Genomic DNA, 55,950 nt, shown 5'->3' on the forward strand with positions numbered 1-55,950 from the left:
GTGTGGTCGGCATTCATGCGCTGCGCAACGCCATGATCCCTGTTGTCACCACCATCGGTCTTCAGATCGGCGTGCTGATGGCTGGCGCGATCCTGACCGAAACCATCTTTTCCTGGCCGGGCATCGGCAAGTGGATGATCGATTCCATCTCTCGCCGCGACTATCCGGTCGTGCAGAGCGGCCTGCTGTTGATCGCGGGTCTGGTGATGATCGTCAACCTGCTTGTCGATCTGACCTATGGCCTCATCAATCCGAGGATCCGTCACAAATGACCGATGTGATCACCACTCCGGGCGTGCGCCTCTCAGACGCCGCCATCCGCCGCCGGATGATCGCCGATTTCTGGTTTTATTTCCGCCAGAACCGTGGCGCCGTCATCGGGCTTGCCGTGTTCATCCTTCTCGTGCTGGTCGCGGTTTTTGCGCCGCTGATCGCGCCGCATGATCCGACCCAGCAATATCGCGATGCGCTGCTCGTGCCGCCGGTCTGGCAGGAAGGCGGCCGTGCCGGCTTCTTCTTCGGCACGGACGCCGTCGGGCGTGACATGTTGTCCCGCCTGATATACGGCGCGCAATATTCGCTGTTCATCGGTATCGTTGTCGTTTCCATCGCGCTCGTCGGCGGCATCGTCATCGGTCTCATTGCCGGCTTCTTCGGCGGCTGGGTCGATACCGTCATCATGCGTGTTATGGACGTCATCTTGGCGTTTCCGTCGTTGCTGTTGGCGCTGGTGCTGGTCGCGATCCTCGGTCCGGGCCTCACCAATGCCATGATCGCCATCGCCATCGTCTATCAGCCGCATTTTGCCCGTCTGACGCGCGCTGCCGTCATGAGCGAGCTCAGGCGTGAATATGTCACGGCCGCGCGCGTGGCCGGTGCGGGCAATCTCCGGCTGATGTTCAAGACCATCCTGCCGAACTGCCTTGCGCCGCTGATCGTTCAGGCGACGCTTTCGTTCTCCTCTGCGGTTCTCGATGCGGCCGCACTCGGCTTCCTCGGCATGGGCGCGCAGCCGCCTGCCTCCGAATGGGGCACGATGCTGGCGGAAGCGCGTGAATTCATCCTGCGCGCCTGGTGGGTCGTGACCCTTCCGGGCCTGACGATCCTGATCTCGGTGCTCGCCATCAACCTCATGGGTGACGGCCTGCGCGATGCGCTCGATCCCAAACTGAAGCGGAGCTGAGCGATGAGCCTGCTGAAAATCAAGAACCTCACCGTCAAATTCGCCACCGCCACCGGCGCCTTCACGGCCGTCAACGGCATCGATGTTTCCGTCGACAAACACGAGGTACTGGCCATCGTCGGCGAGTCCGGTTCCGGCAAGTCGGTATCGATGCTCGCCGTCATGGGGCTTCTGCCCGATACGGCGACGATCACCGCCGACGAGATGACGTTCGACGGCAAAAACCTTTTGGCCATGTCGCCGCAGGAGCGCCGCAGGGTGATCGGTCGCGAGATCACCATGATCTTCCAGGAGCCGGTCGCCTCGCTCAACCCGTCCTTCACGGTCGGTTTCCAGATCGAGGAGGTTCTGCGCCTCAATCTCGGCATGAGCGGCGCTGCCGCGCGTGCCCGCGCCCTGGAGCTGTTCCGGGCTGTCGGCATTCCCGAGCCGGAAACCAAGCTCAAGGCCTATCCGCACCAGATGTCGGGCGGCCAGTGCCAGCGCGTGATGATCGCGATTGCGATCGCCTCCAAGCCGCGCCTTCTGATCGCGGACGAGCCGACAACCGCACTCGACGTGACCATTCAGAAGCAGATCCTCGACTTGTTGATGAAGTTGCAGGAAGAATACGGCATGGCGCTGATCCTCATCACCCATGACATGGGTGTGGTGGCGGAAACCGCCGACCGCGTCGTCGTGCAATATAAGGGCCGCAAGATGGAAGAGGCGGATGTCTTGAGCCTGTTCGAGGCCCCGCAGCATCCCTATACCAAGGCACTGCTTTCGGCCCTGCCGGAAAATGCCACCGGCGACCGTTTGCCCACGGTTTCCGATTTCTTCGGCAAGGAGGGCGTTCAATGAGCATCGTTGTCGAAGGCAGGGGAATTACCCGCGACTATCATGTTCCCGGCGGCCTGTTCGGCGGCGCCAAGACGGTGCAGGCTCTGAAGGGCATCGACTTTACCGTCGAGCGCGGCAAGACGCTCGCCATCGTCGGTGAATCCGGCTCCGGTAAATCGACGCTGGCCCGCATCATCGCGCTGATCGATCCGGCATCCGGCGGCGAACTGAAGATCGAAGGCAAACCTGTCGATATCGCCAGACGCCGTCCGGACACGCAGATGCGCTCCAAGGTGCAAATGGTGTTCCAGAACCCCTATGGCAGCCTCAATCCGCGCCAGAAGGTGGGCGACGTGCTGATGGAACCGCTGGTCATCAACACCAAGATACCGGCTTCCGAGCGCCGCGAGCGGGCCGAAGCCATGCTGGTGAAGGTCGGTCTCGGTCCTGAGCATTTCAACCGTTATCCGCACATGTTCTCCGGCGGCCAGCGCCAGCGCATCGCCATTGCGCGCGCACTGATGCTGAACCCGGCGCTGCTGGTGCTGGACGAACCGGTTTCGGCGCTCGATCTTTCCGTGCAGGCGCAGGTTCTGAACCTGCTGCGCGATCTGCAGGAAGAGTTTGAACTGACCTATGTTTTCGTCAGCCACGATCTTTCGGTGGTGCGTTACATCGCCGACGATGTGATGGTCATTTCGAAGGGTGTGGCGGTGGAGCAGGGCACGCGCGAGGAACTCTTCGCCGATCCGAAGCATCCCTATACCCGCCAGCTTTTCGCCGCGACACCGATCACGGATGTCGATGCCATCCGCGCCCGCGTGGAACGCCGCAAGGCGGCACGGCTGGGGGCGACCGCCTGAAGCTGGCGACCGAGGTTAGGAACAGGCCGGATTTCCGGCCTGTTCTTTTTTCAGGACTTCAGAAAACGCGCGATTGCCGCAAGCGCGCCGTGTTCCCGAATGTCTCGATAGGCGGCTTTCAGGGCTGGGACGAAGGTTTCGTTCCTTGGCAGGTCGCTGCCAAATGTGCGTTCGAAAGTCAGAAAACGGTCAACGACCGCATCCGGCGCCATTGCCAGTTGATCCGGCGCATCCCACTCCTTGAAAGCGGGATCGAGAATGGTGATCGGCTGCCCCTTTTCATTCTTGTCCGCGCAGGACCTGATCCAGAGCGCGACGGCGAAAATAACCGTCCGGCTTTCAGCCTTCTCCTCCAGCAGCTCGCGCAAGGGGCCAAGAATGCGCAGCGGCACTTTCTGCGATGCATCGGAGGCGATCTGCATGGTCTTGTGCTGCAATGAGGGATTGGCGAAACGATCCCGCAGGCCGGCTGCGAATTCCGCCCCGTCGACGGCGGGATCGAGCGTCCGTTCGATCTCGCGCCAATAGGCGTCGATGAAATCGCGCACGGGCTTTTCACCCCATGCATCCGCCACCGTCGCAAGGCCGGCAATCTGGCCGATGGCGGCGATGGCGCTGTGGGAGCCATTCAGCATTCTGAGCTTCATATGCTCGTATGGCTCAACATTGCCGACGAATTCCACGCCCGATTTCTCGAGCGCCGGCCTTCCATGCGGAAAACGGTCCTCAATGACAAAACGGAAATAGGGTTCGGCCACCACCGGCCAGGCATCGCTGAGGCCGAGTGCGGTCGAAATCGCCTCGCGGTCCGCATCCGTGGTGGCGGGAACGATCCGGTCCACCATCGAGCAGGGGCAGGCAATATTGGTTTCGATGAAGGATGCCAGTTCCGGATCGGCCAGTTCCGCAAATTCCAGCAGCAGCTTTTGCAGCACATGGCCGTTTGCGGGCAGGTTGTCGCAGGAAAGGAGCGTCAGGGGCTGAGAACCTTGCCTGCGCCTGCGCCGAGTGGCGGCAAGGATGAAGCCGAAGATGGAGCGCGGCCGCTCCGGGTTTTCGAGATCATGGACGATATCGGGATGATCGCGCAGCAGGCTGCGGGCGGCAAGATTGGTCAGGTAACCCTTCTCCGTCACGGTCAGTGTGACGATGAGGACGCGCGGATCGGCCATCCGCTCCACCAGCCGTTCGGGCTCTTCCGGCGCGACGATGGTTTCGAGAATCGAACCGATCATGCGCAGGCGCTCGCTTTCACCGTCTCGCAGGCAAAAGGTGTAGAGATTATCCTGCGGCTCGATGGCGTCGCGCGTATCCGGGCTGCGCAGCGATGCCGCAACGATGCCCCATCGGGTTTCGCCGCGATTAAGGCAATCGTCGATGAAAACCGCCTGATGAGCCCGATGAAAGGCCCCGACGCCGAGGTGGACGATGCCGGGCGTGACGCTTTGGCGGTCATAGGCGGGTGTCGTGACGGATTGCGGCAGGCGGGGCAGGGTTGCAGCGGAAAGCCGGTCTGTCATCGATGCGAAATCCCCATGCCGAACGGGACGATTGTGGCTCGCGCCGCTCTCATTGCGGCGTCCGGCTTGTGGCGCATCATGTCAGTTCCTCCCCTATATGCGGAATGATCAGGCGCCGGCCTCTTTGAGCAGCCGGACCTGGCGCAGCGTATTCTGGCGGCTGCGCTCGAGATGCCGCCACAGGGCATCGACGATCTGGGCCTTACTGCCGGCGGCGATGGCATCGGCGATATTCTGGTGCTCTTCGACCGAGCGGGCGTAGTCGCCGAGGATCGAGACGAAAACCGTGTGGGTCTGGTCGAGAATGCGCTCATGCGAGCCGGAAATGACCGGAATGCGCGCCGCCGACACAAGGGTCGTATGGAAGCTGCGGTCGTAAAAAAGCGCTTTCGATAATTCGTCGAGCGTTGAGCCTTTGGCGAATTTACGATGTTTCGCAAGGCTTTCCAGCAGTTCCGCGTGCAGCGCTCCATCCAGTTGCCCGGCGTCGAAGGCCACTTCCACGGCGCCTTTTTCGAGCAGCATTCTGGCGGCGTAAAGTTCCTCCACATCCTCCACGGTGAAATCGCGCACCACCATGCCGCGCCGGGAGGAATTGACCACCAGCCCATCGGCCTCGAGTTTCAGGCAGGCTTCCTTCACCGGCGTGGGGCTGATGCCGAGATCGGCAGCAAGCTCATTGGGCAGCAGGCGTTCGCCGCCGCGCAATCTGCCGCTGACGATGCGTGCGCGCAGTTCCCGGTGCGCCTGTTCGGCGAGCGTGACTTTGACCAGCGAGTTCATGGCGGCATCATTGCCCAGCTTCGAGGGACTGGCAATGGCTGAATATTAAAAATAAAAAATTTTTTATTTTACAAAGACCATTTTTGCTTTAGCTCTATCCGTCAGCGGAAGCCGGCTGCTGGAGGAGGGCGGTCTGGCAATTTCCCGAAAGCCCATCTTCGCGGCCCATGGTCGCGGGGACGCGGCGTCTATTCCTCCCCGCAAGCAATCAGCAATCGAGGAATGACCGATCATGAAAATTACCGCCGTCGAACCTTTCATCCTGCACCTGCCGCTGACTTCGGAGTCCATTTCCGATTCCACCCACAGCATCACCCATTGGGGCGTCGTCGGTGCAAAGATCACCACCAGCGATGGCCTTGAGGGCTATGGTTTCACCGGCACCCACGCGCATCTGCCGTCGGACAGGCTGATCACATCCTGCATCAGCGATTGTTACGCGCCCTTGCTGGTGGGGGAGGATGTGTCGGACCATTCGAGGCTGTGGACGAAACTGGCCCGTTATCCGGCGCTGCAATGGGTCGGCAGGGCGGGCATCACCCATCTGGCGCTGGCCGCAGTTGACGTTGCGCTCTGGGACCTGAAGGCGAAAAAGGCGGGCGTGCCGCTCTGGCACTATCTCGGCGGCGCGCGCACTGCGGCGGTGGAAGCCTATAATACCGATATTGGCTGGCTTTCCTTCACGCTGGAGGATTTGCTGACGGGTAGCGCGAGAGCGGTGGAGGAGGATGGGTTTACCCGGCTGAAGATCAAGGTCGGGCATGACGATCCGAATATCGATATTGCCCGCCTCGCCGCCGTCCGTAAGCGTGTCGGTTCGTCCATCCGCATCGCCATTGACGGCAACGGCAAGTGGGATTTGCCCACATGCCAGCGTTTCTGCGCGGCGGCGAAAGATCTGGACATTTACTGGTTCGAGGAGCCGCTCTGGTATGACGATGTGACGAGCCATGCACGGCTGGCGCGCAATACGTCCATTCCGATTGCGCTCGGGGAGCAGCTTTACACGGTGGATGCGTTCCGCTCATTCATCGATGCCGGTGCGGTTGCCTATGTCCAGCCGGATGTGACCCGGCTTGGCGGCATCACCGAATATATTCAGGTTGCCGATCTCGCGCTCGCCCATCGCCTGCCCGTGGTGCCGCATGCCGGCGAGATGAGCCAGGTGCATGTGCATCTGAGCTACTGGCACCCGGCTTCGACCATTCTCGAATATATTCCCTGGATCAAGGATCACTTCGAAGAGCCGATCCATGTGCGGGACGGTGTCTACAAACGTCCGGAGCGCCCCGGCGCCAGCACGACGCCGCTGGCGGAAAGTTTCGCCCGTTATGGCAAGGCGGTGAAATGAGCAGCGGTATAAAACCCGGATTTTAAGGGAGGGAAGCCCGCCCTCCGTCATGCCGGACTAGATCCGGCATCCAGCCACGGCGCGTTTGCGCCGTGAAAAGAGTCTTTCGCGATCAAAGACTTGATCGCGCTGGACCCCGGATCTAGTCCGGGGTGACGGAGTGTGGATGATGCAATTTTTCCAAATTTAGCGCCAGCCGAGAGCCGGCGCCACCTGCTTGAGGATCGTCTCGATCACATGGGCGTTGTAATCGACGCCCAGCTGGTTCGGCACGGTCAGGAGCAGCGTGTCGGCCTCGGCGATGGCCTCGTCGGCTTTCAGCTGTTCGATCAGTTTTTTCGGCTCGGCGGCATAGCTGCGCCCGAAGATCGCGCGTGTCTTGTCGTCTATATAACCGATCTTGTCATCGCCTTCGTTGCCGTAACCGAAATAGGACCGGTCGCGGTCGTTGACGAGGGCGAAGATGCTGCGGCTGACCGATACACGCGGCTCGCGGGTGTGGCCCGCTTCCTTCCAGGCTTCCCGGAAGGTGCGGATCTGCTGCGCCTGCTGGACATGGAAAGGCTCGCCCGTTTCATCCGTCTTCAGGGTGGAGCTTTGCAGGTTCATGCCAAGCTTTGCCGCCCAGACCGCCGTTGCATTGGAACTCGAACCCCACCAGATGCGCTCGCGCAGCCCTTCGGAATGCGGCTCCAGCCGCAAAAGGCCGGGCGGGTTCGGGAACATCGGGCGCGGATTCGGTTCGGCGAAACCTTCACCTTTCAGAAGCTCGAGGAAGACTTCGGTGTGCTGACGCGCCATGTCTTCTTCACTCTGGCCCTCGGCCGGACGGTAACCGAAATAACGCCAGCCATCGATCACCTGTTCCGGCGAGCCGCGGCTGATACCGAGCTGCAGGCGTCCGCCGGCGATGAGGTCGGCCGAACCGGCGTCCTCCGCCATGTAGAACGGGTTTTCATAACGCATGTCGATGACGCCGGTGCCGATCTCGATGTTTTTCGTGCGCGCGCCGACGGCAGCCAGCAGCGGAAAGGGCGAGGCAAGCTGGCGGGCGAAATGGTGCACGCGGAAATAAGCGCCGTCGGCGCCGAGTTCTTCCGCGGCCACGGCGAGGTCTATCGATTGCAGCAGCGTATCGGCGGCCGAACGGGTCTGCGACTGAGGCGAGGGCGTCCAGTGGCCGAAGGACAGGAATCCGATCTTTTTCATGATGACCTTCCAGATGTCGGAGGATGCCGGTCTTCACAAACCGGCTTCGTTGTTGTCAGTCATATAGGCTGGCACGCGTATCCTCCAACCGGCCGGGCGTAGACACGGTGTCGCCGAAATGTGAACGATGGCTGTTCAGACCATCATCCGGCGGTCGAGGATGAAGAGTTTTTCATGCGCGCGCGCCGTGGTGAGAATGAAGTCCATCAGCGAGCGCACACGCGGCACATTGGCAAGGTCCTGATGGCTCGTCAGCCAGTAGCCGCGCCGCAGTTCCACTTCGCCGGCAAGCACCATCTGCAAATCCGGGAAGCGCGCGGCGATGAAATTCGGCAGGATGCACAGGCCCCGGCCGCTCAGCGTGGCCGTCAGCTGCGCGAAAATACTCGAGGACTGAAAGCCCGGACGCAGGCCGGGCAGCACGTCGCGCATATAATCAAGGCCGGGTGAGAAGATCAGGTCCTGTACGTAACCGATGAAGAAGTGATCGAGCAGGTCCTCGCGCTTGGTGATTCTCGGCCGTCCGGCGAGATAGGAACGCGAGGCATAGATATGCAGCGTATAATCGATGATCTGTTCGTTGATATAGGGACCGGCCTTCGGCGGATCGAGCGTGACGGCCACATCCGCCTCCTTTCTGGAAAGCGCCATGATCTGCTGGATCGTCACCATTTCCACCATGATGTGGGGATGCGTGATGGCGAAGTCTTTCAGCCTTTCCACGAAGAAAAAATTGGAAAAACCTTCAGGCGCGCTAAGGCGCACCACGCCGCGCAGCAGGCTGCCGCTTTCGGAAATATCCGATTGCAGCCTTTCGGCTTCCGCCTCGATACGCTCGACCGTATCCACCAGCCGCCGCCCGACGGTCGTCAGTTCATAACCGCGCGGGTTTCGCTCGAACAGCTTGGTTTTAAGCGAGAATTCCAGCCGGTCGATATGGCGGGAGACAGTGGCGTGGCTGGTGCGCAGGCTTCGGGCCGCCGATGAGAGCTGTCCGGTGCGGGCCACGGCCAGAAAATATTGCAGGTCGTCCCAGGTGAAAGGGGTGGCCATATTTGTCTCCCATCAAGAGTTCTGTTCAAAAATGAACAGTTCCTGTTCGCAATTTGATGATGCCCCGGTCTTGTGTCAACGGCCGAATTCGAGAAGTCTAGGCTCAGGATGCATCGCTTTGAGGAGGGCGGTGTGACCATTCGGGTGCAATGGCATGCAGGTCCCCTACGCGGTTCGTTCACCGTTGCACAGACAATCTGAGGCTCGCAATCATCTCTGGGAGGAGAAGTCATGCGCAAGAGTATCGTTTTATCCACGGCCATGGCGCTGGCCGCTGGCACCGCCGCTTATGCCGCCGAGATTTCGGACGGCAAGGTCAAGATCGGCATCTTGAACGACCAGTCGGGCGTCTACGCCAATTTCGGCGGCAAATACTCTTATGAAGCCGCGAAGATGGCGGTCGAGGATTTCGGCGGCAAGGTGCTCGATGCGCCGGTGGAAGTGGTGACCGCCGACCACCAGAACAAGGCGGACGTCGCCTCCAATATCGCCCGCCAATGGTACGATACCGAACAGGTCGATTCGATCATGGAACTGACCTCGTCGTCGGTCGGCCTTGCCGTGCAGGCGCTGTCCAAGGACAAGAAGAAGATCACCATCAATACGGGTGCGGCAACCACCGAGCTGACCGGCAAGCAGTGCAGCCCCTATGGTTTCCATTGGGCCTATGACACCTATTCGCTGGCGGTCGGCACCGGCGGCGCGCTCGTCAAGCAGGGCGGCGACAGCTGGTTCTTCCTGACCGCCGACTATGCCTTCGGTTATTCGCTGGAAGAAAATACGTCGAATTTCGTCAAGTCCAATGGCGGTAAGGTTCTGGGTTCGGTGCGCCATCCGCTTGCCACGACGGACTATTCCTCCTTCCTGCTGCAGGCGCAGTCCTCGGGCGCGAAGGTCATCGGTCTTGCCAATGCCGGTCTCGATACCTCCAACGCCATCAAGCAGGCGGCCGAATTCGGCATCGTCGCCGGCGGCCAGCGGCTTGCAGCGCTTCTCTTCACGCTTGCTGAAGTCCACGGCCTCGGTCTTGGAGCCGCGCAGGGCCTGACGCTGACGGAAGGTTTTTATTGGGACCGCGACGATGAATCGCGCAAGTTCGGCGAACGCTTCAAGGAACGCACCGGCGCCATGCCGAACATGGTGCATGCTGGCACCTATTCCGCCGTGCTGCATTACCTTAAAGCCATCGAAAAGGCCGGCACAGACGATGCAGATGCCGTTGCCAAGGCCATGAAGGAAATGCCGGTCAACGACGTCTTCTCGAAAGACGGCCATGTGGCCGCCAACGGCCGCATGATCCACGACATGTATCTCATGGAAGTGAAGAAGCCGGACGAAAGCAAGCAGCCGTGGGATTATTACAAGGTACTTGCCACCATCCCCGGCAAGGAAGCCTTCATGGACCCCGCAAAAAGCGGTTGCCCGCTGGTAACGCAGTAAAGAAGAATAAAAAGGGGAAAGCTTGATGACGATCGCTCCCGCCCTTGCCGGGCAGGCCGAACCTCGCGTCGTTCTTTCGGCGCGCGGTCTCTCCAAGACCTTCGGCGCATTCGCGGCCGTGAAAAACGTCGATCTCGACGTCCACCATGCCCGCGTGCATGCGCTTATCGGTCCGAACGGTGCCGGCAAAACAACGGTCTTCAACCTGTTGACCAAGTTTCTCCAGCCGACAGGCGGGGCGATCACCTTCATGGGAACGGACATAACAAGGACGCCGCCGGACAAGGTGGCGCGTCTCGGCCTCGTCAGGTCTTTCCAGATATCGGCGGTGTTTCCGCATCTGACGGTTCTGGAAAACGTGCGGGTGGCGTTGCAGCGGCCGAACAGCCTCGCCACGCAGTTCTGGCTGCCGCTCTCCTCGCTCGACAGGCTGAACGCCCGCGCCGAGGAGCTGATCGCCATGGTCGGCCTGACCAGGGAAAAACATGCGCTTGCGGCCGATCTTTCCTACGGCCGCAAGCGGGTTCTCGAAATCGCCACCACGCTGGCGCTCGATCCGAAGGTTCTGCTGCTGGATGAACCGATGGCCGGCATGGGCGGCGAGGATGTCGCCCACGTCGCCGAACTCATCCGCGAGGTGGCAAAGACACGCGCGGTGCTGATGGTCGAACATAATCTGAAAGTCGTGGCCGATATCTGCCACCACGTCACGGTCTTGCAACGCGGTGAAATTCTGGCGGAGGGCGATTATGCCGCCGTTGCCGCCGATCCGCGCGTGCGCACGGCCTATATGGGCACGGAGGAGGCTTGATATGGCGGCAATGCTCGAAGTCTCCAATCTGAAATCCTGGTATGGCGAAAGCCAGGCGCTGCACGGTGTCGATCTGACGGTCGGCGAGGGCGAAACCATCACCATTCTCGGCCGCAACGGTGTGGGCAAGACCACGACGCTGCGCACTATCATGGGCATCATCCGAAACCGCAAGGGCGTCATCAAGCTGGGCGGCAAGGATCTGATGCCGGTGCCGCTGCATCGCACGGCGAAATACGGCCTTGGTTTCGTGCCGGAAGAGCGCGGCATCTTCGCGACGCTGAGCGTCGAGGAGAACCTGAAGCTGCCGCCCGTCGTCGCATCCGGCGGCATGACGCTCGATGAAATATACGAGCTGTTTCCCAATCTTTACGAACGCCGCACCAGCCCCGGCACCAAGCTTTCCGGCGGCGAGCAGCAGATGCTGGCCATGGCGCGCATCCTGCGCACCGGGGTGAAGGTGCTGCTGCTTGACGAACCGACCGAAGGGCTTGCCCCGGTCATCGTGCAGCGCATCGGCGAGGTGCTGCAAAAGCTGAAGAGCCGCGGCATGACCGTTGTTCTGGTCGAACAGAATTTCCGTTTTGCCAGCCGTATCGCCGACCGTTTCTACCTGATGGATCACGGCCAGATGGTCAGCAATTTTCCGGTCAGCGAGCTTTCCGGCCGCATGGGCGAGCTCAACAAGGTGCTGGGGGTTTAACGATGACGATGATCTTCGGCGTTCCAATTCAGGCACTGCTCGGGCAATTGCTGGTGGGCCTTATCAACGGGTCGTTTTATGCGCTGCTGTCGCTCGGCCTTGCCGTCATTTTCGGCCTGCTGCGCGTCATCAATTTTGCCCATGGCGCGCAATATATGCTCGGCGCTTTCGTCGCCTTCCTCGGCCTGCAATATTTCGGCATCAATTTTTGGGTGGCGCTCATCGTCACACCTTTCGTCGTGGCGCTTTTCGGTGCGATCGTCGAACGCTTCCTGCTGTCGCGGCTTTACGATCTCGATCCGCTTTATGGGCTACTCTTCACTTTCGGTCTCGCGCTGGTGGTGGAAGGCACGTTCCGCTGGCTTTATGGCGCTGCTGGCCAGCCCTATTCGGTTCCGCCGCAGCTTGCCGGCGGCACCAATCTCGGCTTCATGTTCCTGCCGAATTACCGCGCTTTTGTCGTCGTCATTTCGCTCATCGTCTGCATCGCCACCTGGGCGTTGATCGAAAAGACCCGGCTTGGCTCCTATCTGCGCGCTGCGACGGAAAACCCGACGCTGGTGCAGGCTTTCGGCATCAACGTGCCTGTTCTCCTGACGCTGACCTACGCGCTGGGTGCCGGCCTTGCCGGTTTCACCGGGGTTCTCGCCGCGCCGATCTATCAGGTCTCGCCGCTGATGGGCACGAACCTCATCATCGTCGTCTTTGCCGTGGTCGTGGTCGGCGGCATGGGTTCGATCATGGGGGCCATCGTCACCGGCTATATGCTCGGCATTGCCGAAGGGCTGACGAAGGTGTTCTACCCGGAGGCCTCCAACATCGTCATCTTCGTCATCATGGCCTTTGTGCTGCTCATCCGCCCCGCCGGACTTTTCGGAAAGGACGCCTGATATGTCCAAAGCCACCCATAGCCCCACCGCCGGAGCAATGCCGCAGACCGAGGTTTCGACGACTGCCGGCACCATCAAGACCGTGCTTATTCTTGCAGGGCTTGCCGTGCTCATCGCCGCACCGATGTTCGTTTATCCGATCTTTCTGATGAAGCTGCTGTGCTTTGCGCTGTTTGCCTGCGCCTTCAACCTCCTGATCGGTTACACGGGCCTTCTGTCCTTCGGCCATGCGGCGTTTTTCGGCGGTGCAGCCTATTTCACCGCCTATTCGGTGAAGGAATGGGGCGTGACGCCGGAAATCGGCCTTGTCATCGGCATGGCGGGGGCGGCGCTGCTCGGCCTTGTCATCGGCTTCTTCGCCATCCGTCGTCAGGGCATCTATTTCGCCATGATTACGCTCGCGCTGTCGCAGATGTTTTATTTCTTCTGCCTTCAGGCGCCGTTTACCCATGGCGAGGACGGGTTGCAGGGCGTGCCGCGCGGCCATCTCTTCGGTCTTCTCGACCTCAATGCGCCACTCAATATCTATTATACGGTGCTTGTCGCCTTTGTGCTCGCACTTCTGGTCATCTGGCGTTTCGTCAACTCGCCCTTCGGCATGATCCTGAAATCGATCCGCGAAAACGAGCAGCGCGCCATTTCGCTGGGCTATAGCGTCCAGCGCTACAAGCTCGGTGCTTTCGTCATGTCGGCGACGCTGGCCGGCCTTGCGGGTGGCCTCAAAGCGCTGGTCTTCCAGTTTGCGACGCTCACCGACGTCACCTGGCAGATGTCGGGCGAAGTGATCCTGATGACGCTGCTCGGCGGTATCGGCACCATGATTGGCCCGATCTTCGGTGCGGGTCTCGTCGTCACCCTGCAGAACTATCTCGCGACGTCCGATTTCCCGGTCACCATCATCACCGGCCTCGTGTTCATGGCCTGCGTTCTGGTGTTCCGGCGCGGTCTGATCGGCGAATTTTACGCGTCGCGGCTCGGGAGAAAACTCGGCTTTCAGCACCGCAGCTAGACGTTTTTAAGAACACAGGAAAGGCCTCTTCCGCGTCCGGGACGACGCGGCAAGGGCGGCGCGTGGAGAAGAGCATGGGCGAATATGACTATATCGTCATCGGAGCGGGGAGTGCCGGATGCGTTCTCGCCAACCGCCTTTCGAAAGATCCGAACAACCGCGTGCTGCTGCTGGAAGCGGGCGGCAACGACAATTACCACTGGATCCATATTCCAGTCGGTTATCTCTACTGCATCAACAATCCGCGCACCGACTGGTGTTTCAAGACGGCGGAAGAGCCGGGGCTGAACGGCCGCTCGCTGATCTATCCGCGTGGCAAGGTGCTTGGCGGCTGCTCCTCCATCAACGGCATGATCTATATGCGCGGCCAGGCGCGGGACTACGACGTCTGGCGTCAACTCGGCTGCGAGGGCTGGGGGTGGAACGACATCCTGCCCTATTTCCTGAAATCGGAAGACTTTTATCGGGGAAAAAGCGATCTGCACTCCGCCGGCGGCGAGTGGCGCGTGGAAAAGGCGCGCGTGCGCTGGGATGTGCTGGATGCTTTCCAGAAGGCGGCGGGCGAAGCGGGCATTCCCGCAACCGACGATTTCAACCGGGGCGACAATGAGGGGGCCGGTTATTTCGATGTGAACCAACGCTCCGGCTGGCGCTGGAATACGGCCAAGGCATTTCTGAAACCGGCGCTTGGCCGCAAGAACCTGACGGTTCTGACCAAGGCCCATGTCAAGCGTCTCCTCATCGAAGAAGGCCATGTTACGGGGGTGGAGTTCCACCATGACGGCGTCCTGAAAAAGATGCGGGCGCGGCGTGAGACGGTGCTGTCCGCCGGTGCCATCGGCTCGCCGCATATTCTGGAGCTTTCCGGCGTCGGCCGTGGCGATGTGTTGCAGGCGGCCGGTATCGACACGGTGGCGGAGGTTCAGGGCGTGGGTGAAAACCTGCAGGACCATCTGCAACTGCGCATGGTCTACAAGGTCTCCGGTGTCCTGACGCTGAATGAAAGGGCCTCCACCCTGTTCGGCAAGGCGCGGATCGGTCTCGAATATGCGCTGACGCGCTCCGGGCCAATGTCGATGGCGCCGAGCCAGCTCGGTGTTTTCACCCGTTCTTCACCCGAGAAGGAAACCGCCGATCTGGAGTATCATGTCCAGCCGGTTTCGCTCGACAAGTTCGGCGATCCGGTTCACACTTTTCCGGCCATTACCGCAAGTGTCTGCAATCTGCGGCCGGAAAGCCGGGGCTCAGTGCATGTGAAAGGACCGGATTTCGCCATGCAGCCGGAAATCCGCCCGAACTATCTTTCCACCGAAGGCGATCGCCAGGTGGCCATCGACGCCATGCGGCTGACGCGCCGCATCGTCGCCCAACCGGCCTTCGCGCGCTTCAAGCCGCAGGAATACAAGCCGGGTCCCTCGTTCGAAAACGACAATGATCTTGCCAAGGCGGCGGGCGATATCGGCACCACCATCTTCCACCCCGTCGGCACGCTGCGCATGGGGTCGGATATGGAAAGCGTGGTCGATGCGCGTCTGAAATTCCGCAGGCTCGCCGGGCTGCGCGTCGCCGACGCATCGGTGATGCCGCGCATCACATCCGGAAATACCAATTCCCCGACGATCATGATTGCCGAAAAGGCCGCCGACATGATCCTTGCGGACAATCGCTGAAAGGAGCGCTCCGATGAAGACCGTCGCTTTTATCGGGCTGGGACATATGGGCCTGCCCATGGCCGCCAATCTCGTCAAGGCCGGATATGCCGTCAGGGGTCACGATCTTTCCGAGGCCTGCCGCGCGGCGGCGAGAGAGGCCGGTGTTCCCGTTGCTGCGGGTTCTGCCGAGGCTATCGAAGCCGCTGACGTCATCATCACCATGCTGCCGAAGGGCGAACATGTCGTTTCGGTCTATGGCGATCTGGTTCGGAAAATCCCTGCCGGAACGCTTCTCATCGACTGCTCGACGGTGGATATGGAAAGCGCACTTAAGGCGCATGATCTGGCCGCTTCCGCCGGTTGCCCCTCGGTCGATGCGCCCGTATCGGGCGGAACGGGCGGGGCTGCCGCCGGCACCCTGACCTTCATGTGCGGCGGCGAGGCTGCGGCCTTCTCTGCGGCAAAGCCGGTGCTGGAGGCGATGGGCAAAAAGATCGTGCATTGCGGCAAGGGCGGTAACGGCCAGGCGGCCAAAATCTGCAACAACATGATCCTCGGCATTTCCATGATCGCCGTTTCGGAAGCTTTTGTTCTGGGCGAAAAACTCGGCCTCTCACATCAGGCGCTGTTCGACGTCGCCTCCACCTCTTCCGGGCAATGCTGGTCGCTCACCACCTATTGCCCGGTGCCGGGACCGGTGCCGACATCGCCCGCCAACAAGGATTACCAGCCCGGATTTGCGGCGGCCCTGATGCTGAAGGATCTGAAGCTTTCGCAGGAGGCCGCCAATGGCGCCGGGGCTTCCACCCCGCTCGGTGCGGCGGCGGCGACGCTTTATGAGAACTTCGTCGATGAGGGGAGCGGCGGACGTGATTTCTCCGCCATCGTCGAAATGCTGCGCGGGAGCGAAGCATGACGGACGCCGCGCCATCCGATATTTTGTGGGTGCCGCCGAGGGAAAGGCTGGCGCGCTCGGCGCTTTTTTCCTTCGCAGAGAAAACTGCAAAGCTGCACGGGCAGGCCGCCGATGACTATGCCGGCCTGCTGCGCTGGTCCATCAACGCGCCGGATGAATTCTACAATGAACTGTGGGACGAACTCGGCATTATCGGCACGCGCGGCGATACGGCATTCAAGCCCGGCAAGACCATACGGCAGGCCGAGTTTTATCCGGGCGCAAGGCTCAATTATGCCGAAAACCTGCTGCGCGATGCCGACGCGCGGCTGGCCATCATCGCCCATCGCGACGATGGCACACGGCGCGAGATTACCCGCAGAGAGCTTTACGACGAGGTGTCCCGCATGGTGCAGGCGCTTGCTGATGCGGGTGTGAGCGAAGGCGACCGCGTCGGGGCCATCGTCACCCATGATATTGAGGCGATCGTGAGTTATCTGGCCGCGAGCGCCATCGGCGCGATCTGGTCGTCCTGCTCGCCGGATTTCGGGCCGGCGGGAGCCTCCGACCGCCTGTCGCAGATCGGTCCGAAAATCCTCATCGCCGTGCCGGAATATGGTTATGCCGGCAAGCGCATCGATGTCGGCCCGACCATCCGCGCCGTGGCGGAAAGTGCGGCTCCTGAGAAGATCGTGCTGATCGGCGACGCCGTGCCCGAAAACCTTGCCGATCTCGGCTGCGTGACGCTTACGGATTTCGTCGCGCCTTATGCGGCGGGTGAGATTGCCTTCAACCGTCTGCCCGTCAAGGCGCCGCTGGCGATCCTTTATTCGTCCGGCACCACCGGCAAGCCGAAATGCATCACCCATTCCGGCGGCGGTTTGCTTCTTCAGCACATGAAGGAGCTGAAGCTGCAATGCGATATTCAGGAAGGGGAGCGCTTCTTCTATTTCACCACCTGCGGCTGGATGATGTGGAACTGGCAGGTCTCCGGTCTGGCGGTCGGCGCTACTCTGGTAACCTATGACGGCAATCCCGGTTATCCCAACCCTGCGCGGCTGATCGACCTCATCGACGCCGAACGGATCGCCACTTTCGGCACGTCGGCGAAGTTTATCGACGCCTGCCTGAAGGCCGGGCTGAAGCCGCGTGAAAGCCACGATCTTTCATCGCTGCGGACCATTCTTTCCACCGGCTCGCCGCTCATCCCGCAATCCTTCGATTATATCTATCGCGACTGGAAGGCTGAGGTGCACCTCGCCTCAATCTCCGGCGGCACGGATATCTGCGCCTGTTTCCTTGGCGGCAACCCTTTGCAGCCGGTGCATCGCGGTGAATTGCAGGGTGCGATGCTGGGCATGGATATCGACACGCTGGACGATGAGGGCCGTTCCGTTCGCGGCGTCGCCGGCGAACTCGTCTGCCGCAATGCGCATCTGTCCATGCCGGTGAAGTTCTGGGGCGATGAGGATGGTTCGCGCTATCAGGCCGCCTATTTCGACCGGTTTCCGGGCATCTGGGCGCATGGCGATTTCGCCGAAAAGCGCCCCTCCGGTGGATATGTCATCCATGGACGCTCGGACACGACGCTCAATCCTGGCGGGGTGCGCATCGGGACGGCGGAAATCTACCGGCAGGTGGAAACCGTGCCCGAAGTCGAAGAGGCCATTGCCGTGGGGCAGGATATTGACGGCGACCAGCGGGTCATCCTCTTCCTGCGCATGAAGGGCGGCGCAGCGCTGACGGAAGAGCTGGAAAAGACTATCCGCAGCCGCATCCGTTCAGGCGCCACGCCGCGGCATGTGCCGGCAAGGATCATTGCCGTCAGCGCCATTCCCCGCACCCGTTCCGGCAAGATTTCCGAAATCGCGGTGCGCGACACCATTCATGGCCGGCCGGTGAAGAATGCCGATGCGCTCGCCAATCCCGAAGCGCTCGAACTTTTCCGCAACCTGCCGCAGCTGAAGGACTAGGCCGATGGAGGATCAACCGAAAACCGTGCTCGTCACGGGTTCCACCAGCGGCATCGGGCTTGCCATCGCCAAGCGATTCGCCGAGGCGGGGTATCTGGTCGGGGTGCATGGCATAGAGACGGCGGAGGAGGCGACGCAGGCGCTGGAGGCGGTCGCGAAGGTGGCGCGGCACAGGCCGGTCTATTTTGCCGCCAACCTCGCCAATTATGATGAAAGCGCGCATCTGCCGGAGACCGTCATCGCCGAACTCGGTCATATCGACGTCCTCGTCAACAATGCCGGCATCCAGAAGGTCGCGCCGATCGACGAGTTCGATTTCGCCGATTTCTCCCGCATCGTCGCCATCTCGCTCGACAGCGCGTTTCACACCATCCATGCGGCCCTGCCGGGCATGAAGGAAAGGGGCTGGGGCCGCATCGTCAACATCGCTTCCGCCCATGGCCTGCGCGCCTCGCCCTTCAAGGGGCCTTATGTTGCGACCAAACATGCGGTGGTGGGCCTGACGAAGAGCGTGGCGCTGGAAGTGGCCGAACTTGGCATTACCTGCAACGCCATCTGCCCCGGTTATGTCTGGACGCCGCTCGTCGCCGCCCAGGTCGCCGATCAGGCGCGCGTGCATGGCATGAGCGAGGAGGATGTGGTGAAGAAGGTGATGCTTGCGCCGCAGCCGACCAGACGGTTCGTGCAACCGGAAGAAGTGGCGGAAATGGCGCTTTATCTCGCGGGCGATATGGCCCGCTCCATCACCGGCACCACCATCTCGATCGATGGCGGCTGGACCGCGAAATAATCTTCGCATATCCGACGCTGCGCTGGCGCTTCGATACGCAGGCCGCTGGAATGCGGTTGAAACTAATCCTTTTCCGCGTCTGGAACAAAACCCTGACCCCAATGATTAGATCAACAGGGTTACAGGGAGTGAAAGACATGGCCAGAGAAAATACCAGCTATCTCGACGGTCGGGATGCGAAAAGCGAAACGGCAACGCGCGCGCGGCAGGGATCGCGCGGACGTCCCGTCCTCGTCATTCTGATCGTCAGCGTGCTTCTTGCATTGGTGGTTTGGGCCGTTGTCGAATATTCGGTTTTCGAACCCGACGAGAACCTGCCGCAGAACCCGCAGACCGAGACTGCGCCCGTGCCGCAGCAGCCGTCGGGATCCGGAAGCTTCGACAACAATCCGGCGAATGGCCGCCCCCAGCCGCCGTCATCGACAGAGACAAATCCCGCGCCGCAGGATTCGACCGGCGCGCCGCAAAACCCATGACCACCATGGCGTGAAGTTTTTTCGCGCCGATGATGATTTTCATGGAACCAGATCGCGCCCGATTTCATTTCACGCAAAGTGACAGGAATCGGGGGTTTCATTCATGGCAGTCACCGTCACTGCAGTTGTTCTCACGCTGATCGGTCTTGCGCTGTTCGGTTTCGGCTCTCAGCTCGTCATGCTGGGCGGGAGCTTCTATTACGTGCTTTCCGGACTGGCCTTTCTGTTGACGGCCGTTCTGCTGTTCAAGCGCAATAGCGCAGCCCTTCACGTCTATGCCGTCTTCATTGTCGCGACGCTCGCCTGGGCCATATGGGAAGTCGGCTTCGACTGGTGGCAGCTTGGTCCGCGCGGCGGTGTAATCATTCTCATAGGCCTCTGGCTTCTGGTTCCCTGGGTAAGAAAGCCGCTCGGTTTTTCGAGCCCGACCGGGCTTAGCTACGGGCCGAATGCCTGGCCGCTCGCGCTGTCCGTCCTCGCCTCCATCGTCGTGGCCGGATATTCCATGGCGCAGGATCCGCATGATACGGCAGGTTCCCTGCCTCAGGAAACGGCCTCTGCCACGCCCGCCTATGGCGGCAATGTGCCTGACGGTGACTGGCATCAATATGGCCGCACGCCCTATGGCCAGCGTTATTCGCCGCTCACCCAGGTCAATGTCGACAATGTCTCGCAGCTCAAGGAAGCCTGGCGTTACCAGACGGGCGATGTGAAGCTGCCTGATGATGTGGGGGAAACCACCTATCAGGTGACGCCGCTGAAGATCGGGAACACGCTTTATATCTGCACGCCGCATAATTGGGCGATCGCCATCGATGCCGCCACCGGCAAGGAAAAGTGGAAATACGACCCCAATGTCGGTCTCAATCCGGATCGCCAGCACCAGACATGCCGCGGCGTTTCCTATTATGCCGAGCCGAATGCCACGCAGGGCACGGCCTGCGCCGAGCGCGTCTACCTGCCGACCTCGGATGCGCGGCTGATCGCGCTTGACGCCGCCACCGGTCAGGTCTGCACGTCCTTTGCCGATCAGGGTGTGCTGCATCTCGAGCAGGGCATGAAATACAATCCCGCCGGTTATTATTATTCGACCTCGCCGCCCGTCATCGTGGCGGGCAAGATCATCATCGGCGGCGCGGTGAACGACAACTATTCCACGCAGGAACAGTCCGGCGTCATCCGCGCTTTCGATGTGAACAGCGGCGCGCTCGTCTGGAACTGGGATTCCGGCAACCCGGCGAAAACCGAACCGATTGCGGCGGGTGAAACCTACACCACCAATTCGCCCAACAGCTGGTCGGTCTTCAGTTACGATGAAGGCCTTGGCCTCGTTTATATCCCGCTCGGCAATCAGGTGCCGGATCAGCTCGGCATGGGCCGCAGCGAGAATGTGGAGAAATATTCCTCCTCCATCGTTGCGCTGGATGTAAACACCGGCAAGGATCGCTGGGTGCGCCAGACGGTTCATCACGATCTCTGGGACATGGACGTGCCGGCCCAGCCGGTGCTGCTTGACATCACCAAGGACGGCCAGACCGTGCCGGCTCTCGTCGGCCCCACCAAGCAGGGCGATATCTACGTTCTCGACCGGCGCACCGGCGAGCCGCTTCTGCCTATCACCGAAGAGCCCGCGCCGGGCGGCGCCATACCGGAGGACTTCACCTCTCCGACGCAGCCGACGACGGCTCTGTCCTTCAAGCCGGAGCCATTGCAGGAAAAGGACATGTGGGGCGTCTCCATGTTCGATCAGCTCGCCTGCCGCATCCGCTTCCATCAGCTGAACTACAAGGGTCGCTACACGCCGCCTTCGCTGACCGGCTCGATCATCTATCCCGGTAATTTCGGCACCTTCAACTGGGGCAGCGTGGCGGTCGATCCCGAGCGTCAGGTAATGTTCGGCATGCCGACCTATCTCGCCTTCACCTCGCAGCTCGTGCCGCGCGCCGACATTCCGCCGAAGGGTCAGGACGAAAAGGGTAGCGAACAGGGCCTCAACCGCAATGACGGCGCACCTTATGGCGTGTTCATGGGTCCGTTCCTCGGTCCGTTGCAGATTCCCTGCCAGGCCCCGCCATGGGGTTATGTCGCGGGTGCTGATCTGCGCACTGGCGATATCGCTTACAAGCACAAAAACGGCACGGTCCATGACATGACGCCGCTGCCGCTGCCCTTCAAGGTGGGTGTGCCGGGCATTGGCGGGCCGATGATCACCAAGGGCGGCGTCGCTTTCCTCGGTGCTGCCGTTGACAACTATCTTCGCGCCTATGATCTGACCACCGGCAGGCAGCTTTGGGAAGCGCGCCTGCCGGCCGGCGGTCAGGCCACGCCGATGACCTATGCGCTGGATGGCGGCAAGCAATATGTGGTGATGGTTGCGGGTGGCCACGGCTCCGTCGGAACCAAACCGGGCGACTATGTGATCGCCTATACCCTGCCGTAATCTCTGCAGGTTTCAAGATACAAAAAAACCGGAATGGGCGACCATTCCGGTTTTTGTTGCCAAGGAGGATATCAAGCCGCTTTTTTCTCGGCGGCGGCGTTGACCGAAGTTTTGGCGAGCGCGGTCAGCGCATCATCGGTTTTCGCTTCTTCCTTGAGCGTGGCATCCAGCAACGAAACTGCTTTCGTGTGTCCCAGCTTTTCCGCCCATGCCTTCAGCGTGCCGTAACGGGCGATCTCATAGTGCTCGACCGCCTGCGCCGAGGAAACCAGGCCGGCGTCGAGGGCGGGCGTGCCCTTGAAGTCCTCCATGATTTCCTCGCCCTCGGCGATGATGCCCTGAATGGCTTCGCAGGTCTTGCCCTGCGCCCGCTTACCGATGATCTCGAACACCTCCTGCAGGCGCTCGACGTGCCCCTGGGTTTCTTCCTTATGTTTTTCAAAAGCCTGTTTCAGCTTCGGATCGGTCGCCGCCCGCGCCATTTTCGGCAGGGCTTTCAGGATCTGCCTTTCGGCGTAGTAGATATCCTTCAGCGTATCGTAAAACAGGTCGTCGAGTTTCTTCTCGGCCATTGTTCCTTCTCCCATGTGTGAAAATGCATGCCGTGCGCCCATGCGCACGGGAGACAAACCCTTTGCGGCGCCCATGGTTCCGGCTCGGTTGCGCGCAACGTTTATATTGCCGCGCGGAACCAACACGCCTTTGCGAACTTAGTGTGAAGAAATTTCGGGAGGAGACGCGACAGTGCCCCAGAGCCTTGCAGAAGAATTTTCCATGAATATTTCCATCCCCTTCGAGGTGCTGCTGGTGCGTGTGTTCGGCGCAGTCATCCTGTGCGGCCTGATCGGTCTGGAACGTGAGTTTCACAAGAACACCGCCGGCCTGCGCACCAACATGCTGATCGGCCTTGCCGCCGTCACCTTCTGCGTTATCACCATTCACATGATGGAGACGATGGCGGAAGGCCATGAGGCCGCGCGGCTCGATCCTATCCGGCTGGTGGAGGCCGTAACGGCGGGCATCGCCTTTCTCGCGGCGGGTGTGGTCGTTTATACGAGAGGCGATGTCAAAGGCCTGACGACTGGCGCCAGCATGTGGCTTTCGGCGGCAATCGGCCTCTCGGCCGGCCTTGGCATGTGGCCGCTTGCACTTCTCGCTTCGGGAATGGGCATTGTCGTCCTGTGGACGCTGCGCCGCTTACAGGTGGCGGCGGGTATCAAGGAGGAATGAACGACGTTAGCCGAAGCGGAAAAGATCGGCGTCGGGATCCTTGCCGCCATTGATGGCGGCTGCCACGATTTCAGCGGCGATCTGGCTGAAGGTGATGCCGTTGCCGCCGAAACCCATTACGGCATAAACGTTGTTCATGCCGGGCACCGCGCCAATCAGCGGCAGGCCGGTGGTGGTCGTGCCGAAGGCCGCCGCCCAGCGATATTCCGGCTTTCCCATATCGATGCCGAGAAGCTTTTCGATCTTGCGGCGGATCGTCTCCGCCTTGGCGGCGAGCTTGCGCTCCGACTGGTATGCGGTGGGGTTTTCCTCGTCCTCGCCTCCGGCGATCATCCGCCCCTCCCGGTCGGTGCGCAGGTAGAGATAGGGATCGGAGGCCTCCCAGACGATATGGTTCTCCAGCCAGTCGGGTAGGTCGAGCCCCTTTCGGCTCGCCAGCGCCCAGGTGGAAATGATCTGGTGTTTCGGGCTCTCCAGCACTTTCAGGAATTCATAGCCGGTGCAGAAAACGACATTGCGCGCTGAAAGGATTTTGCCGCCGGCGGTGGCAAGGACAACCTCGTCGCCGAGGTTCCTGAGATCGGTGATCTCAAGCTGGGAGACGATTTCGGCGCCGGCGCCCGCCGTGTGGCGCAGCAGGCCGGCCGTCAGCTGTGCGGGATTGGCGGAGGCCGAAATATCGCTGAGGATGGCCCCGGTCCGGTGCAAGCCGTATTGCTCTCTCAGTTCCGCGGCGGTGAGGAGGCGGGCCTCGATGCCCGCTTCTTTGCGGGCTTCTGCTTCAGCCTTCAATGCGCGCGATCCCATTTCGTCTCCAGCCAGATAAAGGGCTTGTTTGCGCCTCATGCTGCAGGAGATGTCGAGCGAAGAAACGATTTCCTCCAGCCGCAGGACGGCGCGGGCGGAACGCTGCCATGCCCTGTCAGCCGCGTCCCTGCCGATCATCTTTCGAAGCTGCGTCAGCGGCGTGTCGATTTCGTGCTGGATCATCGCGGTGCTGGCGACGCTGCTTCCCATGACCGGCTCGCGTCGGTCGACAATCAGCATGGATTGACCTGTCCGTTGCAGGGCGTGGGACACCAGCGCGCCACTGATACCGGCGCCGACGACGATCGTGTCGTAATGGTCCGCCTCCGGCGTGTGGCTGCTGCGGACGCCAATGCGCGGTGTATCCGCCCACACAGGCTTTGAATCCCTGAGGTCGCGTTCTTTCGTCAGCTCCGATGTCGGCATGAAATCATCCTGAAAGTGTCACGGCTCGGTATAGCCGGCGACATTGATGGTGAGCGTTGCGCTGCGGGGATCGTTGCGGAAGAAAAGCGTGCCGGTATCGCGAGACTCCGAGGCGACGTAATCGAACGTCACATCGGCGCTCTCCAGCGTTGCGCCGTTTTGCTGCAGGTCGCCGCGCACCTGCACCTGCGCCGCCGTCGTCATGGACAGGTTGCGGATGTCGAACCGCACCCGGTATTGCCCGGCCTGCGCCTGCACACCGGTAACGGCGATTTCGAAGCGGGCATCCTCCGGCCTGTAGCGATAGATGTCATAGCCGATCCACCCCAGCATGGCGGCGACAAGGAGCGTGCAGATGGCGCCCGTCAGCCATTCCACCCAATGGGGCTCGAGGCTTTCCGTGTGTTTGCGGCCCTTGGATATCGTCATCTTGTCCTCACAGGATCAGTCGGGCAGAGGCCGCGCCGATCGAGGCGGGAACGCCGAGAATGACGGCGGCATTCATGATCTGCGACAGCGATGTGTGGTCGAGGCGCTCGAAGGTCCAGAGCGTATAGATGCTGATGGCGATGGCGATGACGTAGCCGGGCAGGGTGAAGCGGATGAAGGATTGCCACCACTTCTGCCCTTCGTGCAGCTGGTGCGAGCCCTTGAAGTGAAGCGCGTAGACAAAACCATGCATGATGGCGACCGACAGCAGGCAGAGCGCCAGAATGTGATAGGGCGTCACCTTATAGGCGATCAGGATCATTTCTTCCGTCGGCGCAACATTGAGGCTGAGGAAAAGCGCGCCGACCACCATCATGAACAGTTCGTGCAGATAACCCGTCTCGCCGGAATATTCGCCCTCCTCTTCATCCTCCGCGTCGGAATGCTGACCGAGCTGGCTGCGCCCAAGCAGTGCGCCGATGCTGGCTGGAACGGATTGCAGCGCAATCTTGGCGACGATGTTGGAGGCGGTGATCTGGTCGTTCAGAATGCCGAACAGCAGCAGCACGGCGGCGCTGACAGCAATGCCCAGCCCATAGGCCGTTATCGCATCGCGCAGCGCCTGGCTCCAGGAGTGAATATTCTCGAAACCGATGCGGCGGGCGAGAAGAAGCAGCAGCGGCAGGTTGAGGATGCAGAGCAGGAGAAGCCGCCAGGAATTGACGTAAAGGCCGAGAAACCACATTTCCATGGTCATCAGCATGGGCAGGGCAAACAGCAATGCACCCGCCGTGCCGCGCGCGAGGCCGATCAGAAATTGCCCGACCTCGTCATCGTCCGCGTCTCTTCGATTGATCGCTGTCACCATGCCGCCCCCTGTCCACAGCGATAACGCAATGGCGTTTTTCCGGTTCCGTGGGTTTATTTCGCGGGATCGATGAGAGCGATGCCGAATTCCGGGCGATAGCTGCGCCGCAATTCCGCAGGTGTTTCGCGGATAACGACTTCCAGCGTGGGCCGCACCACCCCTTTTAGAAAATGGCCGCCCCTGGTGGAGCCATCGGCAAAGCCCAGAACCACATGCAGGTGCGGATTGGGCGTATCGTTCTCGTCAAGGGTGATATCGCCAAGCAGGCTTAGGACCTCGCTCTGGTCGGTGACCGGTATTTCCTTATAGTCCTGCGTCGAAAGATCGAAAAAGGCGAGTGTTGCCGTGGCGAAGGCGCCGATCGCGGTAACCGAGGCGGCGTTGATATTCTCGGCCCTGGCAAAGCGCCTGATGGCCTCGAAGGCTTCTTCCTCGGGATCGATGACGAGGATGAAGGTACGCTCCGCGCCGCTTGCCAGCAATCTGCTTTTCATGTGTTCCTCCCAAATAGAAGTGCCGCCGGAAAACCGGCGGCACGGGAATAGGGGTGTGTGTCTTAAGCGGCGCGGCGTTCGTGGCGGCCTTCCTCGACCTCTTCCACGATCTTGGCGACGAAGGCGTCAAGATCGTCAGGGCTGCGGGAGGTAATGATTCCCTTGTCGGTCACCACCTTTTCATCCTTCCAGTTTGCGCCGGCGTTCTTGAGGTCGGTCTTGATCGACCAATAGGAGGTGGCGTCGCGGCCACGCAGGGCGTCGGCTTCTACAAGCAGCCAGGGTGCGTGGCAGATGGCAGCCACCACCTTGCCGGATTTGATGAAATCATGCACCACCCGCATCGCATCCTCGTCATGGCGCAGAACGTCCGGATTGATCTGGCCGCCGGGTAGAACCAGCGCGTCAAAATCGTCTGTTTTTACGGCCTTGGCGGATAGATCGACGGCGATGCTGTCACCCCAGTCTTTCTTGTCCCAGCTCTTGATCTCGCCCTCCTTGATTGAGGCGACCTTTACGTCTGCACCTTTGGCCTTCAGCTGGTCATAGGGCACGCGCAATTCGGAACGCTCATAGCCGTCCGTTGCGAGAATGAGGATTTTTGCAGCGTTGATGGCAGTCATGTCTGTCTCCTTTCGGGTTCAGTCTTCCTTGTCGGAATTGATGGAGGGCAGGAAAAATTCCACGTCCTTGAGCCGCTCCGCGTCGAGATTTTCGATATGCGTTTGCCAGAACCGTTCGGCTTCCGCCGGTTCGTGCTGCCATTGGCGCACGAAGGTCTTGTTGTCGTCGATCATCACCTGACGCGTGCCGCCGAGACGCAAATATTCTTCCGCAAGTTTGCGTGTTTCGGTCTTTTCCATGTCGCGGCTCCTTGTGCGTGGAAAACGGGAACGGAGGGGTGCCGGATGGGTAAGAAGCTCGGCTGCCATTTCGTTGGCCACCGGGAGAAAACGGAAAAATCCCGATGTTCTTCAGCGCCATCGCGTCCGTTTGACACGGCGGCCCCTCCTGCTGGAACAACGTGAGCTTTCCGGTAAGGTTCCGCAGTTTTTTCGGCGGCCTTGTTGCCGGTGCCGAATGTATCGCGCGCAATTTTTTACCGGAACAAACGGGCATGTCCCGCTGTTTTATCCCCGATGCAGGGGAGGCAGCATGGCAGCCAGACAGAGCGACGGCGAACACCACGGTAACAACGACAACAAGGGTTTCTGGTCGATCGATTTCGGCAACTCACCGGTTATCGGCACGGCCATTCACGACGGTCATCGCATTAGACCGGACGTATCCGGGCTCATCGCCCTTTCCCCGGAACAGCGGCTGCGGGAGGAAGACCCTTTCACCGGTGAAATGATCGCCGGATTGACGAACCGTCTCGTCGTTCACCATTCGCGTTTCGAAATCGATCTCAACCGTGCGGCCGATCAGGCGATCTATCTGAAGCCGGAACAATCCTGGGGGCTTGAGGTCTGGAAAGAGGAGCCGGCGCAGGAGGCTATCCGGCAATCGCTCGATTTTCATGCCGACTATTATGCGATGCTGGAGACCGTGCTCTCCGCAATCGAAAGGCGGCACGGCGCCTTCGTCGTGCTGGATGTACACAGCTATAACCATCGTCGGCAGGGCGCCGTTGCGCCGCCGACGGCGCAGGCGGAGGCGCCCGATATCAATATCGGCACCTTTTCCATGGATCGCAGCCGCTGGGGCGATATCGTGAGCGCGGTCGGGCACCATTTCGCGTCAGCGACCATCGGCGGACGCCGCCTCGATGTTCGCGAGAACGTTGCGTTCCAGGGCAAGGGGGAGCAGACCCGTTTCATCCACGAAAGGTTCGCCGAAAATGGCTGCGCCATCGCAATCGAGTTCAAGAAATTCTTCATGGACGAGTGGACGGGAAAGCCGGATGCGCGTGTGGTGGCGGATATTCGTCAAGCGATAACAGCACTCCAGCCGGTGCTCGAAGAGTGCCTGAGGTCGCGGCGATGAATCTCTCTCCCGCCCGCAGCGCACCGTCTCCCATCGCCGATCTGGTCGATGATGTCGTGTCCTGCCTGGAGGCCGGCAAAGCCATCCGCCGCGATGTCGGCAAAGACGGTCGTCTGCATATCGACCGGCCGCTGCCGTTCCTCTGCCTGCATTTGACCGGCGGCACGAAAAATCTCGCCGCCCGCGATATCGCCGCCGCCCACGCCTCCTATCTGATCGCGTCGACCATTCAGGAGGCAGCACCGCTGATCGAGGCCGTTGGCACGGTCATGCGGCAGCGCTTTGGCGCTTTCATGGTCCTTGATATCGGTGAGCTGGAGCATGACATCCTGCTGGCCGACGATTCGCCTTTCCTGCCGCATTATGAGGTTTCCGTCTCGGCGACGGCTGAGCCAGAAACGCAGAATGCCCGCCGGGTCTTCATCAAGGCGGTTTGCGATGCCGAAGTGCGTTTTCGCACGCCGCGCATCACCCGGCCGGAACCGGATGCCGATCCGGTTCTGCGGTTCAAAAAAGCGGGCCTTGATTTTCCCTGTATCAGCGTGCGTTTTGCGCCGATCTACCGCCAGCCGGAATCCGGTGCGGATTATCCGGGCCTGCGGGTGACGATGATCGCCGATCTTTTCGATGCCGGTCTGCAGGCTTTTTCATCCTTCGCTTCGGGCAAGGACGCGCTCAAGGTTACCAGCCATCGGGCGCTGGGGCGCAAGGCTTTCGTCGATGCCGTCAGGCGTGCCGACCGGTCCATTGACGATATTGTTTCATCCTTCGATTTTCTGCTTTCCGTCACGCCCATCAACGCTCGCCGGGCCTTCGAGGAGTTTCGCGATGGCGGCTTTCAGTTTGCGCCGCGCCTGCTCTACCGGCCGCTCGGCGTCGATGTCGAGGAGCAGAAACGCAAGCTTTATTCCGTCGTGTTCGATCATCTGGAAGACCCGGTGCTTTATAATCTCTATCGGGAGAAACAGCAGGAGATCGATCTGCAGCTGACGATGCTCGCCAATCTGCACCATCCCACCTTCACCGATTTTTCGCGCGCCCTTTATGGCGCTGTCGAACCGGCCCTTCTTCAGCTGGCGCTGCGGGTGCTTGCGGATTGTCCGCGCAGGGATGAGAGCGGCGAAATCGCCATGGTCGATTGTTATGCGGTCGCCAAGAAGTCGCGGGAGATGGTCGAGACCTATCTTGCGGAAGCCCCGGAATTCAAGGCGCGCGTTGAAATCCGCGACGACCTGCCGCCGGGTCTGATGGTGACGGGTGAGAAGCTTTTGATTTCCCGCCACACTGTCATGGAACAGCGCCGTGTCGAGGCACTGCTGTCGCATGAGATCGGCGTGCATCTTCTGACCTATTTCAACGGCTCGTTTCAGGGGCTGCGTCTCTTCCGCACCGGCCTTTCCGGTTATGAGGGCGTGCAGGAAGGGCTGGCGGTGCTGGCGGAACATCTGGCCGGCGGCATGACGCGTGAGCGCCTGCGGCTGATCGCCGGCCGCGTTATCGGCTGCGCCGCCATGCTGGATGGGGCGAGCTTCGTGGAGACCTTCCGCACCATGACCCGCGATCACGGTTTCGATGAGGCCGGGGCCTTCAACATGGTGCTGCGCATCTATCGCGGCGGCGGTCTTTCCAAGGATGCGATCTATCTGCGCGGGCTGGTGGAGGTGCTGGACCATCTGCGCAGGGGCGGGGCGCTCGATCCGTTCTGGATGGGCAAGATCGCCGCCGCCCATTTTCCGGTGATGCAGGAGCTTGCCCTGCGCGGCCTGTTGCGGCCGCCGGGCGTCAGGCCCGCATTTCTGCTGCCCGCCAAGGCCAATGAACGGCTGGAAAAAATACGGGCGGGATTATCCATTGCCGAACTGGCGACATTATAGGAGGGGCTTCATGCGTATCGCATTTTTCGTCAATTCCATCGAAACAGAGGGACCGAACTACGCGACCGGGCTGCTTGCCATGGCGGCGCTCAATCGCGGCCACGAGGTGGTCTATCTGACGCCCGGCGATTTCACATTACGCTCGGACGACAGCCTGACCATTCACGCCACCGTGCTGCCGAAGGGCAAAATCAAGAAAGGCGAGACGTTCCATTCCACGCTTCAGGACAAGGCGCTGGAGCGGCGAACCATGGATGTAGAGGAAATCGATGCGCTGATGCTGCGCAACGATCCCTCGCTCGACCAGACGACGCGGCCATGGGCGGTGCATGCCGGCATCCTGTTCGGGCGGCTGGCCGAACAGCGGGGCGTCGTCGTGCTGAACGATCCCGAAGGTCTGGCGCTCGCGCAGAACAAGCTCTATTTTCAGAGTTTTCCCGAAATCGTCCGCCCGACCACGATCATTTCGCGCAATGTCGAGGAAATCCGCGCCTTTGCCGACGCGCACCCCAAGGGCGTCATCGTCAAGCCGCTGCAGGGCTCGGGCGGCAAGAACGTCTTCAAGATCGGCTCCAGCAAAGAGACCAATCTCAACCAGATTTTCGAGGCGGTGAGCCTTGAGGGATATCTGATCGCGCAAGCTTATCTGCCGGCCGCCAAGGATGGCGACATCCGCTTCTTCATGATGAATGGCCGTCCGCTGATGCGTGAAGGCAAATATGCCGCCCTTCGCCGTGTGCCCGCCAAGGGCGACCTGCGCTCCAATATCCATGCCCATGGCACGGCGGAAGCCGTGAAGGTGACGGATGAGATCGTGGCGCTTGCCGAAATGGTGCGGCCGAAGCTGGTGGAGGACGGCATGTTCCTCGTCGGGCTCGATATCGTTGGCGACAAGATACTGGAAGTGAACGTGTTTTCCCCGGGTGGCCTTTCCAATATCCGCGATCTCACGGAGATGGATTTCAGCGACACGATCATCGAGGCCGTGGAAACCAAGATCACCATGCAGAGCGCTTCCGGCGGCACCATCTCCAACCGCCTGCTGGCGACGCTGTGAGGTTATTCCCGTAATTCGGCCGGGTGCATCTCGCGATACCAGGCGACGAGGGCCTTGATGCCCTCTTCGACCGGGGTTTGCGGCACGTAACCGGTCAATGCCCTCAGAAGATCGGGAGAGGCGAAGGTGCGGGGAACATCGCCCTGCTGCATCGGCAGCATATTGCGGATCGCGGGTTTCCCGACCGCCTTTTCGACCGTTTCGACGAAATGCATCAGCTCCACCGGCTGGCCGCCGCCGATATTGACCACGCGGAAGGGTGCGTGGTGCGACAGCGTGTCGGTGACGCCTTCCTGCGTAACACGGTTTTCCTCGGACGGGATGACCGTGCTCAGCCGGACGATGCCCTCCACCAGATCGTCGATATAGGTGAAATCGCGGCTCATATTGCCTTGCCCGTAAATATCGATCGGCCGGCCGTTGGAGACCGCGTCGACAAATTTGATTGGCGCCATGTCCGGCCGCCCCCACGGGCCGTAGACCGTGAAGAAACGGAAGGCGGTGGTAGGCAGCTTGTGCAGATGGGCATAGCTGTGCGCCATCAGCTCCATCGATTTTTTGGTGGCGGCGTAAAGCGTCATAGGCTCGTCGGCCTTGTCGCTTTCCGCGAAGGGGATTTTCTCGTTGGCGCCGTAGATGGAGGAGGTCGATGCCAGCATCAGGTGCTTGACCTCAAGGCTTCTGGCGAGCTCCAGCATGTTGAACGAGCCGATGAGGTTGGAATCGATATAGGCGCGCGGATTTTCAAGGCTGTAACGAACGCCTGCCTGTGCCGCGAGGTGGATGATGATCTCAGGCTCGGCGGCCTCTGCCGCGCGCTTCAGCGCATCCGTATCTTCCAGCATGCCGATTTCGGCACGGAAGCCGTTGGAGCGGGAAAGAATGGCGTGGCGTTTTTCCTTGAGGCTGACATCGTAATATTTCGTCATGCCGTCGAAACCGGTCACGAAGTGGCCGGCGTCCAACAGCCGCTTGGCAACATAAAAGCCGATGAAGCCAGCCGTGCCGGTAACCAGATAACGCATGATGATTATATCCCGAATTCGTTGGTACGTTTGCGGTCTGACCGAAGCGCAGAAAACCTTTTTGATGAAATGGCGAAAACGAAACCTCTATGCGCCCTTGTCGGAACCGCCTTCATGCGGGCGACCGACGGCGGCATAGATGAAACCATGCGCGGCGACCTCATCGGTGCGGTAGATATTGCGCAGATCCACCAGCACCGGATGTTTCATGATCGCCTTCAGGCGCGGAAGGTCGAGCGCGCGGAACTGGTTCCATTCCGTCACGATCACCACGGCGTCGGCATCTTCCGCCGCCTCGTAGGGGCCGGCCGCGTATTCGATGTCTTCCATCAGATGGCGGGCATTCGCCATGCCTTCCGGATCGTAACCGACCACTTTCGCACCGCCATCCTGCAGGGTCTGGATGATGGCGATTGCCGGGCTGTCGCGCATGTCGTCGGTATTCGGCTTGAAGGTAAGGCCAAGCACGGCGATCTTCTTGCCGCGCACATCGCCGCCCACCGCATTGATGACCTTGCGGCCCATGGCGCGTTTGCGGTTGTCGTTGATGGCGATGGTGGTCTCGATCAGCCGCACCGGCGCATCATAATCCTGCGCGGTCTTGGCAAGCGCCAGCGTGTCCTTCGGGAAACAGGAACCGCCATAACCGGGGCCGGCATGCAGGAATTTCGGGCCGATACGGCCATCGAGACCGATGCCGCGCGAGACATCCTGCACATTGGCGCCGACCTTTTCGCAGAGATCAGCCATCTCGTTGATGAAGGTGATCTTCATCGCCAGAAAGGCGTTGGCGGCATATTTGATGAGTTCGGAAGCGCGCCTTGTGGTGAAGAGCAGCGGCGACTGGTTGAGGTAAAGCGGGCGGTAAACTTCGGTCATGACGGGGCGGGCGCGCTCGTCCGAAAGGCCAACGACGATGCGGTCCGGCCGCTTGAAATCCTCGATGGCCGCACCTTCGCGCAGGAATTCCGGATTGGAAACCACGGCAAAATCTGCCGAGGGGTTTTCCTCGTGGATGATACGCTCTACCTCGTCGCCGGTACCGACGGGAACGGTGGATTTGGTGACGATGACCGTGAAACCGTCAAGCGCATGGGCGATCTCTTTCGCCGCCGCATAGACATAACCAAGATCGGCATGGCCATCGCCGCGCCGCGAGGGCGTGCCGACCGCGATGAAAACGACATCGGCATTGGCAACGGCTGCGGAAAGATCGGTGGTGAAGCTCAACCGCCCGGCCTTGGCATTGTTGGCGACGATGGTCTCCAGACCCGGTTCGAAGATCGGAATATGGCCGTTTTTCAGGGCCTCGATCTTCTCCGGCATCTTGTCGACGCAGACCACGTCATGGCCGAAATCCGCAAAACACGCGCCGGACACGAGGCCGACATAACCCGAACCGATCATCACAATCCGCATTCTTTTTCCTTTCGGTTAGCGAGGCCATGGTAACGCAGCAATATCAGCCGGGGAAATCGGCGGATGAAAATCGCATGATAATATTTAGCCGCCTTCATGCCCGCCGCCAAGCGCCACGATGAACACCGGCTAACCTCTTTCCATGACGGGGATGTGATGGCCATGGCGGGACAAATTTGCCGCACCTTGCAGCCATTTTCATCGGTTGGGTTCAATCGATCAATTTTGCCGTTTTTCCGGCTTGCACTCATAGGTAGCCGGGTCTAGCCATAGGGTGAGGATCAAATCTGCCAGACTGTCTGTCCCTTCAAGGGGCGTCCGGGTCGCCTTCTACGCGGCCGGGGGATGCTTTGCATTGCGGTCGGTGTTTGGGGACGTTCAAATGCAAAAGGGTTTTCTGCTCGGTCTGTTCGCTTATGCGACCTTTTCCATGGGCGATGCCACCATCAAGTCGCTTGGATCGCAGATCAGCGTTTTCGAAATCGGCTTCTTCAGCATTCTGTTTTCCGGCATCTTCATTTTCTTCAGCAAGCCGCGCGAGGAAAGGTGGCGTGAATTCTGGCGCATGAGCCGGCCCTTCGCCGTGCACGGACGCGCCATCTCCGGCCTTTTCGCCGGTATTTTCGGCATCTATGCCTTCACCACCATTCCGCTGGCGGAAGCCTATGCGCTGATCTTCCTGTCGCCGCTCTTCGTCACCGTGCTTTCCGCCGTCGTGCTGAAGGAGAATATCGGTCCATGGCGCTGGGCGGCGGTTCTGGCGGGTATCGTCGGTGTCATCCTCGTCGTGCGGCCGGGCTTCAAGACACTCGAACTCGGACATTTCGCCGCCATCGGCGTTGCGTTCCTGGCGGCGATGACCATCGTTTTGCTGCGCTCGCTTGCGGGCAAGGAAAAGCGCACTTCGATCATGGGCGTGCTGCTGATTTACGGCCTCACCTTCAACGGCGTTGCCTCCATCCCCGAATTCGTCATGCCCAACCTGCACCAGCTCCTGGCCTTCGCCTTCATCGGCCTTTGCACGGCAACGGGGCAGATCACCCTTCTGGTTGCAACCCGCATCGCGCCGGCGAGCCAGATCGCGCCATCGCATTATTCGCAAATCCTCTGGGCGGTGGCGATCGGCATGGCTTTCTTCCACGAATATCCGGATGCGGTCGCCGTGCTGGGTCTGGCCGTCATCGCCGCATCGGGACTGCTGACGATGATCCGCGAAAAGGTGAGGCTTGGCACCGTGCGCTGGAACCCGTTTTTCCGCAATCGGCTTTGAACTCACCCTTGATCGGAAACAGTGCGTCAACCGAAGCGCGGCTTGTGAAGCGGCGGCAACCCGGCCCATAAGGCTTTCATCTTTAGATGAACGGAGAGCCGCAAATGCTCGTGGATGGAAAATGGACCGCCGAATGGCATCCGGTGCAGGCAACCGACAAGAAGGGCGGCTTCGTTCGCCAGACTTCCGGTTTCCGCAACTGGGTAACGCCTGACGGTTCGGCGGGGCCGACGGGTGAGGGCGGTTTTGCGGCCGAAAGCGGCCGTTATCATCTTTACGTCGCGCTGATCTGCCCATGGGCATCGCGCACGCTGATCGGCCGAAAGCTCAAGAAGCTGGAGGAGGTGATTTCCGTTTCCGTGGTTGAGCCCGCCCTTTCCGACGAGGGCTGGAAATTCGGCGACTATCCGGGTTCGGACCGCGACACGCTCAACGGCTTCACTTATATGCACGAGGTCTATACCAGCGCGGATCCGCATTATACCGGCCGGGCCACCGTGCCCGTGCTTTGGGACAAAAAGACGAAAACCATCGTCAACAACGAATCCGCCGATATTCTGCGCATGCTGAATTCCGGTTTCGGCGATCTGGCCGATAATAGCGTGGACCTCTATCCGGAAGCGCTGCGCGATGAGATCGATGCTTTCAATGACCACATCTATCCGCGCCTCAACAACGGCGTTTACAGAACCGGTTTCGCCACCACGCAGGTCGCCTACGAAGAGGCCTGCGCCGATGTGTTCGCGACGCTTCAGGAGCTCGAAAACCGCCTCATCTCAGGCGGACCTTTCCTGTTCGGCGATCTGCTGACCGAAACGGATGTCCGGCTCTTCGTGACGCTGGTTCGTTTCGATGCCGCCTATTATGGCCTGTTCAAATGCAATCTTCGCCGCATCGCCGATTATCCTGCGCTGCAGGCCTATATGATGCGAGTGCTGACCATTCCGGGCGTGCGCGACACGGTCAATATCGACCATATCAAGCGCGGTTATTATTCCATCAAGGCGCTCAACCCGACCCGCATCGTGCCCGTCGGCCCCGATCTTCCGGGGCTGTATGACGTTTCTCTCCATCCTTCGAACTGAGCGGATGACGGATTACACCGGTTTGCCGACCTGATCGAGCAGCCAGGCCTGAAAGGCGCGGGCCAGCGCATTGTCCTGCCGTCCTTCCGGAAGGGCGACGTAATAGCTCTTGTCGGTCTGCAAGGGGATGTCGAAGACGATTTCGAGGCGGCCGGAGACGATCTCCGCCTCGATGAGATATTTCGGCAGAAGGGCAAAGCCGATGCCGCTTGCGGCGGCCTCAATGATCATCGAGAACTGGTCGAAACGGCTGCCCTGATAGGCATTCTCGGCTGTCACCCCGTTCATCTCCAGCCATTCCGTCCATAGTTTCGGCCGCGTCGTCACATGCAGCAGCGGCTGCCCGGTCAGATCCTGCGGCTTGCTCACGCTGGCGCGGCGCAGCAGGGCGGGGCTTGCGACCGGCACGATCACCTCGTTGCACAAAAATGTGCAGGTGCCATGCGCCCAGACCGGTTGGCCGTAGTGAATGGCGAGATCGAACCCTTCCTCATCGAAATCGAAGGGATGCGAGCGCGAGCCGATGGTGATCGTTATTTCCGGATTGTCGTCGATGAAGCGGTGGAGGCGCGGCATCAGCCAGCGGCTGCCGAATGTCGGCAGCGTCGCGACGGAAAGCGATGCGTGTGAAGTTCCGGCCGAGACCGCGCGCACCATCAGCTGTTCGGATTGCTGCAACAGGCGGCGCACATCGGGCAGGAATTTACGCCCCGCCTCCGAAAGCACCACCCGCCTGCGGATGCGCTCGAAAAGCTGCATTCCCGTCTGCGCTTCCAGTTCGCCGATCTGCCGGCTCACCGCGCTCTGCGTGAGGTTGAGTTCTTCCGCCGCACGCGTAAAATTGCCATGCCGTGCCGCGCATTCGAACGCCTGCAGGGTAACGATGTCAGGGACCAGTCTTCTGCGCGGATCCATTCCATTCTCGCATCAACTTACCCGCTTTCCTCATTGGAAAAGGGCCATTATGCCCATATATGATTACGGGAAAGAATGGAACGGTGTAAAACGCCAGTTTCACAGAACGAATGGCAAATTCGGGGAAAGAAGAGTGACGGGAGTTGAAAGCGCCGTATCGAAACGGCCTTTCCTCCCCTTTTAAGCCAAAAGGACGATGGACATGGATGCGACCACGAAGCTCGACGTGAAACAGGAAGCCGCGGCCCTGCTCGACAGGATGGGCGTTGCCCGCGATCTTTATACCGGCGGCGATATGGCCTCCTTCAGCCCGGTGACGGGTGAACAGGTCGCAAGCCTCAAGACCGTTTCGGTCGAGGGTGTAGCAGCCGTGATCGACCGGGCCGATGCCGCCTTCAAGGCATGGCGCAATGTGCCGGCGCCCCGTCGCGGTGAGCTGATCCGGCTGCTCGGCGAAGAGCTGCGCGCCTTCAAGGCCGATCTCGGCCGTCTCGTGTCGCTCGAAGCCGGCAAGGTTCCCTCCGAGGGCCTCGGCGAAGTGCAGGAAATGATCGATATCTGCGATTTCGCGGTCGGCCTTTCCCGCCAGCTTTATGGTCTCACCATCGCCACCGAACGCCCCGGCCATCGCATGATGGAAACCTGGCATCCGCTCGGCGTCGTCGGCGTCATCTCCGCCTTCAACTTCCCGGTCGCCGTCTGGTCGTGGAATGCGGCGCTTGCCATCGTCTGCGGCAATTCGGTGGTCTGGAAGCCTTCGGAAAAGACCCCGCTCACGGCGCTTGCCGTTCAGGGCATCTTCGAGCGCGCGGCCGCCCGTTTCGGCGATGCGCCGGAAGGTCTTTCGCAGCTTCTGATCGGCGACCGCGCGGTGGGTGAAGCTCTGGTGGACAATCCCAAGGTGCCGCTCGTCTCCGCCACTGGCTCCACCCGCATGGGCCGCGATGTCGGCCCGCGTCTGGCGAAACGCTTTGCCCGCGCCATTCTGGAACTCGGCGGCAACAATGCCGGCATCGTCTGCCCTTCCGCCGATCTCGACATGGCGCTGCGCGCCATCGCCTTCGGCGCCATGGGCACGGCCGGCCAGCGCTGCACCACGCTTCGCCGTCTCTTCGTGCATGACAGCGTCTATGACCAGCTCGTGCCGCGTCTGAAAAAGGCCTATGCCTCCGTTTCCGTCGGCAACCCGCTAGAAACCTCCGCACTCGTCGGCCCGCTGGTCGACAAGGCGGCTTTCGACGGCATGCAGAAGGCCCTCGAAGCGGCGAAAGCCCATGATGGCGTGGTGAATGGCGGCGGTCGTGTGGATACGGGTGCGCCGGATGCCTATTACGTCAAGCCGGCGCTTGTCGAAATGCCGAAGCAGGCGGGACCTGTGCTGGAAGAAACCTTCGCGCCGATCCTCTATGTCATGAAATATAGCGATCTCGATCAGGCGATAGACGACCATAACGCCGTCGCTGCTGGTCTTTCCTCATCGATCTTCACCCGCGACATCCAGGAATCGGAACGGTTCCTGTCGTCGGAAGGCTCCGATTGCGGTATCGCCAACGTCAATATCGGCACCTCGGGTGCGGAAATCGGCGGCGCCTTCGGCGGTGAAAAGGAAACCGGCGGCGGCCGTGAATCCGGTTCGGATGCGTGGAAGGCCTATATGCGTCGCGCCACCAACACCATCAACTACTCCAAGGCGCTGCCGCTGGCGCAGGGCGTTTCCTTCGATATCGAATAATCGCTTCCACAGAGAAATTGATCCATCATGCCGGCGCGGCTCCATCCGCGCCGGCATTTCTATTCGATGGGTCGGACGAGGGTGTCCGCGACGATTTGCGGAAAAGAGGCATTTGCGCGGAATTTTATTCCCGCAATATTGCTCATATTGAATTATTGTCTCTCTATCGTTTTAATGGAAAACCCTAGCATTGCTCCATATCGTGAACCGGCCAGAGGGGCTGGTGACAAGGAGATAAAATGCCAGCCATCACCCGCCGCGCGCTTTCCGCCAGCCTTTTTGTTGCCGCCGCATTCTCGATCCTGCCGCCGCAGGCCCGGGCGGCGGAAGAGCTGAAGATTGGTTATCAGAAAACCGGCCTGCCGGTGATCGCCCGCCAGCAGGGTGTCATCGAAAAGGCGCTGGAGGCCAAGGGCGTGAAGGTTTCCTGGGTCGAATTCACGGCGGGCCCGCCGCTGGTGGAGGCGCTGAATGTCGGCTCCATCAATGTCGGCTGGACGGGGGATGCGCCGCCGATCTTCGGGCAGGCGGCCGGTTCCGCCATCGTTTATGTCGCGGCCCTTCCTTCGAACGGCAAGGGTGAGGCGATCTTCACCAAGCCTGAAAGCGGCATCAAATCGGTTACCGATCTCAAGGGCAAGAAGGTCGGTGTCGGCAAGGGCACCAGCGCGCATAATCTGCTGGTGGCGGCGCTGGAGAAGAACGGCCTGAAATTCAGCGACATCGAGGTGGTGTATCTCAGCCCCGCCGATGCTTCCGCCGCCTTCGCCAGCGACAAGATCGACGCCTGGGCCGTCTGGGATCCGTTCTATGCGATTGCGGAGACTCGCTACAAGCCGGTCACTCTGGCCCGCACCAGCGATGTGCTTGCTGTCAGCACTTATTTCCTCGCCAATCGCGATTACGCCAAATCCAATGCAGACACCATCAACATCACCATCGATGCTCTGGGCGAGGCGGCGAAATGGTCCGCCGCCAACCGCGACAAGGTCGCCGCAGCTTTGCATGAGGTGACGGGCGTGCCGCTGGAGGCGCAGACGCTTGCCGCGAACCGCTCGGAATTCGGCATTACCAGGATCGACGACAAGATCGTCGCCAGCCAGCAGGAAACCGCCGACCGCTTTTATCGTCTCGGCCTCATCCCGAAACAGATCAGCATCAAGGATGCCGTCTGGTCGGGCGCGACGAACTGAGCAAGAGCCGGAGGGTATGCCATGAGCACCGCAAAGCGTATCGAGATTGGCGGCATCACAGGCTGGCTGCTCCCCGCCCTCATTCTTGCGGGCTGGGAGGCGGCGGCGCGTGCCGGTCTGATTTCCGCCAATGTGCTGCCGGCCCCTTCGGCTGTCGCAGAAGCCTTCTGGCGGCTTCTGCTCTCGGGTGAGCTTGTCGCCAATATCGGCGTCAGTTCCGCCCGCGCACTCGCCGGTTTCGCCATTGGCGGCTCCATCGGTTTCATCTTTGGGCTGGCCAATGGCCTCTCCAAATTTTCCCGCAGCTTCACCGATACGACGCTGCAGATGATCCGCAACATTCCGCATCTGGCGCTCATTCCTCTCGTCATCCTGTGGTTCGGCATCGATGAGGAGGCGAAGCTGTTCCTCGTCGCGCTCGGTGTGTTTTTCCCGATCTACATCAACACGCTGCTCGGCATTCAGGGTGTCGATCCGCAACTGGTGGAAATGGGCCGTACCTATGGCATGTCGCCCTTTACGCTGTTCCGGCGGGTCATTTTGCCCGGCGCGCTGCCCGCCATTTTCACCGGCTTGCGTTATGCGCTCGGGATCATGTGGCTGACGCTCATCGTCGCCGAAACCATCTCTTCCTCGTCCGGCCTCGGCTATATGGCCATGCAGGCGCGCGAGTTCCTGCTGATCGACGTCGTGGTTCTGTCGATCCTCATCTATGCGCTTCTCGGCAAGCTGGCCGACAGTTTCGCCCGCTTCCTCGAAAGCGTCTTCCTGCAATGGCATCCAGCCTTCAAGAAAGTCTGAGGTAACCCATGTCGACCGGCAATGTGACGACGCTGAGACGCCCGGATGCCCCGCCATCCCTCCCGTCGCAGGCGAAAATCGAACAACGCGAGAAGACGAGCGACGGCAAGGTCGCCTTCAGCTTCCGCAATGTGGCGAAGAGTTTTGGCGACAAGCCGGTTCTGCGCGGCATCGATCTCGATGTGCGGGAAGGCGAGTTTCTGGCCATCATCGGCAAGAGCGGCTGCGGCAAGAGCACGCTCCTGCGCATTCTGGCCGGCCTCGACACGCCGACCACCGGAACCGTCTCGAAGGACGCATCGAGCCGCACCCGCATGATGTTTCAGGAGCCGCGTCTTCTGCCGTGGGAACGTATCGCGAGCAACGTCTCCGTGGGGCTGACCGGCATCGCCAAGGGCGAGGCGGCGCAGGAACAGGCGCTTACAATTCTCGAAGAGGTCGGTCTGAAAGACCGGGCTGGCGAATGGCCCTATGTGCTTTCCGGCGGCCAGAAGCAGCGCGTGGCGCTGGCGCGCGCGCTGGTGGCCCATCCGCAGATTCTGGCGCTGGATGAGCCGCTTGGCGCGCTCGATGCGCTCACCCGCATTGAAATGCAGCTTCTGCTGGAGCGCATCTGGCGCAAGCAGAAATTCACCGCCGTGCTCGTCACGCATGATGTATCGGAGGCCGTGGCGCTTGCGGATCGCATCGTCGTCATCGATGAAGGGCGCATCGCGCTCGATCTCGATGTGAAACTGCCGCGTCCGCGCCGTCATGGCACGGCGGAATTCGCAAGGCTGGAAGAGCAGGTTCTGAACCAGCTCTTCGGCCGCGGCGAGACCAACGGATAAGGCATGAACCGGCAGGGCCGAGACCCCGCCGGACGATATCATCAGCCAATGCTCATCAGGCTGGCATTGCCGCCGGCGGCTGTGGTGTTGACGCTGACGGAGACTTCTTCGACCAGCCAGTCGAGGTTATAGGGCTGGCTGTCCGCGGAAAGCGCTTCCGTTGCCGCGGCCTGAACGAGAACCAGCGGGCCGGGCAGGGCGGCGATCTTTTTATTGACCGCCACGATACGCTCCGCATCGCCCTCGACCAGCGCGCCGGCGAAAGGACCGGACTTCGCCCAGTCATCGGCCCAGACGATGCGTGAGGTCACGGTTGCCGGCAGTCCGTAAATGGATTTCTCCAGTCCCGAAGCGTTGTCGATGACAACCGCGTTTCCGGTCGCGAGCGCTGCCGCAAGCTGGCGGTAAAGCCCCTGTTCGGTTGCCGGAACCAGCAGAACCTTTCCACGCGGATGCAGCGCATAGACATTGCGCTCGCCGACAGGACCCGCCAGCTCGGTTTCGAAACCGAGGCCGGAAAGAACTGCCGTCTGTCGTGCGGCTTCGGCCGCAACGGTTTCGCCGTTTTCATCCAGCCAGCGGGCAAGATCGACTGCGGCCTGATCCTGCTGGCTCGCAACCCGGTCTATCTTTGGGGCAACCTGTGTCATGCGGCCGAGATAAAGCGGACCGCCCGCCTTTGGGCCGGTGCCGGAAAGGCCGCGTCCGCCAAACGGCTGCACGCCAACCACCGCGCCGATGATGTTGCGGTTCACATAAAGATTGCCGGCCGCGACGCGCGACAGCACATGCTGGATCGTATCGTCGAGACGGGTATGCAGGCCGAAGGTCAGGCCATAGCCGGTAGCGTTGATCTCATCGATCAGCCGGTCGAGATTGTCGCGCTTGAAGCGGATGACGTGCAGCACCGGGCCGAAGACTTCGCGTTTCAGATCGGCGAGCGATTTCATCTCGATGATCGTTGGCGGCACGAAGGTGCCCTTGCCGGTTTCGCCGGCAAGCGTGATCTGTTCGATGCGATGGCCGAGCCCGCGCATTCCCTCGATATGCTTTTCGATGATGCCCTTCGCCTCGGCGGTAATGACGGGACCGACATCGACGGAAAGCTTGTCGGTGCGGCCGATCCGCAATTCGTGCAGCGCGCCCTTCAGCATGGTCAGCGTGCGGTCCGCCACATCTTCTTGCAGGCAGAGAATGCGCAGCGCCGAGCAGCGCTGGCCGGCGCTGTCGAAAGCGGATGCAATGACATCGGCAACGACCTGTTCGGCAAGTGCAGAGGAATCGACGATCATGGCGTTCTGGCCGCCGGTCTCGGCAATCAGCGGAACCGGCTGGCCATTGGCCAGAACCCGGCCGGCAAGCTGACCCTGAATGAGCCGCGCCACTTCCGTCGAGCCTGTGAACATTACACCGGCTGTAAGGGGTGAGCCAACAAGTGCGGCACCCGTCTTGCCGTCGCCCGGCAGAAGCTGCACGGCATCCTGCGGAACGCCGGCCTCATGCAGCAGGCGCACGCCCTGGGCCGCAATCAACGGCGTTTCTTCGGCGGGCTTTGCAAGAACCGGATTGCCGGCAACCAGCGCCGCCGTCACCTGACCGATGAAGATGGCGAGCGGGAAATTCCACGGGCTGATGCAGACGACCGGGCCGAGCGGCGTTTCGCCGGTCTTGAAGTTTCTGCGGGCTTCCGCCGCGTAATAACGCAGGAAGTCGATGGCCTCGCGCACCTCGGCAATGGCGTTCGGCATGGATTTTCCCGCTTCGCGCATGATGAGGCCGAGCAGGGCAGGCATTTCGGCCTGCATGGCGTCGGCGGCGCGCTCCAGGCAGGCGGCGCGCTCTTCCACCGGGGTGGATGGCCAGTTAGAGGCCACCGCCCGCTGCATGGCGGCTTCGACATCGGATTCGGTGGGCTCCGTCACATGGCCGACGATATCATTGTGGTCGCCGGGGTTGAGAACCGGGCGCGTTTTGCCACCCGCCTGCGGCGCCGACGCTTTCCATTCCGTCGCAGCACCTGCCTTCAGGGTTTTGTCCAGTGCGGCGAGCGTCGTTTCACTGGAAAGATCGAGGCCGGCGGAATTTTTGCGTTCCGGGCCGAACAGGCCGGCAGGGGCGGCGATGCGGTCGTGACGCGCGCCGGGAACGGGATAGGCCTTGAGCACCGCGACCGGGTCTTCCAGCAGGGAATCCACCGGCACGGCGGGGTCGGCAATGCGGTTGACGAAGGAAGAGTTCGCACCGTTTTCCAAAAGGCGGCGGACGAGATAGGCCAGCAGCGTCTCATGGGTGCCGACGGGAGCATAGAAGCGGCAGGGCCGGTCGAGCTTCTTCTTGCCGACGACTTCGCTGTAAAGCGGTTCGCCCATGCCATGCAGGCACTGGAACTCATAGTCGCCGAGTTTGAAGCCGGGGCCGGCGAGATGGTAGATCGTCGCCATGGACTGCGCATTGTGGGTCGCAAACTGCGGAAAGACCAGATCGCGTGCGGCGAGCAGCTTGCGGGCGCAGGCAATGTAGGAGACATCCGTGTGGACCTTGCGGGTGAAGACCGGGAAGTCCTCCAGCCCCTCCACCTGCGCGCGCTTGATTTCCGCATCCCAATAGGCGCCCTTGACGAGACGCACCATGATACGCCGGCCCGAGCGGCGGGCGAGATCGATGATGTAGTCGAGAACGAAAGGGCAGCGGCGACCATAGGCCTGCACGACGAAACCGAGGCCATTCCAGCCGGCGAGGTCCCTGTCGAGCGCCAGTTCCTCCAGAAGGTCAAGCGACAGTTCCAGACGGTCGGCTTCCTCCGCATCGATGTTGAGGCCGATATCGTATTTCTTGCTGAGCAGCATCAGCGATTTGACGCGTGGAAGAAGCTCCGCCATCACCCGCTCCGCCTGCGCGCGGGCGTAACGCGGATGCAGCGCCGAAAGCTTGATGGAAATGCCCGGACCGCCATAGATGCCGCGCCCGGCCGATGCCTTGCCGATGGCGTGGATGGCGTTTTCGTAGTCCTTGTAATAACGCTCCGCATCCTTGGCGGTGGTCGCGGCTTCGCCCAGCATGTCGTAGGAATATTGGAAGCCCTGTTCTTCCAGCGGCTTCGAACGCTTGATCGCTTCGCCGATCGTTTCGCCGGTCACGAATTGTTCGCCCATCATGCGCATGGCCATATCGACGCCACGGCGGATGACGGGTTCGCCAGCGCGGGCGATCAGCTTGGTCAGCGCCGCCGAAAGGCCGCTATCGTTTACCGTCGAGGTCAGCTTGCCGGTGATGACGAGGCCCCAGGTGGCGGCGTTGACGAAGAGCGAGCGCCCGCCGCCGATATGGGACTTCCAGTCGCCACGGGCGATCTTGTCGCGGATGAGCGCGTCGCGGGTGGCTGTGTCGGGAATGCGCAGCAGCGCTTCGGCAAGGCACATCAGCGCCACGCCCTCGTGGCTGGAGAGCGAATATTCCTGCACCAGACCTTCGACGCCGGTGCCCCTGGTCTTGGCGCGCAATGCCTCGATCAGTTTGCGGGCCGTGTCGCGAATGGCTTTCGTTTCTTCCGTCGTTACCGTTGCCGCCTCGACCAGCGGCGCCAGGCATTCTTCCTCCGGGCGACGATAGGCGGCGGTGATCGCCTTGCGCAGCAGGCTTTGCTCGCGCACCGGCGGCGCAAAATTCTGGAAGATACCGTTCGCCACTACACCGGCGTTGCTTGCACCATCGGCCATTCTGAAAAATCCTGAAAACGCTGTTGAAGACAGACCTTCGGCGGCAGCGTGTCCTCCGCCCGCCGCTTGTTATCCTGTGGCAGACAATATCATTACCGCAGAAATTGCTATGGCCCTATTTTCAGGTTAAAACAGGCAATATGAACTTTTATTTTTGAGATTTGGCGTAAAATAACATGGTTAATAGTCAAAAAACAGACGATCTGGATCATTTCGATCTCAAGATTCTGGAGGCGCTGAGCGAAGACGGGCGCATGTCCGTGCTGCAGCTCTCGAAAAGGGTCGGTCTTTCCAAGACGCCCTGCCAGACACGGCTGAAACGGCTGGTGGATGAGGGCTATATTCTCGGCTTCCGCGCCATGCTCAATCCGCAGAAGCTCGGTGTCGATCACATCGCCTTCGCCGAGGTAAAGCTTTCCGATACGCGCGAAAAGGCGCTGGAGGAATTCAACGCGGCGGTGCGCAAGATCAAGGAAGTGGAGGAGTGCCACATGATCGCCGGCGCCTTCGATTATCTTCTGAAGGTGCGCACCAGCGATATCCGCAAGTATCGAAGGGTACTCGGCGAGAAAATCTCAAGCCTGCCATCCGTCGCCAACACCTCGACCTTCGTGGTCATGCAATCGGTCAAGGAAACCGGCATCTGAAGGGGTGACACGAAGACAGTGGCAGGCGCGCGCTCGCCGTATCATCCGCACACCGTCACCCCGGACTAGATCCGGGGTCCAGTGCGATCAAGTCATTGATCGCGAGAGAGTCCTTTCACGGCGCAGACGCGCCGTGGCTGGATGCCGGATCTAGTCCGGCATGACGGAGGAGAGGTTTGCGGCGTTTGTCATCGTCTTAACGGGCAGACGTAGGCCTGCCCGTTCACCGCTGTTCGAATTCAGCGCTCTCAGCGCGCCGTGGCGGCGGCGGTCACCGCGGTCATCTGCGCGTCCGGGCCGAACTCGTTTTCGTTTTCGATGCCGAGCAATTCCTGCAAGCGCAGCCTTGCGCGGCTGACACGGCTCTTGATGGTGCCGACTGGGCAACCGCAGATTTCGGCGGCTTCTTCGTAGGCAAAACCCGAAGCCCCGATCAACAGGATCGCTTCACGCTGGTCGTCCGGCAGCTTTGCGAGTGCTGCGCGGAAGTCCTGAAGGTCGACCGAACCATGCTGTTCTGGCGGCACGGACAGGCGCGAGGTATAGACCCCGTCCGTATCCTGCACCTCACGGCCGGATTTGCGGATCTGGCTGTAGAACTCGTTGCGCAGGATCGTTACCAGCCATGCCCGCATATTGGTGCCCGGCTGGTAGCTATCCTGTTTCGCCCATGCCTTCATGATCGTGTCCTGCACGAGGTCGTCGGCACGGTCCCGCGAGCGGATGAGAGAAATAGCGAAGGCGCGCAGGTTCGGCAGCGCCGCCAGCATTTCCCGTTTGAAGTTGTATTCTGTCAGCTCCGGCTCTTTCGCCATCATTCCTCCGAAGCCTTCATTTTGGCTCTGCTTTCGGCTTCATCGAGTTTTTCGAGAAGGTCGAGGAATTTGTCAGGGATGCCTTCATCCTGAACGGCATCATAAAGCTCCCTGAGCTTACGGGAAATCACCGCCCGCCCGGAGTGTGGAACCTGGGGGGCGGCCGAATTGTCCGGCTGATCTTGGTCCGATTGAAATATGCTCATAACGTCCGGTATTCCTTTTGCGTCGTGGCAAAGAATGCGCCGTGAAAAAAATAGTTCCGGCGGAACGGAACTTTTTTTGCAACGCGCACGTTGCTATCGTGGGTTTGCGTTGCAGACCGCATGAAAGGGGAGAATTCCATGTCAGTTTCTACACGCATCGCACCGCACCTGCCATATCTGCGCAGGTTCGCGCGTGCCGTTTGCGGCTCACAATCGACGGGCGATGCCTATGTTGCGGCAACACTCGAAGCTCTGATCGCCGATATCAGCATTTTTCCGCAGACAAGCAGCGATCGCGTTTCGCTCTATCAATTGTTCGTATCGATCTTTAGTTCCGTCACGATCAATATTAAGACCGACGAAAACCTGTCGGGATGGGAAAAACGCGCCTCGGCCAACCTCTCCGCCGTGCCGGCGCTGGCCCGCCAGGCGTTCCTTTTGACCACGGTCGAAGAATTCACACCTTCGGAAACCGCAGAGGTTCTGAAAGTCTCCGAAGATCAGGTTGGCAAGCTGATCGATGAGGCAGCCTCTGAAATCGCCCGCCAGGTGGCAACCGATATCATGATCATCGAGGACGAACCTCTGATCGCCATGGATATCGAGCAGATGGTCACCGATCTCGGCCACCGCGTCACGGGCATCGCCCGCACCCACACGGAAGCGCTCGATCTCTTCCATCGCACCCAGCCGAAGATGATCCTTGCCGATATTCAGCTCGCCGATGGCAGTTCCGGTCTCGATGCAATGAAGGACATCCTGCAGATGACCACGCTGCCGGTAATCTTCATCACCGCCTTCCCCGAGCGTCTTCTGACGGGCGAGCGGCCGGAGCCGACCTTCCTTGTGACGAAGCCGTTTAATCCGGACATGGTGAAAGCGCTTATCAGCCAGGCCCTGTTTTTCAACGAAAGCTCACGCGTCGCGGCGTGAATTTTGCCGAAACCGCAGACTGACCGGGAACCACTCTGGTGCCCGGGCGTTGGCGGTTACGGTCGTGGGGCTGCCCCGCGGCTTTCTGCAAGGAGACGAATTTGCATCGGCTGGCATGGCATAACGCGGAGAGGGACGAAAGCGAACTTCACGATTCGCTCGTCCTCGCCTTGCTCGATTCGGGTGAGACAGTCATGCTGCAGGACTGGAACCGCGACTATATATTCGTGGCCAATCTGCCGGATGTCTGGAAAATTCCGGCAGAATCCCGTCCCACAGATGAAAATCTCTTCGGTAACGATCTCTCCGCCCGACTGGCCGATCTCAAGAAGGACATGAACACGGCGGGCAGCCGCGGCATGCTGGAAGTCAATGCCGGCAATGATCGCGTCTTCCAGTTTCAGGTTCATTCCACTCTTAACCAGACGAACCAGGTGGTGATGAAAACCACCATTCGCGAGGTGACGGCGGAAAGGCGGCGCGAGCAGCTTCTGCGCTCGCTGCTGCGCGAGGTCAGCCACCGTTCCAAGAACCTCCTGGCGATCATCCAGAGCCTTGCCGGCCAGACGGCCCGGTTCAGCCTGACCAAGGATGATTTTCTGCGCAAGTTCCGCGGCAGACTACACGCTCTCGCCCAGAGTCAGGATCTCATTACCGATTCGGACTGGCGGGGCGCGCGCATATTCGAGTTGTTGCGCCAGCAATTCGATCTTTATGTGCCGGAATATCCGAACCTCATCCATATGGAAGGCGAAAACCTGCTGCTCAATCCGAATGGCGCGCTCTATATCGGGCTCGCCTTCCACGAGCTGGTCGTCAACACCGTCAGCCATAGCGGCAATCTCGCCTATCACCCGCCCATATCCCTGCAATGCTGGCAGGAGGGTGATTTTTATATCGTTGAATGGAATGAGCCGATGATGCCGTCGAAAGAGCCGGCGGAGACCCGGCGCGGCAGCTTCGGCAGCGTGGTGCTGGAAAAGGTGGTTCCCTCCGCATTGGGGGGAAGCGCCGAATACGAGTTGACGCCGGAACGGATCGTCTACCGGCTGAAATTTCCTTCCGGCGACGGCGCGGATGCCTGAAATCGCGATATCGCGCGCAACGCCGGGTTCATCTTTCATTTCATGAAAGCCAAAACAAATAGCACGGCTCATGAAAGAGCCGTGCTATTTTCATGACAGGTTTTCAGGGGCGAAACCTGTTTATTTTCAGCCAAGCTTCAGGCGGGGACGGGGGAATTGCTTGGCCTGCAGTAAAAACACGCATGACCGGATTCGGTTCCCAAAAAATGCGTTTTTTTAACATTGCGCAAAATACCGGCCATTTTGCCGGTTTTTTGCCGTCTGCACAGCGGATAGGTCCGCAAGTCGCGGCCTTAATGCGTGCCTGTCTGTTCCGATCGTTTGGGCGTGAAGTAACGCATCGGCGCTTCCAGCGACCACTCGAAGCCGGATTCACGATATTCCGTCAGCACCTGCCCGCCGAAGGCGCCTTCCGCATGCCTTTTGATGACCGTGGTGCCGAAGCCTTTGCGGCTCGGTTCTCTGGCGGGCGGTCCGCCCGTTTCGGTCCAGACGAGATGGATCATCTGCCGCCCGTCTTTTTCACGCGACTGCCAGCGCAGGGTAATTTTTCCCGCTGGAGCCGACAATGAGCCGTATTTGATGGAATTCGTCGTCAGCTCATGGACCACCAGACCGAAATTCTGTGCCGCTTCCGGGGAAAGCATGAAATCCTCTCCCACCAGCACGATGCGCTGCGCCACGGTTCCGAAAACATCGAGGTGGGTTTCAATCAGCTTGCGAATCGGCAGACCCTGCCATTGAACCTCCGCCAGGGCCCGGATCGACATTCCAAGGCCGCGCAGGCGGTGATCGACTTCCTTCTGGAATTCCGGAATGCTTTTATTTTCGCGTCCCAATTGCCGTATCATCGCCTGAACCAGCGTCAGAATGTTCTTGGAACGGTGAACCAGCTCGTGCAGCAGCAATTGCAGGCGCTCTTCCGACTGGCTTCTGTCGAAGGATGCGTTGGAGAGCGCGATGGCGACCTGATTGGCCTCCTTTATCTTGGTATCGACGGGCGCGACGATTTCGCCTTCGCCGATGCGCTCGGCCATCAGGGTCAGGTCACGGATGGAGCTGCGCAATTGCCGGCCGACCAGATAGGCGCCGCCAATGGCAATCAGCACCAGCATCAGGCTGCCGATCATCATCTGCCGCCAGGTGTCTATCAGCGCCGCCTGGCTTGCGGCGAGCGGACCCCACATCACCGTCTTCCATTGCCAGCCCGGCAATTGAGCATAGGCGTAGAGATTACCCTTGCCGTCGAAAAAATTGCCGCTGAAGGCCTGCATTTCCGAAAGTACATCGGGGGTGACAAACGGCTTGCCCACTTCCGCCTCTTCGGGCGCGCTTGAGACGACAACGCGGTTATTGCCGTCAATGATGGCGACCGCCCAGTTGCGCGGCAGGTTTTCCGTGGGGATGAGCCTGCTCAGGTCGCTGGTATTCTGCGTCAGGATCAGGGCGTCTCCGGCGGGGTCCAGGTCCGGGCCTAGCGGCATGGTGACGTTGAACACCCATTCCTTGCTGGTCGAGCCGAAAAACATGTCCGAGACGGTGATGCGGCGGGAGTCGATCGCCTTGGCCAGATTGGCTTCCGCCGGCACCTTGCCGAGTGGCTGGCCATAGGGCACGCGTGTATTGAGACGCTGCTGACCATCTTTGGTGGCGAGAATGGCGTAAAGGCCCTCCCGCTTCAGACTGTCGGCGACGCGCCCCTGAAACGCGGCGAGGTTGCCGCTCTCAAGTTCCGGGAATTGCGACAGAAGATTGAGCGAGGTGGCGATTTCCTGCAGGCGGCGGTCGATGTTGCGGGAGACTACCCGTACATCCTCGATTGTTTCCCGTTGCAGGTCGTCGCGTTTTTCCGCCTCGAGGCGCAGCATCAGATAGCCGCCGAAAAGAATGAGCGGCAGAGTAATGACGGTAGCCATCACCACCAGATAGGTGCCGATGGAGGCGGTCGGGAAAAAATTCGCACTGCGCCGACGCAAAGCCGAGATCATGTCTTTCAGTCTGTCGCCGGGTCGAGGCATACAAAAACTCCGGCAGTTATGGCATTGTTACGACACGGATAATACCGTGCCGTCCCCCTTTAGCAATGCCTGATTTTTACCTTCGGTTGTTGCGGTCGGTCACAATCGCACAGACTCGGTTGAAAAAATCGGAACTATTTCAACGACCAACCCGTTTGCCATACGAACCGGCCGAGGAGCGGACATAAAATTCATCACCGCCGGCCAGTTGAGAACGATGAAAGGAAGGTACGAAATGGCAAAGAAACTTACAATCCTCGTCACTGCCGCTCTGATGGGCACGACGGCTTTCGCGCCGCTGGCCATCGCTCAGGGCACGACCCAGCCTGCGCCGGCAAATCCGAGTGCGCAGACGGAGCCTGCAACCCCGCCCGCCACACCGATGACGCCTGCTGCTCCTTCGACCAATGACAGCGCGGCTACAACGACAGGCGGCGCTTATCTCACCGAACAGGGCGAAACGCAGGTCAGCGCCAATGATTATATCGGCAAGGCGGTCTATACCGCGGCCGATGAAAGCATCGGTAACGTCACCAACCTGATCATGGAAGAAGACGGTGGTCTGGTTGCGGCCGTGATCGGCGTCGGCGGCTTCCTGGGTATCGGCGCAAAGGATGTTGCCGTTCCGATGGACAAGGTAACGATGACGCGCAACGCGCAGGACGGCACCATCCGCCTGACCACGACCGAAACGGCGGAAACGCTGAAGGCGGCTCCCGAATTCAAGACGCTGGAACAGAAGGCCAGCGAAAAGAATGCGGCAACGCCGGCGGCTCCTGACAGCACGACGACGTCCGCCACCAAGCCCTAATTCCCGTCCCTGGGAGGCAGGAGCGGGACCGGCTTCAATCAGCTGTCCCGCGGAAGGCACCGGCCAACAGCCGGTGTCTTTTTTTGTTTGTTCGCCGGCTGTTCAATCCCCGGCATTGCGGGAGGAATGCCACGCCCAGGCGGATTTGATGATGTCCGACAGGGAATAACGCGGCTCCCAGCCGAGAACCTCCTTCGCCTTGTCGTTATTGGCAACGAGTGTCGTGGAATCGCCATCGCGCCGCCCGGTATATTCAACGGGGAAGGGGCGGCCGGAAACGTCCGAAATCGCCGCCAGCAATTCTTTCACCGTGGTGCCGGTGCCGGTGCCGAGGTTGAGTTCGACGGTCTCCCCGCCGGCCAGCAGATAATCCACGGCCCGCACATGCGCATCGGCGAGATCGAGAATGTGGATATAGTCGCGCACGCAGGTGCCGTCGCGCGTGTCGTAATCCGTGCCGAACACCTTGAAGCCCTGACGCCGGCCGAGTGCGGCCTCGATGGCCAGCGGGATCGCGTGGGTTTCCGGCTTGTGCCATTCGCCGATGCGGCCTTCGAAATCCGCGCCGGCGGCATTGAAGTAGCGCAGCATCACGGAGCGCAGCCCCTTATAGGTGCTGTAGTCCTTCAGCGCCTGCTCCACCACCCATTTGGTGCGGCCATAGGGGTTGATCGGCGCCTGCCGGTGCGTCTCGTCGATCGGCACCTGTTCCGGCAACCCGTAAGTTGCGCAGGTGGACGAAAAAACGAATGCCGTGACGCCGGCATCGATGGCGGCGGAGAGCAGGTTGAGCGAGCCGATGACATTGTTGTCGTAGAAAGCCACGGGCTGCTTGACCGATTCACCGACTTCGATCAGCGCTGCGAAATGCAGAACGGCTACCGGCCGGTGTTTGGCGAAGACCTCATCCAGCCGCGCCCGGTCGCGAATATCGCCCTGTTCGAATGGTCCCCAGCGGACGAATTCCTCATGCCCGTTGGACAGATTGTCGAAAACGACCGGTTCATATCCTCGCTCAGACAGGAGAAGGCAGGTGTGCGAACCGATATAGCCGGCACCGCCGACGACAAGGACTTTCTTCTTCATCAATTGCCTTTCAGAAAATTACGGACGCGCCGAGACTGCCCGAGACTGTATGTCACTTTGTTCAAATAAGGGCGGCGTGGCGGGTAACGCCATCAACCAGTCTATCCTTCGCGGGTAACATAAAAAAAACCGCGCATCCATCGTCTGGACGCGCGGTTTGCCTTGTCGTGTCGCCAAGAAATTACTTGGACTTTTTCGTATTGACCCTTGTGGCCAGGAAACCGGCCGCGACAGCCACGGCGAGCGTCGCATAGGGACGCGCCTGGATCGCCAGCGTAAGCAGCGATTGCAGGGCGAGCGGCGCTGCGGCAAGCGGCGCCGCCGTCAAAGGAGTGACAGCGGGACGTGCTGCATAGACCCTCGGACGTTTGATGATCGCCAGCGCCACCAGCATGATGACGCCGAGCAGGAACGCGGTCCCCGCGACGACGAGCGCCGCGGGGCCTGCGCCCACATGCCGGGCAAGATAGATAGAGCCTGCCACCACGGCGGCGATGAAGGCGATCAGGAAGAATATCCCGGTCAGAACCGACAGGGTTATGGTCGCGCGCAATCGCCTTGTGACGACGCGCCCCTCGCGCTGGGTCTCCCCCAGATAGACCAGCAATGCCTCAAGCATGAGCGCGGCCTTATCGACGCGTCAGGAGGGCGAGCACGAAACCGACGCCGACGGCGATGCCGAGCGACTGGAGCGGGTTCTTCTGGACGTGGTCGGTGAGGTTGTCGTTGAGCGTGGAGATTTCATTGCGAACGCTGTCGGCCATTTCTCCGGATGCGGTGAGGGCGTCATCGGCCACACGGGCGGCCTGCGCCTTCAGCTCATGCGAAGCGCCGACGCCGAGCGCCTTCACGCTTTTGGCAAGACTAGCCAGATCTTCGCGAAGCTGGGCGAGCTGCGCTGCCACATCGGCCGCATCGCCGTTTTCGAGGGATTGCTGGATCTTGTCGCTGACGCTGCTACGCACGCTTGCCATAGGTGAGGTCCTTCCTGAACATCATTGATGGGACGACGACACGTCACCGTCGTCCGTGAAGCTTCGTTTCGGCGGCCGAAACACCCGCCTGTCCGTCAGTCAAACGCGCCGATGCCGGCTTGGTTCCGCAACGGGACGGGTTTTCTTGATGCCACTTCGGCTCGGGGGCGATTTTCGAGGAATTCGGTGCCTGACATTTGTTTTCCTGTCACAAGCATCCTATAAGGCCCATCATCGAGACGTACCTTGACTTCAATCAATATGTGAAACGACATGCTCCAGACGCCCTATTACCTGATCGACAAGACAAAACTTCTTCGCAACATGGAGAAGATTGCCTATGTGCGGGAAAAATCCGGCGCCAAGGCGCTCTTGGCGCTGAAGTGCTTCGCCACATGGTCGGTGTTCGATTTCATGTCGCAATATATGGACGGCACCACCTCGTCCTCGCTTTATGAAGTGCGCCTCGGCCGCGAGAAATTCGGCGGCGAGACCCATGCCTATTCCGTCGCCTATGCCGATTATGAAATCGACGAGGTGATTGCGAATGCGGACAAGATCATCTTCAATTCCATCGGTCAGCTCGAGCGTTTCGCCGACAAGGCCTCCGGCATCACACGCGGTCTGCGCCTCAACCCGCAGGTCAGCTCCTCGAGCTTCGATCTTGCCGATCCTGCGCGCCCCTTCAGCCGGCTGGGCGAATGGGATGTCGCCAAGGTCGACAAGGTCATGGACCGTATCTCCGGCTTCATGATCCACAATAATTGCGAAAACAGCGATTTTTCGCTGTTCGACCGCATGTTGACGCAGATTGAGGAGAAATTCGGATCGCTGCTGTCGCGTGCGGAGTGGGTCAGCCTCGGCGGCGGCATCCACTTTACCGGCGACAATTATCCGCTCGACCAGTTCTGCGACCGTCTGCGCGCCTTCTCGGAAAAATACGGCGTGCAGGTCTATCTGGAGCCGGGCGAAGCCTCGATCACGAAGAGCACGACGCTCGAAGTGACGGTTCTCGACACGCTGTTTAACGGCAAGAACCTCGCCATCGTCGACAGCTCCATCGAAGCGCATATGCTCGATCTGCTGATCTATCGTGAGAGCGCCAAGGTTTCGCCGAACGAGGGCGAGCATCCCTACATGGTCTGCGGCAAATCCTGCCTTGCAGGCGATATTTTCGGCGATTTCCGCTTCGACAGGGAATTGAAGGTCGGCGACCGTATCTCCTTCCAGGACGCGGCCGGCTACACCATGGTCAAGAAGAACTGGTTCAACGGCGTCAAGATGCCGGCGATCGCCATCAAGGAACTGGACGGCACCGTACGCGCCGTTCGTGAATTCGACTTTGCCGATTTCGAGCAAAGCCTGTCTTAAACCCTGTTTTTAACATGAAACGAAGCTCATCCCTGCGGGGAAAAGGAGGCATCACCTGAAATGAAGAAGAACGTTCTGATCATCGGCGCCGGTGGCGTAGCACAGGTCGTGGCGCATAAATGCGCCCAGAACAGCGATGTATTGGGAGACATTCATATTGCGTCACGGACTTTGGGAAAGTGCCGCAAGATTGTCGAGTCCGTACGCGAAAAGAAGAGCCTCAAGACAGATGTAAAACTTGAGGCCCATGCGCTTGACGCGATGGATATCGAGGCGACGAAAGCCTTGATTAAACAGACCGGTGTTGAAATCGTCATCAACGTCGGTTCGGCTTTCGTCAACATGTCCGTTCTTCGTGCCTGCATGGACACGGGTGTTGCCTATATGGATACGGCGATCCACGAGGATCCGACCAAGATCTGCGAGACGCCGCCGTGGTACGGAAACTACGAGTGGAAGCGCGCTGAAGAGTGCAAGGAGAAGGGCATTACCGCCATTCTCGGCGTCGGTTTCGATCCGGGCGTGGTCAACGCCTATGCGCGTCTCGCCAAGGATGACTATTTCGACAAGGTCACCTCGGTCGATATCGTCGATATCAATGCCGGCAGCCATGGCCGGTGGTTCTCGACCAACTTCGATCCGGAAATCAACTTCCGCGAATTCACGGGCGTCGTCTACTCCTGGCAGAATGGTCAGTGGCAGACGAACCAGATGTTTGAAGTCGGCCAGGAATTCGACCTGCCGGTCGTCGGCAAGCAGAAGGCCTATATGACCGGCCATGACGAAGTGCATTCGCTGTCCAAGAACATGGACGGTGCCGATGTGCGCTTCTGGATGGGCTTTGGCGATCACTATATCAACGTCTTCACCGTGCTGAAGAACCTCGGCCTCCTGTCCGAAAAGCCGGTCAAGACCGCCGAAGGCCTGGAAGTCGTGCCGCTGAAGGTGGTCAAGGCCGTGCTGCCCGATCCGTCTTCGCTGGCG

At 60.4% G+C, this 55,950-nt stretch carries 53 protein-coding genes (2 of these 53 cut by a window edge); 32 read left to right on the top strand and 21 right to left on the bottom strand.

Annotated features, from left to right (window positions below):
- The 4 genes in view from BTE54_RS12205 to BTE54_RS12220 are tightly spaced (at most 3 nt apart) and all read left to right on the top strand, a layout consistent with a single transcriptional unit that may run on beyond the window.
- Window positions 1-272, top strand: partial view of an ABC transporter permease subunit gene (locus BTE54_RS12205; protein WP_078052629.1) — the final stretch only. The gene continues 736 nt to the left of window position 1, outside the view; only the last 272 of its 1,008 coding nucleotides appear in the window; its start codon lies off the left edge, out of view; its stop codon occupies window positions 270-272.
- Window positions 269-1,183, top strand: coding sequence for an ABC transporter permease subunit (locus tag BTE54_RS12210; protein WP_078052630.1), 915 nt, complete (start codon window positions 269-271; stop codon window positions 1,181-1,183). Before BTE54_RS12205 ends, BTE54_RS12210 begins: the two co-directional genes overlap by 4 nt.
- A gap of 3 nt (window positions 1,184-1,186) precedes the next feature.
- Window positions 1,187-2,026 carry an ABC transporter ATP-binding protein gene (locus BTE54_RS12215; protein WP_078052631.1) on the top strand — a complete coding sequence of 280 codons (840 nt, stop codon included), beginning with the start codon at window positions 1,187-1,189 and terminating at the stop codon, window positions 2,024-2,026.
- Complete coding sequence (locus BTE54_RS12220; RefSeq protein WP_078052632.1) at window positions 2,023-2,868, top strand: ATP-binding cassette domain-containing protein; 846 nt, start codon at window positions 2,023-2,025, stop codon at window positions 2,866-2,868. Before BTE54_RS12215 ends, BTE54_RS12220 begins: the two co-directional genes overlap by 4 nt.
- A 50-nt stretch (window positions 2,869-2,918) precedes the next feature.
- On the opposite strand, the gene BTE54_RS12225 is transcribed toward BTE54_RS12220, so the two are convergent.
- Both BTE54_RS12225 and BTE54_RS12230 read right to left on the bottom strand, forming a co-directional pair.
- Window positions 2,919-4,388 (bottom strand): mannitol dehydrogenase family protein, encoded by a 1,470-nt coding sequence (locus tag BTE54_RS12225; RefSeq protein ID WP_078052633.1) that lies wholly within the window; start codon window positions 4,386-4,388, stop codon window positions 2,919-2,921.
- 108 nt (window positions 4,389-4,496) lie between these two features.
- Window positions 4,497-5,171: a GntR family transcriptional regulator gene (locus tag BTE54_RS12230; protein WP_078052634.1), complete on the bottom strand. Its 675-nt coding sequence runs from the start codon at window positions 5,169-5,171 to the stop codon at window positions 4,497-4,499.
- Between the two features lie 232 nt (window positions 5,172-5,403).
- On the opposite strand from BTE54_RS12230, the gene BTE54_RS12235 reads away from it, so the two are divergent.
- Window positions 5,404-6,522 (top strand): mandelate racemase/muconate lactonizing enzyme family protein, encoded by a 1,119-nt coding sequence (locus BTE54_RS12235; RefSeq protein WP_078052635.1) that lies wholly within the window; start codon window positions 5,404-5,406, stop codon window positions 6,520-6,522.
- 186 nt (window positions 6,523-6,708) lie between these two features.
- On the opposite strand, the gene BTE54_RS12240 is transcribed toward BTE54_RS12235, so the two are convergent.
- Together BTE54_RS12240 and BTE54_RS12245 are read right to left on the bottom strand one after the other, a co-directional pair.
- A complete protein-coding gene (locus tag BTE54_RS12240; protein WP_078052636.1) occupies window positions 6,709-7,731 on the bottom strand; it encodes an LLM class flavin-dependent oxidoreductase in 1,023 nt (340 codons plus the stop codon).
- A 135-nt stretch (window positions 7,732-7,866) separates the two neighbouring features.
- Entirely contained in the window at window positions 7,867-8,784 is a 918-nt protein-coding gene (locus tag BTE54_RS12245; protein ID WP_065657343.1) for a LysR family transcriptional regulator, read from the bottom strand.
- A gap of 231 nt (window positions 8,785-9,015) precedes the next feature.
- On the opposite strand from BTE54_RS12245, the gene BTE54_RS12250 reads away from it, so the two are divergent.
- The 11 genes from BTE54_RS12250 (at window position 9,016) to BTE54_RS12300 (ending at window position 21,863) form a co-directional block, all read left to right on the top strand.
- Complete coding sequence (locus tag BTE54_RS12250) at window positions 9,016-10,224, top strand: ABC transporter substrate-binding protein (protein ID WP_078052637.1); 1,209 nt, start codon at window positions 9,016-9,018, stop codon at window positions 10,222-10,224.
- A gap of 25 nt (window positions 10,225-10,249) precedes the next feature.
- The gene (locus BTE54_RS12255; RefSeq protein WP_003522494.1) at window positions 10,250-11,035 is read left to right on the top strand and encodes an ABC transporter ATP-binding protein; all 786 of its coding nucleotides are present in this window, start codon (window positions 10,250-10,252) and stop codon (window positions 11,033-11,035) included.
- Window position 11,036: 1 nt separating this feature from the next.
- Window positions 11,037-11,738, top strand: a complete 702-nt coding sequence (locus tag BTE54_RS12260) for an ABC transporter ATP-binding protein (protein ID WP_065657340.1) — start codon at window positions 11,037-11,039, stop codon at window positions 11,736-11,738.
- Between the two features lie 2 nt (window positions 11,739-11,740).
- Complete coding sequence (locus tag BTE54_RS12265; RefSeq protein WP_078052638.1) at window positions 11,741-12,628, top strand: branched-chain amino acid ABC transporter permease; 888 nt, start codon at window positions 11,741-11,743, stop codon at window positions 12,626-12,628.
- 1 nt (window position 12,629) lies between these two features.
- Window positions 12,630-13,637, top strand: a complete 1,008-nt coding sequence (locus tag BTE54_RS12270; RefSeq protein ID WP_065657338.1) for a branched-chain amino acid ABC transporter permease — start codon at window positions 12,630-12,632, stop codon at window positions 13,635-13,637.
- Between the two features lie 74 nt (window positions 13,638-13,711).
- Window positions 13,712-15,307 (top strand): GMC family oxidoreductase, encoded by a 1,596-nt coding sequence (locus BTE54_RS12275; protein WP_078052639.1) that lies wholly within the window; start codon window positions 13,712-13,714, stop codon window positions 15,305-15,307.
- Window positions 15,308-15,320: 13 nt separating this feature from the next.
- Window positions 15,321-16,205, top strand: a complete 885-nt coding sequence (mmsB, locus tag BTE54_RS12280; protein ID WP_078052640.1) for a 3-hydroxyisobutyrate dehydrogenase — start codon at window positions 15,321-15,323, stop codon at window positions 16,203-16,205.
- A complete protein-coding gene (locus BTE54_RS12285; RefSeq protein WP_078052641.1) occupies window positions 16,202-18,157 on the top strand; it encodes an acetoacetate--CoA ligase in 1,956 nt (651 codons plus the stop codon). Before mmsB ends, BTE54_RS12285 begins: the two co-directional genes overlap by 4 nt.
- A gap of 4 nt (window positions 18,158-18,161) precedes the next feature.
- Window positions 18,162-18,947, top strand: a complete 786-nt coding sequence (locus BTE54_RS12290) for a 3-hydroxybutyrate dehydrogenase (RefSeq protein ID WP_078052642.1) — start codon at window positions 18,162-18,164, stop codon at window positions 18,945-18,947.
- 137 nt (window positions 18,948-19,084) lie between these two features.
- Window positions 19,085-19,423, top strand: coding sequence for a hypothetical protein (locus BTE54_RS12295; protein WP_065657333.1), 339 nt, complete (start codon window positions 19,085-19,087; stop codon window positions 19,421-19,423).
- Window positions 19,424-19,526: 103 nt separating this feature from the next.
- A complete protein-coding gene (locus BTE54_RS12300; protein WP_078052643.1) occupies window positions 19,527-21,863 on the top strand; it encodes a glucose/quinate/shikimate family membrane-bound PQQ-dependent dehydrogenase in 2,337 nt (778 codons plus the stop codon).
- 71 nt (window positions 21,864-21,934) lie between these two features.
- Here the strand turns inward: BTE54_RS12300 and BTE54_RS12305 are convergent, their stop codons facing one another.
- Window positions 21,935-22,435: a ferritin-like domain-containing protein gene (locus BTE54_RS12305; protein ID WP_065657331.1), complete on the bottom strand. Its 501-nt coding sequence runs from the start codon at window positions 22,433-22,435 to the stop codon at window positions 21,935-21,937.
- Window positions 22,436-22,637: 202 nt separating this feature from the next.
- Between BTE54_RS12305 and BTE54_RS12310 the strand changes: the two genes are divergently transcribed.
- Window positions 22,638-23,093, top strand: coding sequence for an MgtC/SapB family protein (locus BTE54_RS12310; RefSeq protein ID WP_222857857.1), 456 nt, complete (start codon window positions 22,638-22,640; stop codon window positions 23,091-23,093).
- A gap of 6 nt (window positions 23,094-23,099) precedes the next feature.
- Here BTE54_RS12310 and BTE54_RS12315 read toward each other — a convergent pair whose 3' ends face one another.
- The 6 genes from BTE54_RS12315 to BTE54_RS12340 all read right to left on the bottom strand — a co-directional run bounded on the left by BTE54_RS12315 (window position 23,100) and on the right by BTE54_RS12340 (window position 26,980).
- On the bottom strand, window positions 23,100-24,326 hold the full coding sequence (locus BTE54_RS12315) for an FAD-binding oxidoreductase (RefSeq protein ID WP_078052644.1): 1,227 nt from the start codon (window positions 24,324-24,326) through the stop codon (window positions 23,100-23,102).
- An 18-nt stretch (window positions 24,327-24,344) separates the two neighbouring features.
- The gene (locus tag BTE54_RS12320) at window positions 24,345-24,755 is read right to left on the bottom strand and encodes a TIGR02588 family protein (protein WP_078052645.1); all 411 of its coding nucleotides are present in this window, start codon (window positions 24,753-24,755) and stop codon (window positions 24,345-24,347) included.
- Window positions 24,756-24,762: 7 nt separating this feature from the next.
- Window positions 24,763-25,623 (bottom strand): TIGR02587 family membrane protein, encoded by an 861-nt coding sequence (locus tag BTE54_RS12325; protein ID WP_078052646.1) that lies wholly within the window; start codon window positions 25,621-25,623, stop codon window positions 24,763-24,765.
- A gap of 53 nt (window positions 25,624-25,676) precedes the next feature.
- Window positions 25,677-26,117 carry a PPC domain-containing DNA-binding protein gene (locus BTE54_RS12330; RefSeq protein WP_078052647.1) on the bottom strand — a complete coding sequence of 147 codons (441 nt, stop codon included), beginning with the start codon at window positions 26,115-26,117 and terminating at the stop codon, window positions 25,677-25,679.
- Window positions 26,118-26,179: 62 nt separating this feature from the next.
- Complete coding sequence (locus tag BTE54_RS12335; RefSeq protein WP_078052648.1) at window positions 26,180-26,740, bottom strand: type 1 glutamine amidotransferase domain-containing protein; 561 nt, start codon at window positions 26,738-26,740, stop codon at window positions 26,180-26,182.
- Between the two features lie 18 nt (window positions 26,741-26,758).
- Window positions 26,759-26,980, bottom strand: a complete 222-nt coding sequence (locus tag BTE54_RS12340; protein ID WP_078052649.1) for a hypothetical protein — start codon at window positions 26,978-26,980, stop codon at window positions 26,759-26,761.
- A 292-nt stretch (window positions 26,981-27,272) separates the two neighbouring features.
- On the opposite strand from BTE54_RS12340, the gene BTE54_RS12350 reads away from it, so the two are divergent.
- Genes BTE54_RS12350 through BTE54_RS12360 form a run of 3 tightly spaced genes read left to right on the top strand, consistent with a single transcriptional unit; the run spans window position 27,273 to window position 31,034 of the window.
- On the top strand, window positions 27,273-28,103 hold the full coding sequence (locus BTE54_RS12350; protein ID WP_078052676.1) for an N-formylglutamate amidohydrolase: 831 nt from the start codon (window positions 27,273-27,275) through the stop codon (window positions 28,101-28,103).
- Window positions 28,100-29,977, top strand: a complete 1,878-nt coding sequence (locus tag BTE54_RS12355; RefSeq protein WP_078052650.1) for a flavohemoglobin expression-modulating QEGLA motif protein — start codon at window positions 28,100-28,102, stop codon at window positions 29,975-29,977. The genes BTE54_RS12350 and BTE54_RS12355 overlap by 4 nt, the downstream gene beginning before the upstream one ends.
- 10 nt (window positions 29,978-29,987) lie before the next feature.
- The gene (locus BTE54_RS12360) at window positions 29,988-31,034 is read left to right on the top strand and encodes a glutathione synthase (RefSeq protein WP_003522515.1); all 1,047 of its coding nucleotides are present in this window, start codon (window positions 29,988-29,990) and stop codon (window positions 31,032-31,034) included.
- 2 nt (window positions 31,035-31,036) lie between these two features.
- Here the strand turns inward: BTE54_RS12360 and BTE54_RS12365 are convergent, their stop codons facing one another.
- Window positions 31,037-32,059, bottom strand: coding sequence for an NAD-dependent epimerase (locus BTE54_RS12365; RefSeq protein WP_078052651.1), 1,023 nt, complete (start codon window positions 32,057-32,059; stop codon window positions 31,037-31,039).
- 87 nt (window positions 32,060-32,146) lie between these two features.
- Window positions 32,147-33,478 (bottom strand): UDP-glucose/GDP-mannose dehydrogenase family protein, encoded by a 1,332-nt coding sequence (locus tag BTE54_RS12370; protein WP_078052652.1) that lies wholly within the window; start codon window positions 33,476-33,478, stop codon window positions 32,147-32,149.
- 382 nt (window positions 33,479-33,860) lie between these two features.
- Between BTE54_RS12370 and BTE54_RS12375 the strand changes: the two genes are divergently transcribed.
- Both BTE54_RS12375 and BTE54_RS12380 read left to right on the top strand, forming a co-directional pair.
- A complete protein-coding gene (locus tag BTE54_RS12375) occupies window positions 33,861-34,748 on the top strand; it encodes a DMT family transporter (RefSeq protein ID WP_078052653.1) in 888 nt (295 codons plus the stop codon).
- Window positions 34,749-34,852: 104 nt separating this feature from the next.
- On the top strand, window positions 34,853-35,833 hold the full coding sequence (locus BTE54_RS12380; protein WP_078052654.1) for a glutathione S-transferase family protein: 981 nt from the start codon (window positions 34,853-34,855) through the stop codon (window positions 35,831-35,833).
- 12 nt (window positions 35,834-35,845) lie between these two features.
- On the opposite strand, the gene BTE54_RS12385 is transcribed toward BTE54_RS12380, so the two are convergent.
- Window positions 35,846-36,748, bottom strand: a complete 903-nt coding sequence (locus tag BTE54_RS12385) for a LysR family transcriptional regulator (protein WP_078052655.1) — start codon at window positions 36,746-36,748, stop codon at window positions 35,846-35,848.
- A 202-nt stretch (window positions 36,749-36,950) separates the two neighbouring features.
- Here BTE54_RS12385 and BTE54_RS12390 point away from each other — a divergent pair, with 202 nt between their 5' ends.
- From BTE54_RS12390 to BTE54_RS12405, 4 genes are all read left to right on the top strand, one after another.
- Complete coding sequence (locus BTE54_RS12390) at window positions 36,951-38,480, top strand: aldehyde dehydrogenase family protein (RefSeq protein ID WP_078052677.1); 1,530 nt, start codon at window positions 36,951-36,953, stop codon at window positions 38,478-38,480.
- 239 nt (window positions 38,481-38,719) lie between these two features.
- A complete protein-coding gene (locus BTE54_RS12395) occupies window positions 38,720-39,673 on the top strand; it encodes an aliphatic sulfonate ABC transporter substrate-binding protein (RefSeq protein ID WP_078052656.1) in 954 nt (317 codons plus the stop codon).
- Window positions 39,674-39,694: 21 nt separating this feature from the next.
- On the top strand, window positions 39,695-40,474 hold the full coding sequence (locus tag BTE54_RS12400; protein ID WP_065657316.1) for an ABC transporter permease subunit: 780 nt from the start codon (window positions 39,695-39,697) through the stop codon (window positions 40,472-40,474).
- Window positions 40,475-40,482: 8 nt separating this feature from the next.
- A complete protein-coding gene (locus BTE54_RS12405) occupies window positions 40,483-41,304 on the top strand; it encodes an ATP-binding cassette domain-containing protein (RefSeq protein ID WP_078052657.1) in 822 nt (273 codons plus the stop codon).
- Between the two features lie 41 nt (window positions 41,305-41,345).
- On the opposite strand, the gene putA is transcribed toward BTE54_RS12405, so the two are convergent.
- Entirely contained in the window at window positions 41,346-45,020 is a 3,675-nt protein-coding gene (putA, locus tag BTE54_RS12410; RefSeq protein ID WP_078052658.1) for a trifunctional transcriptional regulator/proline dehydrogenase/L-glutamate gamma-semialdehyde dehydrogenase, read from the bottom strand.
- Window positions 45,021-45,196: 176 nt separating this feature from the next.
- Here putA and BTE54_RS12415 point away from each other — a divergent pair, with 176 nt between their 5' ends.
- A complete protein-coding gene (locus BTE54_RS12415) occupies window positions 45,197-45,667 on the top strand; it encodes an Lrp/AsnC ligand binding domain-containing protein (protein WP_078052659.1) in 471 nt (156 codons plus the stop codon).
- A 248-nt stretch (window positions 45,668-45,915) separates the two neighbouring features.
- Here the strand turns inward: BTE54_RS12415 and BTE54_RS12420 are convergent, their stop codons facing one another.
- On the bottom strand, window positions 45,916-46,482 hold the full coding sequence (locus tag BTE54_RS12420) for a sigma-70 family RNA polymerase sigma factor (protein ID WP_065657313.1): 567 nt from the start codon (window positions 46,480-46,482) through the stop codon (window positions 45,916-45,918).
- Window positions 46,482-46,688 carry a NepR family anti-sigma factor gene (locus tag BTE54_RS12425; RefSeq protein ID WP_003522527.1) on the bottom strand — a complete coding sequence of 69 codons (207 nt, stop codon included), beginning with the start codon at window positions 46,686-46,688 and terminating at the stop codon, window positions 46,482-46,484. The genes BTE54_RS12420 and BTE54_RS12425 overlap by 1 nt, the downstream gene beginning before the upstream one ends.
- A gap of 138 nt (window positions 46,689-46,826) precedes the next feature.
- On the opposite strand from BTE54_RS12425, the gene BTE54_RS12430 reads away from it, so the two are divergent.
- Together BTE54_RS12430 and BTE54_RS12435 are read left to right on the top strand one after the other, a co-directional pair.
- Window positions 46,827-47,621, top strand: coding sequence for a response regulator (locus BTE54_RS12430; RefSeq protein WP_003522529.1), 795 nt, complete (start codon window positions 46,827-46,829; stop codon window positions 47,619-47,621).
- Between the two features lie 101 nt (window positions 47,622-47,722).
- A complete protein-coding gene (locus BTE54_RS12435) occupies window positions 47,723-48,706 on the top strand; it encodes a sensor histidine kinase (RefSeq protein ID WP_078052660.1) in 984 nt (327 codons plus the stop codon).
- Between the two features lie 293 nt (window positions 48,707-48,999).
- On the opposite strand, the gene BTE54_RS12440 is transcribed toward BTE54_RS12435, so the two are convergent.
- On the bottom strand, window positions 49,000-50,724 hold the full coding sequence (locus BTE54_RS12440) for a sensor histidine kinase (protein WP_078052661.1): 1,725 nt from the start codon (window positions 50,722-50,724) through the stop codon (window positions 49,000-49,002).
- A 235-nt stretch (window positions 50,725-50,959) separates the two neighbouring features.
- Here BTE54_RS12440 and BTE54_RS12445 point away from each other — a divergent pair, with 235 nt between their 5' ends.
- Window positions 50,960-51,535, top strand: coding sequence for a PRC-barrel domain-containing protein (locus BTE54_RS12445; protein ID WP_059756996.1), 576 nt, complete (start codon window positions 50,960-50,962; stop codon window positions 51,533-51,535).
- Window positions 51,536-51,637: 102 nt separating this feature from the next.
- Here the strand turns inward: BTE54_RS12445 and galE are convergent, their stop codons facing one another.
- The 3 genes from galE to BTE54_RS12460 all read right to left on the bottom strand — a co-directional run bounded on the left by galE (window position 51,638) and on the right by BTE54_RS12460 (window position 53,595).
- Window positions 51,638-52,621 (bottom strand): UDP-glucose 4-epimerase GalE, encoded by a 984-nt coding sequence (galE, locus tag BTE54_RS12450; protein WP_143240713.1) that lies wholly within the window; start codon window positions 52,619-52,621, stop codon window positions 51,638-51,640.
- Window positions 52,622-52,802: 181 nt separating this feature from the next.
- Window positions 52,803-53,240 carry a hypothetical protein gene (locus tag BTE54_RS12455; RefSeq protein ID WP_078052663.1) on the bottom strand — a complete coding sequence of 146 codons (438 nt, stop codon included), beginning with the start codon at window positions 53,238-53,240 and terminating at the stop codon, window positions 52,803-52,805.
- Window positions 53,241-53,250: 10 nt separating this feature from the next.
- The gene (locus BTE54_RS12460) at window positions 53,251-53,595 is read right to left on the bottom strand and encodes a DUF883 family protein (RefSeq protein WP_003522534.1); all 345 of its coding nucleotides are present in this window, start codon (window positions 53,593-53,595) and stop codon (window positions 53,251-53,253) included.
- 273 nt (window positions 53,596-53,868) lie between these two features.
- Here BTE54_RS12460 and nspC point away from each other — a divergent pair, with 273 nt between their 5' ends.
- Both nspC and BTE54_RS12470 read left to right on the top strand, forming a co-directional pair.
- Window positions 53,869-54,966, top strand: coding sequence for a carboxynorspermidine decarboxylase (gene nspC / locus BTE54_RS12465; RefSeq protein WP_078052664.1), 1,098 nt, complete (start codon window positions 53,869-53,871; stop codon window positions 54,964-54,966).
- A 60-nt stretch (window positions 54,967-55,026) separates the two neighbouring features.
- Window positions 55,027-55,950 carry the 5' portion of a saccharopine dehydrogenase family protein gene (locus BTE54_RS12470; protein ID WP_065657306.1) on the top strand. It continues 315 nt past the right edge of the window, so 924 of the gene's 1,239 nt are visible here — the first part of the coding sequence; it begins with the start codon at window positions 55,027-55,029; its stop codon lies beyond the right edge, outside the window.

Source organism: Agrobacterium sp. YIC 4121, assembly GCF_002008205.1.
In the GTDB taxonomy this organism is placed as follows: domain Bacteria; phylum Pseudomonadota; class Alphaproteobacteria; order Rhizobiales; family Rhizobiaceae; genus Agrobacterium; species Agrobacterium leguminum.

Bases quoted from the DNA above. Each gene is read 5' to 3' on its own strand.
- BTE54_RS12350 (WP_078052676.1), top strand. From the start codon at position 27,273: ATGGCAGCCAGACAGAGCGACGGCGAACACCACGGTAACAACGACAAC.
- BTE54_RS12220 (WP_078052632.1), top strand. From the start codon at position 2,023: ATGAGCATCGTTGTCGAAGGCAGGGGAATTACCCGCGACTATCATGTT.
- BTE54_RS12325 (WP_078052646.1), bottom strand. From the start codon at position 25,623: ATGGTGACAGCGATCAATCGAAGAGACGCGGACGATGACGAGGTCGGG.
- BTE54_RS12355 (WP_078052650.1), top strand. From the start codon at position 28,100: ATGAATCTCTCTCCCGCCCGCAGCGCACCGTCTCCCATCGCCGATCTG.
- BTE54_RS12375 (WP_078052653.1), top strand. From the start codon at position 33,861: ATGCAAAAGGGTTTTCTGCTCGGTCTGTTCGCTTATGCGACCTTTTCC.
- BTE54_RS12415 (WP_078052659.1), top strand. From the start codon at position 45,197: ATGGTTAATAGTCAAAAAACAGACGATCTGGATCATTTCGATCTCAAG.
- BTE54_RS12365 (WP_078052651.1), bottom strand. From the start codon at position 32,059: ATGCGTTATCTGGTTACCGGCACGGCTGGCTTCATCGGCTTTTATGTT.
- BTE54_RS12455 (WP_078052663.1), bottom strand. From the start codon at position 53,240: ATGCTTGAGGCATTGCTGGTCTATCTGGGGGAGACCCAGCGCGAGGGG.
- BTE54_RS12210 (WP_078052630.1), top strand. From the start codon at position 269: ATGACCGATGTGATCACCACTCCGGGCGTGCGCCTCTCAGACGCCGCC.
- nspC (WP_078052664.1), top strand. From the start codon at position 53,869: ATGCTCCAGACGCCCTATTACCTGATCGACAAGACAAAACTTCTTCGC.
- BTE54_RS12370 (WP_078052652.1), bottom strand. From the start codon at position 33,478: ATGCGGATTGTGATGATCGGTTCGGGTTATGTCGGCCTCGTGTCCGGC.
- BTE54_RS12335 (WP_078052648.1), bottom strand. From the start codon at position 26,740: ATGACTGCCATCAACGCTGCAAAAATCCTCATTCTCGCAACGGACGGC.
- BTE54_RS12320 (WP_078052645.1), bottom strand. From the start codon at position 24,755: ATGACGATATCCAAGGGCCGCAAACACACGGAAAGCCTCGAGCCCCAT.
- BTE54_RS12225 (WP_078052633.1), bottom strand. From the start codon at position 4,388: ATGACAGACCGGCTTTCCGCTGCAACCCTGCCCCGCCTGCCGCAATCC.
- BTE54_RS12300 (WP_078052643.1), top strand. From the start codon at position 19,527: ATGGCAGTCACCGTCACTGCAGTTGTTCTCACGCTGATCGGTCTTGCG.
- BTE54_RS12295 (WP_065657333.1), top strand. From the start codon at position 19,085: ATGGCCAGAGAAAATACCAGCTATCTCGACGGTCGGGATGCGAAAAGC.
- BTE54_RS12285 (WP_078052641.1), top strand. From the start codon at position 16,202: ATGACGGACGCCGCGCCATCCGATATTTTGTGGGTGCCGCCGAGGGAA.
- BTE54_RS12420 (WP_065657313.1), bottom strand. From the start codon at position 46,482: ATGGCGAAAGAGCCGGAGCTGACAGAATACAACTTCAAACGGGAAATG.
- BTE54_RS12445 (WP_059756996.1), top strand. From the start codon at position 50,960: ATGGCAAAGAAACTTACAATCCTCGTCACTGCCGCTCTGATGGGCACG.
- BTE54_RS12260 (WP_065657340.1), top strand. From the start codon at position 11,037: ATGGCGGCAATGCTCGAAGTCTCCAATCTGAAATCCTGGTATGGCGAA.
- BTE54_RS12460 (WP_003522534.1), bottom strand. From the start codon at position 53,595: ATGGCAAGCGTGCGTAGCAGCGTCAGCGACAAGATCCAGCAATCCCTC.
- BTE54_RS12380 (WP_078052654.1), top strand. From the start codon at position 34,853: ATGCTCGTGGATGGAAAATGGACCGCCGAATGGCATCCGGTGCAGGCA.
- BTE54_RS12385 (WP_078052655.1), bottom strand. From the start codon at position 36,748: ATGGATCCGCGCAGAAGACTGGTCCCTGACATCGTTACCCTGCAGGCG.
- BTE54_RS12330 (WP_078052647.1), bottom strand. From the start codon at position 26,117: ATGAAAAGCAGATTGCTGGCAAGCGGCGCGGAGCGTACCTTCATCCTC.
- BTE54_RS12305 (WP_065657331.1), bottom strand. From the start codon at position 22,435: ATGGCCGAGAAGAAACTCGACGACCTGTTTTACGATACGCTGAAGGAT.
- mmsB (WP_078052640.1), top strand. From the start codon at position 15,321: ATGAAGACCGTCGCTTTTATCGGGCTGGGACATATGGGCCTGCCCATG.
- BTE54_RS12440 (WP_078052661.1), bottom strand. From the start codon at position 50,724: ATGCCTCGACCCGGCGACAGACTGAAAGACATGATCTCGGCTTTGCGT.
- BTE54_RS12245 (WP_065657343.1), bottom strand. From the start codon at position 8,784: ATGGCCACCCCTTTCACCTGGGACGACCTGCAATATTTTCTGGCCGTG.
- BTE54_RS12275 (WP_078052639.1), top strand. From the start codon at position 13,712: ATGGGCGAATATGACTATATCGTCATCGGAGCGGGGAGTGCCGGATGC.
- BTE54_RS12255 (WP_003522494.1), top strand. From the start codon at position 10,250: ATGACGATCGCTCCCGCCCTTGCCGGGCAGGCCGAACCTCGCGTCGTT.
- BTE54_RS12310 (WP_222857857.1), top strand. From the start codon at position 22,638: ATGAATATTTCCATCCCCTTCGAGGTGCTGCTGGTGCGTGTGTTCGGC.
- BTE54_RS12250 (WP_078052637.1), top strand. From the start codon at position 9,016: ATGCGCAAGAGTATCGTTTTATCCACGGCCATGGCGCTGGCCGCTGGC.
- BTE54_RS12405 (WP_078052657.1), top strand. From the start codon at position 40,483: ATGTCGACCGGCAATGTGACGACGCTGAGACGCCCGGATGCCCCGCCA.
- galE (WP_143240713.1), bottom strand. From the start codon at position 52,621: ATGAAGAAGAAAGTCCTTGTCGTCGGCGGTGCCGGCTATATCGGTTCG.
- BTE54_RS12395 (WP_078052656.1), top strand. From the start codon at position 38,720: ATGCCAGCCATCACCCGCCGCGCGCTTTCCGCCAGCCTTTTTGTTGCC.
- BTE54_RS12390 (WP_078052677.1), top strand. From the start codon at position 36,951: ATGGATGCGACCACGAAGCTCGACGTGAAACAGGAAGCCGCGGCCCTG.
- BTE54_RS12230 (WP_078052634.1), bottom strand. From the start codon at position 5,171: ATGAACTCGCTGGTCAAAGTCACGCTCGCCGAACAGGCGCACCGGGAA.
- putA (WP_078052658.1), bottom strand. From the start codon at position 45,020: ATGGCCGATGGTGCAAGCAACGCCGGTGTAGTGGCGAACGGTATCTTC.
- BTE54_RS12430 (WP_003522529.1), top strand. From the start codon at position 46,827: ATGTCAGTTTCTACACGCATCGCACCGCACCTGCCATATCTGCGCAGG.
- BTE54_RS12215 (WP_078052631.1), top strand. From the start codon at position 1,187: ATGAGCCTGCTGAAAATCAAGAACCTCACCGTCAAATTCGCCACCGCC.
- BTE54_RS12425 (WP_003522527.1), bottom strand. From the start codon at position 46,688: ATGAGCATATTTCAATCGGACCAAGATCAGCCGGACAATTCGGCCGCC.
- BTE54_RS12235 (WP_078052635.1), top strand. From the start codon at position 5,404: ATGAAAATTACCGCCGTCGAACCTTTCATCCTGCACCTGCCGCTGACT.
- BTE54_RS12315 (WP_078052644.1), bottom strand. From the start codon at position 24,326: ATGCCGACATCGGAGCTGACGAAAGAACGCGACCTCAGGGATTCAAAG.
- BTE54_RS12270 (WP_065657338.1), top strand. From the start codon at position 12,630: ATGTCCAAAGCCACCCATAGCCCCACCGCCGGAGCAATGCCGCAGACC.
- BTE54_RS12360 (WP_003522515.1), top strand. From the start codon at position 29,988: ATGCGTATCGCATTTTTCGTCAATTCCATCGAAACAGAGGGACCGAAC.
- BTE54_RS12400 (WP_065657316.1), top strand. From the start codon at position 39,695: ATGAGCACCGCAAAGCGTATCGAGATTGGCGGCATCACAGGCTGGCTG.
- BTE54_RS12290 (WP_078052642.1), top strand. From the start codon at position 18,162: ATGGAGGATCAACCGAAAACCGTGCTCGTCACGGGTTCCACCAGCGGC.
- BTE54_RS12340 (WP_078052649.1), bottom strand. From the start codon at position 26,980: ATGGAAAAGACCGAAACACGCAAACTTGCGGAAGAATATTTGCGTCTC.
- BTE54_RS12265 (WP_078052638.1), top strand. From the start codon at position 11,741: ATGACGATGATCTTCGGCGTTCCAATTCAGGCACTGCTCGGGCAATTG.
- BTE54_RS12240 (WP_078052636.1), bottom strand. From the start codon at position 7,731: ATGAAAAAGATCGGATTCCTGTCCTTCGGCCACTGGACGCCCTCGCCT.